60 protein-coding genes and 1 riboswitch (2 of these 61 cut by a window edge) are annotated in these 57,671 nt (G+C 34.4%); of the genes, 22 read left to right on the top strand and 38 right to left on the bottom strand.

Translation table 11 applies throughout. The annotated features are described in order from the left end of the window. The 3 genes from BUC29_RS18135 to BUC29_RS18125 all read left to right on the top strand — a co-directional run. A protein-coding gene (locus tag BUC29_RS18135) for a sensor histidine kinase (protein ID WP_073417585.1) crosses the window boundary here: on the top strand, positions 1 to 915 show its 3' portion. Its footprint begins 330 nt before the window's first position; the window shows 915 of its 1,245 coding nt (coding positions 331-1,245); the start codon falls outside the window, past its left edge; the stop codon is at positions 913 to 915. 250 nt (positions 916 to 1,165) lie between these two features. Continuing rightward, positions 1,166 to 1,729, top strand: coding sequence for a Crp/Fnr family transcriptional regulator (locus BUC29_RS18130; protein ID WP_073417584.1), 564 nt, complete (start codon positions 1,166 to 1,168; stop codon positions 1,727 to 1,729). Between the two features lie 175 nt (positions 1,730 to 1,904). Next, entirely contained in the window at positions 1,905 to 2,294 is a 390-nt protein-coding gene (locus BUC29_RS18125) for a RidA family protein (protein WP_073417652.1), read from the top strand. A 115-nt stretch (positions 2,295 to 2,409) separates the two neighbouring features. Here the strand turns inward: BUC29_RS18125 and BUC29_RS18120 are convergent, their stop codons facing one another. Then, positions 2,410 to 2,772 carry a winged helix-turn-helix transcriptional regulator gene (locus BUC29_RS18120; RefSeq protein WP_073417583.1) on the bottom strand — a complete coding sequence of 121 codons (363 nt, stop codon included), beginning with the start codon at positions 2,770 to 2,772 and terminating at the stop codon, positions 2,410 to 2,412. A gap of 82 nt (positions 2,773 to 2,854) precedes the next feature. Here BUC29_RS18120 and BUC29_RS18115 point away from each other — a divergent pair, with 82 nt between their 5' ends. Further along, entirely contained in the window at positions 2,855 to 3,730 is an 876-nt protein-coding gene (locus tag BUC29_RS18115; RefSeq protein ID WP_073417582.1) for an NAD(P)H-binding protein, read from the top strand. 147 nt (positions 3,731 to 3,877) lie between these two features. On the opposite strand, the gene BUC29_RS18110 is transcribed toward BUC29_RS18115, so the two are convergent. The 10 genes from BUC29_RS18110 to BUC29_RS18065 form a co-directional block, all read right to left on the bottom strand. Then, positions 3,878 to 5,311, bottom strand: a complete 1,434-nt coding sequence (locus BUC29_RS18110; RefSeq protein WP_073417581.1) for a glycosyltransferase family 2 protein — start codon at positions 5,309 to 5,311, stop codon at positions 3,878 to 3,880. A 10-nt stretch (positions 5,312 to 5,321) separates the two neighbouring features. Continuing rightward, a complete protein-coding gene (locus BUC29_RS18105) occupies positions 5,322 to 6,143 on the bottom strand; it encodes a hypothetical protein (protein ID WP_073417580.1) in 822 nt (273 codons plus the stop codon). Positions 6,144 to 6,145: 2 nt separating this feature from the next. Next, entirely contained in the window at positions 6,146 to 7,360 is a 1,215-nt protein-coding gene (locus BUC29_RS18100) for a YaiO family outer membrane beta-barrel protein (protein ID WP_073417579.1), read from the bottom strand. Next, positions 7,360 to 7,725: a response regulator transcription factor gene (locus tag BUC29_RS18095; RefSeq protein ID WP_073417578.1), complete on the bottom strand. Its 366-nt coding sequence runs from the start codon at positions 7,723 to 7,725 to the stop codon at positions 7,360 to 7,362. Before BUC29_RS18095 ends, BUC29_RS18100 begins: the two co-directional genes overlap by 1 nt. Before the next feature lie 60 nt (positions 7,726 to 7,785). Then, complete coding sequence (locus BUC29_RS18090; protein WP_073417651.1) at positions 7,786 to 9,771, bottom strand: GAF domain-containing hybrid sensor histidine kinase/response regulator; 1,986 nt, start codon at positions 9,769 to 9,771, stop codon at positions 7,786 to 7,788. A 221-nt stretch (positions 9,772 to 9,992) separates the two neighbouring features. Then, the gene (locus BUC29_RS18085; RefSeq protein WP_073417650.1) at positions 9,993 to 11,408 is read right to left on the bottom strand and encodes a TolC family protein; all 1,416 of its coding nucleotides are present in this window, start codon (positions 11,406 to 11,408) and stop codon (positions 9,993 to 9,995) included. Next, positions 11,389 to 12,744 (bottom strand): HlyD family secretion protein, encoded by a 1,356-nt coding sequence (locus tag BUC29_RS18080; protein WP_073417577.1) that lies wholly within the window; start codon positions 12,742 to 12,744, stop codon positions 11,389 to 11,391. Before BUC29_RS18080 ends, BUC29_RS18085 begins: the two co-directional genes overlap by 20 nt. Positions 12,745 to 12,746: 2 nt before the next feature. After that, positions 12,747 to 14,402, bottom strand: a complete 1,656-nt coding sequence (locus tag BUC29_RS18075) for a peptidase domain-containing ABC transporter (RefSeq protein WP_073417576.1) — start codon at positions 14,400 to 14,402, stop codon at positions 12,747 to 12,749. Positions 14,403 to 14,501: 99 nt separating this feature from the next. Next, positions 14,502 to 14,906, bottom strand: coding sequence for a hypothetical protein (locus tag BUC29_RS18070; RefSeq protein ID WP_073417575.1), 405 nt, complete (start codon positions 14,904 to 14,906; stop codon positions 14,502 to 14,504). Positions 14,907 to 15,081: 175 nt separating this feature from the next. Further along, the gene (locus tag BUC29_RS18065) at positions 15,082 to 15,483 is read right to left on the bottom strand and encodes a DoxX family protein (RefSeq protein WP_073417574.1); all 402 of its coding nucleotides are present in this window, start codon (positions 15,481 to 15,483) and stop codon (positions 15,082 to 15,084) included. Positions 15,484 to 15,715: 232 nt separating this feature from the next. Between BUC29_RS18065 and BUC29_RS18060 the strand changes: the two genes are divergently transcribed. The 13 genes from BUC29_RS18060 to BUC29_RS18000 all read left to right on the top strand — a co-directional run bounded on the left by BUC29_RS18060 (position 15,716) and on the right by BUC29_RS18000 (position 28,049). Beyond that, positions 15,716 to 16,309, top strand: coding sequence for a TetR/AcrR family transcriptional regulator (locus BUC29_RS18060; RefSeq protein ID WP_073417573.1), 594 nt, complete (start codon positions 15,716 to 15,718; stop codon positions 16,307 to 16,309). Between the two features lie 12 nt (positions 16,310 to 16,321). After that, complete coding sequence (locus BUC29_RS18055) at positions 16,322 to 16,534, top strand: hypothetical protein (protein WP_073417572.1); 213 nt, start codon at positions 16,322 to 16,324, stop codon at positions 16,532 to 16,534. Between the two features lie 4 nt (positions 16,535 to 16,538). Next, entirely contained in the window at positions 16,539 to 17,780 is a 1,242-nt protein-coding gene (locus BUC29_RS18050) for an MFS transporter (protein WP_244160846.1), read from the top strand. A 513-nt stretch (positions 17,781 to 18,293) separates the two neighbouring features. After that, positions 18,294 to 18,716 (top strand): sugar dehydrogenase complex small subunit, encoded by a 423-nt coding sequence (locus BUC29_RS18045; RefSeq protein ID WP_073417570.1) that lies wholly within the window; start codon positions 18,294 to 18,296, stop codon positions 18,714 to 18,716. 16 nt (positions 18,717 to 18,732) lie between these two features. Then, complete coding sequence (locus tag BUC29_RS18040) at positions 18,733 to 20,613, top strand: GMC family oxidoreductase (RefSeq protein WP_073417569.1); 1,881 nt, start codon at positions 18,733 to 18,735, stop codon at positions 20,611 to 20,613. 6 nt (positions 20,614 to 20,619) lie between these two features. Continuing rightward, positions 20,620 to 21,882 (top strand): ferritin-like domain-containing protein, encoded by a 1,263-nt coding sequence (locus BUC29_RS18035; protein ID WP_073417568.1) that lies wholly within the window; start codon positions 20,620 to 20,622, stop codon positions 21,880 to 21,882. Positions 21,883 to 22,123: 241 nt separating this feature from the next. Further along, positions 22,124 to 22,486 carry a putative quinol monooxygenase gene (locus BUC29_RS18030; RefSeq protein ID WP_073417567.1) on the top strand — a complete coding sequence of 121 codons (363 nt, stop codon included), beginning with the start codon at positions 22,124 to 22,126 and terminating at the stop codon, positions 22,484 to 22,486. A gap of 51 nt (positions 22,487 to 22,537) precedes the next feature. Continuing rightward, positions 22,538 to 23,560, top strand: a complete 1,023-nt coding sequence (locus tag BUC29_RS18025; protein ID WP_073417566.1) for a heme-binding protein — start codon at positions 22,538 to 22,540, stop codon at positions 23,558 to 23,560. Between the two features lie 39 nt (positions 23,561 to 23,599). Beyond that, positions 23,600 to 24,337 (top strand): Dabb family protein, encoded by a 738-nt coding sequence (locus BUC29_RS18020; protein ID WP_073417565.1) that lies wholly within the window; start codon positions 23,600 to 23,602, stop codon positions 24,335 to 24,337. Positions 24,338 to 24,375: 38 nt separating this feature from the next. Beyond that, complete coding sequence (locus BUC29_RS18015; RefSeq protein WP_073417564.1) at positions 24,376 to 25,836, top strand: FAD-binding oxidoreductase; 1,461 nt, start codon at positions 24,376 to 24,378, stop codon at positions 25,834 to 25,836. Between the two features lie 84 nt (positions 25,837 to 25,920). Beyond that, entirely contained in the window at positions 25,921 to 26,403 is a 483-nt protein-coding gene (locus BUC29_RS18010; protein WP_073417563.1) for a cupin domain-containing protein, read from the top strand. A gap of 96 nt (positions 26,404 to 26,499) precedes the next feature. Beyond that, positions 26,500 to 27,087, top strand: a complete 588-nt coding sequence (locus BUC29_RS18005) for a TetR/AcrR family transcriptional regulator (RefSeq protein WP_073417649.1) — start codon at positions 26,500 to 26,502, stop codon at positions 27,085 to 27,087. 149 nt (positions 27,088 to 27,236) lie between these two features. Beyond that, entirely contained in the window at positions 27,237 to 28,049 is an 813-nt protein-coding gene (locus BUC29_RS18000; protein WP_073417562.1) for an SDR family NAD(P)-dependent oxidoreductase, read from the top strand. Positions 28,050 to 28,078: 29 nt separating this feature from the next. On the opposite strand, the gene BUC29_RS17995 is transcribed toward BUC29_RS18000, so the two are convergent. From BUC29_RS17995 to BUC29_RS17960, 8 genes are all read right to left on the bottom strand, one after another. Further along, positions 28,079 to 29,719: a sensor histidine kinase gene (locus BUC29_RS17995; protein ID WP_073417561.1), complete on the bottom strand. Its 1,641-nt coding sequence runs from the start codon at positions 29,717 to 29,719 to the stop codon at positions 28,079 to 28,081. Positions 29,720 to 29,723: 4 nt separating this feature from the next. Beyond that, positions 29,724 to 30,737: an ATP-binding protein gene (locus BUC29_RS17990; RefSeq protein WP_073417560.1), complete on the bottom strand. Its 1,014-nt coding sequence runs from the start codon at positions 30,735 to 30,737 to the stop codon at positions 29,724 to 29,726. Next, on the bottom strand, positions 30,730 to 31,146 hold the full coding sequence (locus tag BUC29_RS17985; protein WP_073417559.1) for an anti-sigma regulatory factor: 417 nt from the start codon (positions 31,144 to 31,146) through the stop codon (positions 30,730 to 30,732). The genes BUC29_RS17990 and BUC29_RS17985 overlap by 8 nt, the downstream gene beginning before the upstream one ends. Next, entirely contained in the window at positions 31,127 to 31,525 is a 399-nt protein-coding gene (locus tag BUC29_RS17980; RefSeq protein ID WP_073417558.1) for an STAS domain-containing protein, read from the bottom strand. Before BUC29_RS17980 ends, BUC29_RS17985 begins: the two co-directional genes overlap by 20 nt. Positions 31,526 to 31,540: 15 nt before the next feature. Continuing rightward, a complete protein-coding gene (locus tag BUC29_RS17975) occupies positions 31,541 to 32,383 on the bottom strand; it encodes an STAS domain-containing protein (protein WP_073417648.1) in 843 nt (280 codons plus the stop codon). A 237-nt stretch (positions 32,384 to 32,620) separates the two neighbouring features. Continuing rightward, entirely contained in the window at positions 32,621 to 33,220 is a 600-nt protein-coding gene (locus BUC29_RS17970) for a murein L,D-transpeptidase catalytic domain-containing protein (protein ID WP_073417557.1), read from the bottom strand. A gap of 163 nt (positions 33,221 to 33,383) precedes the next feature. After that, on the bottom strand, positions 33,384 to 35,417 hold the full coding sequence (locus tag BUC29_RS17965; protein ID WP_244160845.1) for a sensor histidine kinase: 2,034 nt from the start codon (positions 35,415 to 35,417) through the stop codon (positions 33,384 to 33,386). A gap of 104 nt (positions 35,418 to 35,521) precedes the next feature. Beyond that, complete coding sequence (locus BUC29_RS17960) at positions 35,522 to 35,758, bottom strand: hypothetical protein (protein ID WP_139260546.1); 237 nt, start codon at positions 35,756 to 35,758, stop codon at positions 35,522 to 35,524. A gap of 100 nt (positions 35,759 to 35,858) precedes the next feature. Here BUC29_RS17960 and BUC29_RS17955 point away from each other — a divergent pair, with 100 nt between their 5' ends. Continuing rightward, a complete protein-coding gene (locus BUC29_RS17955; RefSeq protein WP_073417555.1) occupies positions 35,859 to 36,527 on the top strand; it encodes a response regulator in 669 nt (222 codons plus the stop codon). A 116-nt stretch (positions 36,528 to 36,643) separates the two neighbouring features. Here the strand turns inward: BUC29_RS17955 and metQ are convergent, their stop codons facing one another. The 12 genes from metQ to BUC29_RS17895 all read right to left on the bottom strand — a co-directional run bounded on the left by metQ (position 36,644) and on the right by BUC29_RS17895 (position 47,755). Further along, positions 36,644 to 37,456, bottom strand: a complete 813-nt coding sequence (metQ, locus tag BUC29_RS17950) for a methionine ABC transporter substrate-binding lipoprotein MetQ (RefSeq protein WP_073417554.1) — start codon at positions 37,454 to 37,456, stop codon at positions 36,644 to 36,646. Between the two features lie 44 nt (positions 37,457 to 37,500). Further along, the gene (locus BUC29_RS17945) at positions 37,501 to 38,154 is read right to left on the bottom strand and encodes a methionine ABC transporter permease MetI (protein WP_073417553.1); all 654 of its coding nucleotides are present in this window, start codon (positions 38,152 to 38,154) and stop codon (positions 37,501 to 37,503) included. After that, complete coding sequence (gene metN, locus BUC29_RS17940; protein ID WP_073417552.1) at positions 38,147 to 39,178, bottom strand: methionine ABC transporter ATP-binding protein MetN; 1,032 nt, start codon at positions 39,176 to 39,178, stop codon at positions 38,147 to 38,149. Before metN ends, BUC29_RS17945 begins: the two co-directional genes overlap by 8 nt. Before the next feature lie 263 nt (positions 39,179 to 39,441). After that, complete coding sequence (locus tag BUC29_RS17935; RefSeq protein ID WP_073417551.1) at positions 39,442 to 40,443, bottom strand: NADP-dependent oxidoreductase; 1,002 nt, start codon at positions 40,441 to 40,443, stop codon at positions 39,442 to 39,444. Between the two features lie 188 nt (positions 40,444 to 40,631). After that, on the bottom strand, positions 40,632 to 42,104 hold the full coding sequence (locus BUC29_RS17930) for an aminotransferase class V-fold PLP-dependent enzyme (protein ID WP_073417550.1): 1,473 nt from the start codon (positions 42,102 to 42,104) through the stop codon (positions 40,632 to 40,634). 20 nt (positions 42,105 to 42,124) lie between these two features. After that, positions 42,125 to 43,114: a TlpA disulfide reductase family protein gene (locus BUC29_RS17925; protein WP_073417549.1), complete on the bottom strand. Its 990-nt coding sequence runs from the start codon at positions 43,112 to 43,114 to the stop codon at positions 42,125 to 42,127. Between the two features lie 249 nt (positions 43,115 to 43,363). Continuing rightward, positions 43,364 to 43,464: riboswitch (SAM riboswitch) on the bottom strand. Positions 43,465 to 43,767: 303 nt separating this feature from the next. Further along, a complete protein-coding gene (locus BUC29_RS17920) occupies positions 43,768 to 44,853 on the bottom strand; it encodes an NAD(P)H-dependent flavin oxidoreductase (protein WP_073417548.1) in 1,086 nt (361 codons plus the stop codon). 16 nt (positions 44,854 to 44,869) lie between these two features. Beyond that, positions 44,870 to 45,319, bottom strand: coding sequence for a nuclear transport factor 2 family protein (locus BUC29_RS17915; protein WP_073417547.1), 450 nt, complete (start codon positions 45,317 to 45,319; stop codon positions 44,870 to 44,872). Between the two features lies 1 nt (position 45,320). After that, on the bottom strand, positions 45,321 to 46,055 hold the full coding sequence (locus BUC29_RS17910) for an SDR family NAD(P)-dependent oxidoreductase (RefSeq protein ID WP_073417546.1): 735 nt from the start codon (positions 46,053 to 46,055) through the stop codon (positions 45,321 to 45,323). 5 nt (positions 46,056 to 46,060) lie between these two features. Then, on the bottom strand, positions 46,061 to 46,279 hold the full coding sequence (locus BUC29_RS17905; protein ID WP_012025971.1) for a tautomerase family protein: 219 nt from the start codon (positions 46,277 to 46,279) through the stop codon (positions 46,061 to 46,063). A gap of 5 nt (positions 46,280 to 46,284) precedes the next feature. After that, the gene (locus BUC29_RS17900; RefSeq protein ID WP_073417545.1) at positions 46,285 to 46,839 is read right to left on the bottom strand and encodes a YceI family protein; all 555 of its coding nucleotides are present in this window, start codon (positions 46,837 to 46,839) and stop codon (positions 46,285 to 46,287) included. Positions 46,840 to 47,182: 343 nt separating this feature from the next. Then, positions 47,183 to 47,755 carry a Crp/Fnr family transcriptional regulator gene (locus tag BUC29_RS17895; protein WP_073417544.1) on the bottom strand — a complete coding sequence of 191 codons (573 nt, stop codon included), beginning with the start codon at positions 47,753 to 47,755 and terminating at the stop codon, positions 47,183 to 47,185. A gap of 172 nt (positions 47,756 to 47,927) precedes the next feature. Between BUC29_RS17895 and BUC29_RS17890 the strand changes: the two genes are divergently transcribed. The 3 genes from BUC29_RS17890 (at position 47,928) to BUC29_RS17880 (ending at position 50,582) form a co-directional block, all read left to right on the top strand. Further along, the gene (locus BUC29_RS17890) at positions 47,928 to 48,326 is read left to right on the top strand and encodes a DoxX family protein (RefSeq protein WP_073417543.1); all 399 of its coding nucleotides are present in this window, start codon (positions 47,928 to 47,930) and stop codon (positions 48,324 to 48,326) included. A gap of 231 nt (positions 48,327 to 48,557) precedes the next feature. Beyond that, positions 48,558 to 49,436 (top strand): oxidoreductase, encoded by an 879-nt coding sequence (locus BUC29_RS17885; RefSeq protein WP_073417646.1) that lies wholly within the window; start codon positions 48,558 to 48,560, stop codon positions 49,434 to 49,436. A 333-nt stretch (positions 49,437 to 49,769) separates the two neighbouring features. Beyond that, on the top strand, positions 49,770 to 50,582 hold the full coding sequence (locus tag BUC29_RS17880) for a helix-turn-helix domain-containing protein (protein WP_073417542.1): 813 nt from the start codon (positions 49,770 to 49,772) through the stop codon (positions 50,580 to 50,582). Positions 50,583 to 50,743: 161 nt separating this feature from the next. Here BUC29_RS17880 and BUC29_RS17875 read toward each other — a convergent pair whose 3' ends face one another. The 7 genes from BUC29_RS17875 to BUC29_RS17845 form a co-directional block, all read right to left on the bottom strand. After that, positions 50,744 to 51,511 (bottom strand): LytR/AlgR family response regulator transcription factor, encoded by a 768-nt coding sequence (locus BUC29_RS17875; RefSeq protein ID WP_073417541.1) that lies wholly within the window; start codon positions 51,509 to 51,511, stop codon positions 50,744 to 50,746. After that, on the bottom strand, positions 51,492 to 52,508 hold the full coding sequence (locus tag BUC29_RS17870) for a sensor histidine kinase (RefSeq protein ID WP_073417540.1): 1,017 nt from the start codon (positions 52,506 to 52,508) through the stop codon (positions 51,492 to 51,494). Before BUC29_RS17870 ends, BUC29_RS17875 begins: the two co-directional genes overlap by 20 nt. A gap of 246 nt (positions 52,509 to 52,754) precedes the next feature. Continuing rightward, positions 52,755 to 53,495, bottom strand: coding sequence for a DUF1223 domain-containing protein (locus BUC29_RS17865; protein ID WP_073417539.1), 741 nt, complete (start codon positions 53,493 to 53,495; stop codon positions 52,755 to 52,757). Positions 53,496 to 53,578: 83 nt separating this feature from the next. Next, positions 53,579 to 53,989 (bottom strand): organic hydroperoxide resistance protein, encoded by a 411-nt coding sequence (locus BUC29_RS17860; RefSeq protein WP_073417538.1) that lies wholly within the window; start codon positions 53,987 to 53,989, stop codon positions 53,579 to 53,581. Between the two features lie 64 nt (positions 53,990 to 54,053). Further along, positions 54,054 to 55,073 carry an alpha/beta fold hydrolase gene (locus tag BUC29_RS17855; RefSeq protein ID WP_073417537.1) on the bottom strand — a complete coding sequence of 340 codons (1,020 nt, stop codon included), beginning with the start codon at positions 55,071 to 55,073 and terminating at the stop codon, positions 54,054 to 54,056. A gap of 373 nt (positions 55,074 to 55,446) precedes the next feature. Beyond that, the gene (locus BUC29_RS17850) at positions 55,447 to 55,860 is read right to left on the bottom strand and encodes a cupin domain-containing protein (RefSeq protein ID WP_073417536.1); all 414 of its coding nucleotides are present in this window, start codon (positions 55,858 to 55,860) and stop codon (positions 55,447 to 55,449) included. Between the two features lie 617 nt (positions 55,861 to 56,477). Beyond that, the gene (locus BUC29_RS17845; RefSeq protein WP_073417535.1) at positions 56,478 to 57,221 is read right to left on the bottom strand and encodes an SDR family NAD(P)-dependent oxidoreductase; all 744 of its coding nucleotides are present in this window, start codon (positions 57,219 to 57,221) and stop codon (positions 56,478 to 56,480) included. A 392-nt stretch (positions 57,222 to 57,613) separates the two neighbouring features. Here BUC29_RS17845 and BUC29_RS17840 point away from each other — a divergent pair, with 392 nt between their 5' ends. Further along, positions 57,614 to 57,671, top strand: partial view of a hypothetical protein gene (locus BUC29_RS17840; protein WP_073417534.1) — the 5' end (the start) only. The gene runs 176 nt beyond the window's last position; the window shows 58 of its 234 coding nt (coding positions 1-58); its start codon is at positions 57,614 to 57,616; its stop codon lies beyond the right edge, outside the window.

Below are 57,671 nucleotides of genomic sequence, written 5' to 3'. Positions count from 1 at the left end.
GTTGATTATATGATAAAACCATTATCTGCCGAAATTCTTCAGGCAAAAGTGATGGTATTTACCGAACTGTATAAGAAAAACAGGGAACTTCGTATTCGGGAAGAAGAAGCAAGTGCGCTTAATGCCAAAATTACAAAAGCAAACGAAGAATTGGCCGCACAGTATATTGCGATTGAGAAATATGCAACGGAGTTAAAAAAGAAAAATACTGAACTTGATGCTTTTACACATATTTCAAGTCATGATTTGCAGGAACCGCTTCGCAAAATTCAAACTTTTACAAACATTATTCTGGCAAAAGAATATCCCAATTTAAGTCCTGACGGGCAGGCAAAATTTGAGCGAATTCTATATGCTACAAACCGAATGCGGGAATTAATCAATGATCTTTTGGCTTTTTCCCGAACCAATATTACAGATCGTATTTACGAGAATACAGATCTTAATATTATTATTGATAATGTAAAAGAAGCACTTCGGGAAAATATCCGAGAAAAAAATGCTGAAATTATTACTGAACTGCATGGCAAAATCAATATAATTCCGTTTTTATTTATTCAGCTTGTAGAAAATCTGATAAACAATGCATTAAAATTTTCACAAAAAGAAATTCCGCTTCAAATTGAAATTAAAAGCCGAATTGTAAATGGCGGAGAATTACAAAATGATAAATTATCGCCAACAGAAAATTACTGTCATATCAGCTTTCGTGACAACGGAATAGGTTTTGAACAGGAACACAGCGAAAAAATATTCGGTGTTTTTCAGCGATTACACAGCAGAGATATTTATGACGGAACTGGAATTGGGCTTGCCATTGTTAAAAAGATTGTCGAAAATCATAACGGGATTATTACTGCTTCTTCAAAACCAATGGAAGGTGCAACTTTTAATATTTATATTCCGCAAAAATAAATTGAAACCGGATTAAAATCCGGTATACAATATGAACTGGATTGAAATCCAGACCTACAAATATAAATCATTCCTTCGGAATTTTACATTCCGGGTGTTAATGAGATCTATAATTTTCGGCATCAAAATAAAGAGCCAGAGGCTCGATTTATATTGTAGGGCGGATTTCAATCCGGTTTAATATCAATTCGGTCATGTCGATATTTAATCTTTTTGATCATCGAAAAATTTAAATATATTTGATCATACAATGCAGGACAAACTTCGCGAACATATAGAAAAAATAATATTGTTAACAGATGATGAATATCTATTTGTTAAGGAACATTTTATCACTAAAAAATTCAAAAAACATCAATTTCTCATTCAGGAAGGAGATGATGTAAAATACTCATATTTTATTATTTCGGGACTTTTAAAATTGGTTTATACAGATGATTCTGAAAAGCAGCATATTGTTTCTTTTGCCATGGAAGATTGGTGGGAAAGTGATTATTATGCTTTTTTTACCCAGACAAAAGCCACTATGTCTTTAGAATGTCTTGAAGATACAGAGGTTCTTTGTTTTACTTTGGAACAATATAAAAAACTATGCGATGGTTCTCCAAAAATGCTGCGCTTTTTTCTGGAGAAAGCAAATTTTGGTTTTCTGGCATCGCAGCGCCGTATTCTTTCCTCGATGACATCAAACCCAAAAGAACGTTACGAACAGCTTTTAAAACAATATCCATCCCTTTTTCAGCGTGTGCCCAAAAGTCTTATTGCATCTTATTTGGGAGTTTCGCGCGAAACCCTCAGCCGATTATCCTCTTAGTGTGACAAATCTCACTTTTTATTTGTGATTAATGTCAAGACTTGTTTCCATAAGTTCTTTTCAATTTTGCAGTATAATTTTTTAAACTGTAATCGTGAAAAAAACAACAAAAATTTTAGCATTAGTATTAATGACAACATTGCCGCTACTGGCACAAACTAAAAAAGAAAAACAAATGGAAAAAAGAGTAATTAATCCCTGGAAATGGCAAAACGAACGAAGCTACAATCAGGCAGTTGAAGTAAAAAATCCGGCAGGAACATTATATGTTTCTGGACAAACCGCCATAAGTGCAGACGGAATTTCCAGTAATGAAAACATGGAATCTCAAATAAAACTCGCTTTAAAAAATCTTGAACTTGTTATTACAGATGCTGGTTACGAATGCAGCGGTATTGTGAGATTAAATATTTATACAACTGCCACAGATGAACTCTGGCCGCACTTCCCTATTATACAAGAATGGTTATCCAAACACAACATACAACAAGCCACAACCTTATTAGAAGTAAAAAGTCTTTTTGAAACTTTAAAAGTAGAACTGGAAGCCACAGTGGTGCGTTAAGGTGTAAAGGGACTAAGACTCTAGGGACTGAGGTTCTAAGGGACTAAGATTTTTTCTAAAAACTCTGAACCTCTGAACCTTTGTACCTCTGAGCCTCTAAAAAAACCTTAGCATCTTATAAAAACTCCCCGTCCTTAACCTTAAATGCCCATGCTGCCATTGCTTCAATAACGGGCAGCAGACCTTCTCCGGCATTGCTAAGTCTATACGTTACAAAAGGAGGAACAACTGGTTTTGCTTCTCTAATAACTAAGCCGTCGGCTTCTAATTGCTTTAGATGCTGAATAAGCATTTTTTCTGTAATTGCAGGAATTTCTCTTTTTAATTCGCTGTAGCGTTTCATTCCGTTTGATAAATGCCAGAGTATTATGGGTTTCCAATAGCCTCCAATTTTTTCCATTACAAATGTAACAGGACAATTTTCCAGCGCATACTGTTTGTTTTCCTGAATTGTCGATGATTCTTTAATTGCTGTCATAATACATACTTTAGGGTAAGTACTTGTATAAAAGTAAGTACAAAGATACCTTTGTAACTGTAATAAAAAAAATTATATATATATGAAAATTATACTATCAGGTTCTTTAGGGAACATCGGAAAACATTTAACTATAAAATTAATAAATGCCGGACACGACGTAACGGTAATAAGCAGTAATGCTGACAGAAAAACAGCAATAGAAAATCTGGGTGCAAAAGCTGCTATAGGATCAGTAAGTGATTCTGATTTTCTAATCGAAACTTTGACAAATGCCGACGCCGTTTTTGCTATGACACCGCCAAATTTAGGCGGAGCAAATGTAATTGTAAATACTGAAAACGCTGGTAAATCTTTTGCAAAAGCAATTGAAAAAACTGGACTAAAACGTGTCGTAATGTTGAGCAGTATTGGTGCTGATTTACCAAACGGAACGGGACCAATTGCCGGACTTCATAAAATTGAAGAAATATACAGGAATTTAAATACTTCGGTAACTTTTTTAAGAGCTGGCTTTTTTTACACTAATTTTTATCATGATATTCCGATGATTAAAGGAGCAGGAATTATTGGCTCTAATTATCCGGCAGATATCAAAATTCCGTTTGTGCATCCAGAAGATATTGCTCAGGCAGCAGCCGAAGAACTGGTACAAACATCACAAGGAAAAAATGTTCGTTACATCATCAGCGATGTTCGTACTCCGGGCGATGCGGCAAAAGTTTTGGGAACTGCAATCTCAAAACCAGAACTGCCTTGGATCGAGTTTACTGATGAACAAGCACTTGAAGGAATGACTCAAGCCGGACTTCCGGAAGAAATTGCTAATCTTTATGTTGAAATGGGAAATGGCTTAAAAAGCGGAAAAATTGCCGAACATTTTACAACAAGTAAAGCGTCTGTTGACGGAAAAATAAAACTGGAGGAGTTTGCTAAAGAATTTGCATCAAACTTTTAATCTTAAAATATAGGGATTGTCTCAAAAACTAAGACAATCCCTTTTATTTTATGTCTTTCAGGAACATTTCGTGATATTATTTTTTTTTAAACAACAATTATTCCTGCTGTATTGGCTTTTCAAATATCAGCTTTTTAACGGAAATATTTATTCTTTTTTTGTAAACCCTTTTCGGGTCATTTCTCCCCAGCCTTTCGTTCCCATTATTTTTTCTTTATACCCTACTAACGCCGAATATACGGTCATAGGATGAAAATACAATGGCTCAATAAAAGCAGCTATAAGCAATTTAAAAAAATCCGTATGTTTCGGGTATTTATGAAAAGTACGTTCTTCGCTAAAAAGTGCCAAAACAGAAAAGAAAACGGCAAACGAATACACGAAAAGAATAAGCAAAATAAAAAAATGCCAGTTAAGAAAACCTAAAATTATAAACACAAGTGTAATAACAAGCCCTATAAATTCAATTCCTGGAGCCAAAAACTCAAATAATGTCCAATAAGGGACACTAACAATTCCTAACAATTTATATTTAGGATTCATGAACATTTTTCTATGAAAACTCAACGTTTCAATTGTTCCTCTCATCCAGCGGCTTCGCTGTTTTTTAAATATTTTAAAATCTTCAGGAGCTTCTGTCCAGCAAAGCGGATCAGGAATATAACTAACAGAATACGGAAGTTTGTTTTCGAGCATATAACGGCGCATTCTTACGACAAGCTCCATATCTTCGCCCACAGTCTTTGTACTGTATCCACCAGATAACAGAGCAATTTCTTTATCAAAAGCACCAAATGCACCGCTAATTAGCAATAATCCGTCTAGCCTTCCCCACGCCATTCTTCCCAAAAGAAAAGCTCTAAGATATTCTAAAACCTGAATTCTAGGGATCATACTATCAGGAACATTCACCTCTACCAAACGTCCGTTTTTAATTACACACTGATTTGCAATTCTCACTACACCGCCTGTGGCAATAATACGTTTACTATGTGATTCTAAAAATGGTTTTGCCAGTTTTAAAAGAGAATTTTTATCTAAGATACAATCCACATCAATACATACAACATAAGGATTCTGGGCAATGTTTAATCCCACATTAAGGGCATCGGCTTTACCTCCATTTTCTTTATCGGCAACAATCAGTTTCTTATATGCCGCATTTCTGGAAGTGTAAATTCCTTTTAGCTTTTTTGTTTTAATTTGTTCATGAAAATCCAAATTTGTCAAAACAAGATCATACGTCTTAATTAGAATTTCCATAGAATTATCCTTACTGCCGTCATTGACCACAATAACCTGATAATTATTGTAATTTAAAGAAAGTAAAGATTTTACATTTTCTTCAATTGTAAAACCTTCGTTATAAGCAGGAGCAATCAAAGAAAGTTTAGGCGCAAATTCACTCGTAAGAAGCACTTCATAATCAACAAAACTATTCTTTTTAAGATAACTGTTGAGTTCTTTTGTAGAAAGATAAGCTAATATAAGATATGAAGACATGATTAATATAGCATAACCAAGTATTAGGACCATATATATGTCCAGAAACCATGTCAATTCATTAGTAAAAAAAGTCATCGGCTTGTAATTAAACAGTTAAAGTCTGCAAGACGTTTTGCGCTTCATATTTTATCAATGCATTTGGAGCCCGATCTGCCAATTGTACCACATAAGGAATTTTTTGCGTAAGCTTTAATTCTCTTATAAGTTTTAATCCCAGTGTAATAACAGTTGTATTTTTTGATTCGAGTAAAAGCTCTACTCCTTTTGTATCGCCTATATCATGTTTTTTAAAAGCACCAATAATATTAAGCTGTGTCCAGTCGTCGATAGGATTTGGATGCTCTGCCAAATGCACAATTCCTTTTGTTCCTGCTAGTTTGATGCAGGCATTGATTGCTGTAATTTTTAAAGTCTTTTTTCTAACTTTTGAAAATGTTATAATACTGTCGAATGCATCATATATGTTGAACTCGGCAAGTTCTGTAATTCCTTTGCATTTTTTTTCCCATCTTAAATTTCGGAGTTTCGCAAACGAATCTTTTATTAACCCGGAATCCTTATAAAATTGTTCGAGCTTTTGTGCATACACGCCATCATAGTTTTTATGAAGATTTATGATCGTTTCCATTACTAATTCTCGAAAAAAAGTTTTCTTAAAAAGCAAAATTAAGTCTTTGTCTTGCTGGAAATCCGAAAAAACGACATCTTCAAAAACTACTGTAGACAACATTCTTTCAATAATTTCTGTGTATTTTATATCAAGTTTTGCTCTCTTTATTTTTTTATTGCGGCTCCAGACAATAGACAGATACAAAACAAAAGCCCCCCCGATAAACAGATATATCGAAAAAATGAGAAAAGGCACAACCCAATCTTTCTTTTCATATGGTTCCCAAACATTTTCCATAATTAAAAGCGTTTTGTAACTATTAACTGAACATTGAATTTGTTTCTATATTCGCCCGGAATATATTCTTCATATTCATATAGAAAAATGGGGCGTACAAAAAATGAATCTCCAAGACGATGCTGATACTGTATTCCTGCTCTGTAAGCTTTTAAAGGCTGGGTAAAACCATTATAAAGATATAAATACGGAACGGTTCCGTATTGAAGTTCAAGTCTTATGATGCGCTCTTTTTCCTCGTTGGATTTCTGCAAACTCAAAACATGAGAAAACAAAGCATTTCCTGTATCATAATAAGGTCTGTATGCAAGTGTATAACTGCCTGTATTATACGCAATTTGTCCTGTAAGCAAAGTTATATCATCTGATTCAAAGTGCATAAATCTTGCGCCAAATGAAAAATCAAATTTTTTATAGGGCGTAAAATAATATTCCAAACCGGCTTTTCCGACAGGAAATACTGCCTCTCCTGTTGAAATACCTGCGTTTGCATACAAATAGCTTTTGTTGGAGAATGTCTGGTAAAAATCGGTTTCAAATAACATTTCGGTGTCATTGTTAACATGACCTACATTTGCTCTCCCCACAATGGCCGATTTGCTGAATTTATGCGAGTATTCGATATAACCATAATGCAAAGGCGATTGTCCGGGATTTGATGTTGAAATATTAAGGTACGAGGCTGAAACAGCATTTTTGGCTTTACGCCCAATAAGCGTGCGAATTCCTCTAAACGGCTGTGTACTATTATCTGCTAATGATGCTTTTTCTATAATGTCTAATGCTTCCTGATCGCGGTTTAGCTTTTCCAGACATGAAGCTTTTATTTTTATTACATCAACTGATTTTGAATCTATTGCTAAGTATTTATCACAATACCAAATACATTTCTCATATTGTTCTGACCAGAAATAGATATTAATAATCGCCAGCAGAGCATCCGGATTTGGTTTTGTTTTGTCTGCTAATGGTGCTATTATTTTTATTGCCGAAGGGTAATCTTTTTTCCAGCTGTATATACGTCCAGCATAAACCTGAATATCCTCATTCTCAGGAAATTTTGCACGCAAAGGTTCAATTAAAGATAAAGCTTTATCAAAATTGCCTTTTTCTGTTTCCTGTTTTGCCTGAGCCATAACAGTATCAGGATTTACTTCCTGAGCAAAAGACATTGAAGTTATACACAATAAAACGACTAAATAATAAAAAAACCTCATTAAGCTTTGATTTTTAACAACTTATTGATTCTAACTAACAAAACTGCCGGGCTAATTGGTTTTGCAATAAATTCGTTTGCCCCAATATCGAAAGAATCCAGTTCAGTCTGTTCGACTCCTGAAGAAGTTAGTATAATAACTGGAGTATCTAAATTAAGCGTTTCCCTAACATATTGCGTAATTTCCATTCCGCTGATGCCTGGCATGTTTATATCGGTTAAAATCAAATCGTATTTGTTTATTTTGATGGAATCAAGCGCATCTTTACCATCAGAGAACTGATCTACAGTAAAGCCTTTGGATTCCAGAAAAAATGATAATGATTTGCGTAAGATATCATTATCTTCGGCTAAAATTATTCTCATTGGTATTATATTTTTGAAGCGAAATTCTTATATGTAAAACTAAAGTAAATTTCTTTTTTATCAAAGATCCTTGAGGATTTTAACGGTTTCTTCAATTCCGCAATTCAAAATATTAATTTTGTCTGCAGTATCAGATGTAAATTCACAGCGAAGAGCATCTTCTTCAATAATCGATAAGCAATTTGTTAGATCGGTTAGCATAAAAATATCCAGACTGGATTTCATGTTATGCGCTATTTTTTTTACGAAATCATATTCTTCATTTTTAAATGCTGCAACAAGCTCTTCAGTCTGATGCGGAATTTTTTCAATAAATAATGTAATCATTTCATTCTTAAAGTCGGAATTGCCCGAGGCTATTTCATCTAAAATAGAAAAATCGATAAATCGTTTTTTTTCATGTACAACATCCTGATTCATAACGTTTTTTATAGCTTTTAAAAGTGACGCCTGTTTAAAAGGTTTTGGTACATAAGCATTCATTCCTACTTTATAACATCGTTCTTGTTCTCCTACAAGAGAATGCGCTGTCATTGCAATAATGGGAATATCCAGGTTCAGTTCGTTCCTAATATATTCTGTAGTTTGATAGCCGTCTTTTACAGGCATTTGAAGATCCATTAAAATTAAATCATACTTATTTTGAGATAAGAGTGCAATGCCTTCTTCTCCATTTTCGGCAATATCGAGTTCAAAACCAAAATTATTAATTACACTTGTTACTAATTTCTGGTTTAAAACATTGTCTTCACATAGCAGTATTTTTAGTGGTCCGAGGTCGTTTTTTGATATCGGCTTCACTTCATCAACAGTATTTTCGGCTTTTTTATATGAAATAACAAAGTAAAATTCTGAACCACGGCCTTCTTTACTTTTTACATGAATTTCGGCCTTTTGTAGTTCTATTAACTGTTTTACAATATTTAACCCGAGTCCGGTACCGCCAAATCTGCGGGTTGTACTTTCTTCTGCTTGTGTAAAACGCTCAAAAATAGATTTAAGTTTATCTTCCGGAATTCCGATTCCAGTATCTTTTACCGAAAATCTCAACGAATAACGATCGTCTGTTTCTTCAATTTTTTTAACCGAAACCGTAACATCTCCTTCGTCTGTAAATTTTAGTGCATTTCCTATAAGGTTAACTAAAATTTGATTTAACCTTGCCTGATCGCCAACGACTGTTTCCGGCATATCAGCATCTAAAAAAAGATTGAATTCTACTTCTTTATGAGCTTTTACTTTTAATAAATTATAAATATGTTTAAGCGTTTTTTTTAAATTAAACGGCTCAGAATCTATGGTTAAATTTCCGGATTCAATTTTAGAAAGATCAAGAATATCGTTTACGATCAAGAGCAGGTTTTCGCCGGCAATCTGGACACTTTCTATATAATCGCGCTGTGTTTCATCGAGTTTTGTCTGTGCCAAAAGATCAGTAAAACCAATTATGGCATTTAATGGCGTTCTGATTTCGTGGCTCATATTAGCAAGGAAACTATCTTTTGCCAGGACAGCACGTTCAGCTATCTTTTTCTGAGCATTAAGTTCAATGTTTTTTGTCTGAAGTTCTAACTGACTTATGACATGCTTTGCAACAATTGAAAGCGCATTTCGCTGATTTTCATCTAATGATTTAGCAACGTGATCGACCGCACAAATAGTCCCAATATTGAATCCGTCTGGTGTTGTAAGCGGCACTCCGGCGTAGAATCTTACTTTAAAACCGCCAGTTACATTGGGATCATCCTTAAAACGTTCATTTAAAAATGTATCATTTATCTCTACCATTTTTGATTCCATAATGGTATATCGGCAAAAACTAATTTCACGAGGAACTTCCGAAACGCCTATCCCAATTTCAGATTTAAACCATTGTCTGCTTTCGTCGATAAAAGAAATATGTGCAATAGGAACTCCACAGATATAGGAAACAAGTTTCGTTGCATCATCAAAAGCATGATCAGGAAGTGTATCTAGTATATTGTAACGTTTTAGTGCCGCTAAACGCTGTAATTCGTTCTCTGGAATGGGATTATCTGTATTCATTTTTATCATTGTGGTATAAGGTATAAAGATAAAGCATTTCATCCAAAACTCTGCAAATTCTGGTTTTACAGCAAATGCATATCATAAGTCACATTTAAAAATATAACAATTAATTTGCTTTTTTTATTATGAAAAAAAACAAAAAAAACAGCAGTAAAATTATTCACTGCTGTTTTTTGTTTAATATAACTAACAATTTAAGTAAACCAACAAACTTATTTTTAATCCGGATTTGCCAATATTTTATATAACTCAGCATTTGAAATATAAAACTGATTTTCAATGCTTATTTGAGATAATTTGGCACTTACCAGATTGTTCTCTCTCGAATTAATAAGAAAGATTGAGCTTTCGCCAAAAGAGAACAACTTCTCTTCAGAATTGAGCATTGTCATATAATCTTTGACCAGATTATCGATAACGTTTTTTTGTCTTTTTAATGACGCAATTTCGGTTTGCTGCGCTTTAATTTTATTTTTCAGTTCCAGACGCTGCTGCTCAATATCATATTTTAAATCCTGAATTTTAATTTTAGCCATTTTCAGGCTTCCTCTTTCTTTTCGTAAAAAAATCGGAATACTAAAATCGATATTAAATTTATAATCATCAGCATTAAAAGAATCAAAATACTTTGGCTCAGAAATATAATTATAACCCACATTTAATTTCGGAAGCAGGGAATTAGCCTTTAACTGTCGGTTAACTTCGAGCATCGACATTTTTGTTTCCAACGCCTGAATTTTCGGGTGTGAATCTAAGGTTTCAACATTTACCATCATGGCGTCGGTTCTTAAAGTTTCTTCAAGTGTCAGAATTAGATTTTCTTCAGGTTTTACAATATCGCCCAATTCAACCGGAACATTTTCTATCCACAAATAATTAGACAAATACAATTTGGCTTTTGCTAATTTCAGGTTTCCATTTTCTAAGTTTAATTCTCTATTTCTAACGGTGATTCCGGCTTCAACACTATCAATTGCAGGCGCATCACCAAGTTCAATTAGTTTTTTAACACCTTGAAAACGTGTGCTGGCAAAACCAAGATATCGTTTATAGAGTTCGGCCTCATTGTAACTTTTTCTCCATTCAAAATAGGCTTCACTCGCCTTATACAAAACTTCAATTGCTTTTAGTTTTCGCTGTGCATCGCTTAATTTTAACTGCAGTTTTCCTTCTCTAACATCGGCCATACGCTGGTTGATGAACATTCCCTGTCCAAGTGCAACGCTGATTCCCAGAGAAGTCAATCCGTTATCAGGCGTACGATTCTGCGGATTGTAATATTGCCCGTCTGTATCATCAAAACCCGCTTTAATTTCAATTCCGTACCAGGTTGGAATTTTAAAACTGCTGTTTAATAACGAATAATATTCAGTTCCTTTGAACTCTTTTTTATTGTAATCAACTTCAATTTTCGGATCAAAACCACCTCGTGCCAGCATCAATGCCGCCTGAGCATTTGTAATCTCAAGATTGGCCTGTTTTACCAGCGGATGGTATTTTTTTACATATCCTAAAAACTCGCTGTAACTTAATTCTTCTTTATTAAAATCCTGACTGTAAATTGCAGAAAAGCCGAATAAAAATAAAACAGAAAACAGTACAGTCCATCTCAATTTATTTTTTCTCTTTTCCATTTTTTGCCTCCTTTTCATCTGAATTATAATAATTTGGCGGAAATCCGTTTAAATTTCGCCATATTTCATACCATACAGAAACGGTTTCCAGCAAAGCAATACTCTGCGCTCCGGCTCCTATACTCAATTGTTTAGGCCATTTATTATCAGGTCCATCCGGAGAAATAAGTACTCTGTATTTTCCGTTGGCGCTTATAAAGTTTTCTATTGCTACTACTTTTCCGCCGTAGGTTCCGTAAGACAATCCAGGCCAGCCTGAGAAAACAATTCTTGGCCATCCGTCAAACCAAACACGCACTTTTGCACCGCGGTGTACCAAAGGTAAATCGATAGGATCTACATATGTTTCTACGGCAATATCATAACTTGCCGGCATAATGCTCACGATTGAAGTTCCTTCTTTAATCGTTTCTCCAAGACCAGCCAGCAAAGCGCGGTTTACATAACCGCTCTGAGGCGCTGTAATGTAATACAAACCATTTCTTAATCTGTAATTTGTATATTGATTTTGTAGTTTATTAACCTGAGCTTCTGTATCGTATTGTGTACTTAAAGCAGTAAACTTATCACTTCTGGATTTTGATATTTTTTCAGAATACTCAGCAGTGATTCGGTTAATTTCAACTCGGGCATTTATCAGTTCGTTTTTACTGCTTAACAGTTTGTTTTGCTGTGTAATAATATAAGCTTCAGATTCCTGAAGTTTTAGCCTTTTCTGCTCCACATCTGTAAGTGGTTTTAAACCTTCTTTGTTAAGTGCTGTCGAGCGGTCAAATTGTGTTTTTGCGATTCTCAATTGCGTTTTAACCGCTTCAAGATCCATGCTGTCACTTTTAATTTTCAGCTGGGCTTGTTTTATTTTATTTTGAGCTTGCTGCAATTTCAGTTCTCTTTCGGTATTAAGCGACTGGGCCTGAACATCAAGAGAATTTACTTTATCTCCATAAGACTCTACGGCCATTTTTTTTGCATCGACCTGCTGCTTGGTATTGTTCACCAAATTCGGGTCAAGGTAATCTTCTTTAACCTCAGATATAAAAACAATCGTATCGCCTTTTTTTACATAATCACCTTCCTGAACATACCATTTTTCGATACGTCCGGCAATGGCATTATGTACAGTTTGAGGTCTTTGATCTGGTTTTAAAGTCGTTACAGAACCGCTTCCTGAAATATTTTGTGTCCATGGCAGAAAAAGACAGGCTACTAAAAATATCAGGAAACCTACTATTACTCTGTTTAAAATTTTATAATGAGGTCTTTTGGCAACGCTGGTAATAGATTTGTATTTACCCGGCGTTATAAGTACGTTATTATCTTTAGATATATTAAGCATGATTAAAGCTTTATGTCGTTAATAATTTTTCCATCATCGATCGTTATCATACGGCTGCATTTGTTCTTCCAAATATCATTTTTAGAAGTAACAATTACCGTCCAGTCATTTTCTTCTGAAAGTAAAAAATCAACAATTTTACCCGAAGTCAGTTCATCCATTTTATCAACCGGATCTTCCAGGAATAATATATTAGGTTTGTTTACGATACTTCTCGCTAAAAGAATTTTTTGAACATCTGATGCCGAAAGTTCACGCCCGCCCGGGTGAATCTGATGTTCGAGTCCGTTTGGAAAAGTTTTAATATAAGGCGTTAAACATACATTATCTAAAGCCCATTTTAAATCATCATTGTTAATGGCTTCATTTCCAAAAAGAATATTCTCTTTTATCGTTCCGGCAAAAAGTGTATCGCCCTGCAAAAGTGTTCCGGCCTGAGCTCTGTAACTGTCTTCGTCGAGACGATTCATAAAATTATCTGTTACATACATGGCACCACTTTCCGGCTCTAATAAACCAGCCAATAATCGCAGTAAAGTACTTTTTCCGGCACCGTTTGTTCCTCTTAAAATTATTTTTTCGCCCTGAGATATTTTCAGGTTAATATTTTTAAGGGATTTTTTATTATGTTCCGGATAATTGTATGCAATACTTTCTGTTTCGATTGTAATTCCTGTCTCGGTTATGGCAGATGTTTTTGGAATACAGGAGATTTCCATATCTGTAACCTGACCAATTTTTTCTACAGATGTCAATACATCATAAAAAGATTCTAATCCGAAGATTATTTTTTCAACCGAATTGATAAGTAACACGATAACAATTTCAGCTGCTACAAACTGCCCAATGTTCATTTGATGGTGAATTACCAGAAAACCACCAATCGACAAAAGAGCAGCCGTAACAATTACTTTAAAAATAGTAAGCTGAATGTATTGTTTTTTCATTACCTGAAAGTGCTTTTCGCGGTAATTTATATAATGACTAACATAACCATCGTTTCGGTCTAAAGCATAATCGAAACCGCCTTTTCTGCGAAAACTATCGCGATTACGTGCAATTTCCTGAATCCAGGCCGCAACTTTATATTTGAATTTTGATTCGTTAAGACTTGTTTCTAAACCATCTTTGTAAGAAAATTTAAAAATGATGTACAAAATAGCAATAAACAAAAGCCCGATTACCATAAAGAAAGAATGGTACAAAACCAGCAAAATAATTCCCAGACCAACCTGCAGAAAGGCTGTACAGAAATCCAGTAATAATTTTGCAGTTCCTTTTTGAACCATCAGCGTATCAAAAAATCGGTTTGCTTTTTCCGGTGCATATTCAGAATACAGTTCTTTAAATTTAATTAAAGGCATTCTGTAAGCAAATTCAAAAGATGAACGAACAAAAATTCGCTGCTGCAGGTTTTCGACAATTCGCAATTGTAAAATGGTCAAAACTCCGCCAAAACCAACTCCAATAGTAACCAGAAAAACCAAAATTATCCAGGAAACACTAAGCTGTCCGCTTTGAATAAAATTAATAATAGCCTGAATTCCTAAAGGCAGAGAAAGATTCACCAAACCAGCAAATGCGGCATAAAATATAATTTGATATACGTCGCGCTTATCGAGAGTGAGTAAGTTGAAAAAACGTTTTAAAGGTGTCATGAATTTATATATAAATACAAGATTAATAGATGTTAATATACGAAAAAATATCGTATTCAGGATTACAAAAATTTTCATAATCCAATCAAAATTAAATACTTATGCTATAAATCGCGGAGGCGGTAAATGTATCTTACCATGAAACCCAAATGAGAAAATCGGGTTGTCTATATAATTTTTTCCTTTAAGATCAATTTGAATATAAAATCCGGGTACAGAAGCGTCAATTGGAACAATATATTCAAATAAAGGAATTCCTTTTGCAAGTTTCGTCGTTTTAGTGTCTTTTGCTTCGTAATCGTCCAGTTCTTCAGGGATTCCGTCGCATTTAAAGATCTTCTTTAAAAAGCTGCAAGTCATACCTTTTACAGAATGTGTTTCGGTATTTTCTTTTATAATTCGGCTAAATGTACTTGAGATATTAATACTGCTCAATAAAAAATAGCCGATTAGTAACGCCTGAAGGCATTTACATAAAAGACTATTTTTGATTTTGTTGAGCATTGCAAAAAAATAAATTTCGGGGTGCAAGTTAAAACTAAATTTTCAGCGCAACATTAGAATAACATTAGAATTCAAATTATTTACTCCCCTTGATTTTACTGACTTTCTTACTAATAAAATCATAAAAAAAGCGACCCCAATGGCCGCTTATATTTTTAATTTTAATTCTAAATTTTTAGTCCCAATTGTTATTTTTAGAAACTGCAAATTTTCCTCCTCCTGTAAAAAATAATGCAACTGCTGTAAAGAAATATAACCCCAGAAGTTCTAATTCCCAGCCTCCGTGGTCACTAATTTTAAAAATATCCTGACTGTGTACCATTAAAACCGCAACTAAACAATTGAATGCATAAATCAAAGCAGCAATTCTGGTTCTAAAACCAATTACAATTAAAATTGGAGCCAAAACTTCTCCTATTATTACTCCATATGCAAAAAAGCCCGGCAGTCCTTTTTCAATAAGCATTCCGCTTATAAATTCTAAACCACCGCTAAATTTTGAAATACCATGCAGCAGCATTAAAAGTCCAATTGTAATACGAAGTATTAACAAACCAAAATCGTTGTTTTTTCTCATTTTTCAATAATTAAGTTACTAAATAATTAAAGTTTTGCCTTACAGAGTATTCTCTATTTATGAAAACCGTCAGAAGTAAAAATAGTAAAAATATATGGCAATAAACAAGCATACTAAATTTTCGGTTTCTTACTTTTTCTAATAAAAATGAAAAAAAATATTCATAACTAAATAAACATTCATTTATTATTATATCTTTGCAGAGTCAATTCACTATTAAATCCTTTTCAATTTGAGAACCCGAGACATTAATAAAGAAGAATTAGTCAAAGAGAAAACTATAGAAATGATTGTAAAGTATGGTATCGAAGGCTTTACAATGAACAAACTCGCCAAAGAGTGCGGCATTTCTGTAGCGACACTTTACATTTATTATGCCGACAAGGAGGATCTGATAAAAAAAATTGGAACTGAAATGGGAACTTACTTTTTTAAAAGTTCGCTTAAAGATTTCTCACCAGATATGCCTTTTGCAGTAGGTCTGGCCAAGCAATGGGAAAATCGATCAGAGTTTATGCTGAAAAACACTGATAAGATTGCCTGCTGGGAAATTCTTCAAAATTCGAATTACGGTGAACACATCGTAAACGAGAGTTTGATGGAATTAAAAGAAATCATGATGCAATTTTTACACGGCGCAATTGAAAGAAAGGAAATTGTACCTGTAACTAAAGAAGTATTCTGGAGCATTGCCTACGGGCCTTTATACAATTTGCTGCGTTTTCATGAAAAAGGAAAAGGACTTGGGGGTACCACTCCATTTACATTAACAAAGGAAATTCAACAAGAAGCTTTTAGACTCGTGATAAAAGCATTAACACCTTAATTTTTTTATGTTATGAATGTACTAATATTTGCAACTAATATAAAAACTGAATCTAGTAAAAACAAAATCGCAACATTTTTGAATGCAAATAAATCAATCCTGCAATGGAGCATTGATCAGGAAGATATAGACTGTGTATTGAGAATTATAAGCGAAAAACTAAATGCAGCCCAAATAATAGATTTATTGAATTTTCATGATTTTGACTGCAAAGAATTACAATAATTTTATGAACGAAAAACAAACTCAGACACCAAGTTTTAATGGCTATCAAAAACTGGTTATATTTCTTTTAGCCATGACACAATTTACTGTTGTGCTGGATTTTATGGTAATGTCACCGCTTGGAGATATTATGATGAAAACCTTAAAAATTACGGCATCTCAATTTGGTATTGCCGTTTCTGCATATGCTTTCAGTGCCGGGATTTCAGGTTTACTAACGGCTGGATTTGCAGATAAATTTGACCGTAAAAAGCTACTGCTTTTCTTTTACATCGGCTTTACGATTGGTACTTTATTTTGTGCCCTTGCGCCTAACTTTTATTTATTGGTTGCCGCACGTATCTTTACCGGTTTATTTGGTGGTGTAATTGGGTCTATTTCTCTTGCTATTGTGGCAGATTTATTCAGCTTACAGCAAAGAGGAAAAGTAATGGGATTTATTCAGATGGGATTCGGCGTAAGCCAGGTTCTTGGCATTCCGATTGGTTTATACATTGCAAATGCATGGGGATGGCATGTTCCTTTTTTATGGATTGCAGCAATGGCCGCAATCATTACAGTAATTTTATACATCAGATTAAAACCAGTAAATGAACATTTAAAATTAAAACAAGAAAAAACGGCAATACTGCACCTATTCCATACAATTTCTAAAAAGAATTATCAGGTAGGATTTTTAGCTACTGCCCTGCTTTCTGTTGGAGGATTTATGATGATGCCTTTTGGAAGCGCCTTTGCCATTAATAACCTTAAAGTAACTAATGAAGAATTACCTTTATTGTTTATGATTACCGGAATTGCAACTCTTATAACCATGCCGTTTATTGGTAAATTAAGCGACAGGGTAAATAAATTCAAAATCTTTGCATTTGCTACTGTATCTGCCGTGATTTTAATTAATATTTATTCTCACTTTGGACCAACTCCATTCTATATAGTCTTGATTATAAATGTCTTTATGATGGCAACCATCATGAGCAGAATGGTTCCGTCGACAACTTTGACCTCTGCAGTTCCTGATCCGCAGGATCGCGGTGCCTTTATGAGTATCAATTCATCTTTACAGCAAATGGCCGGAGGTTTCGGAGCTGTAATTGCCGGATTAATCATTTATCAAAAAGACAGTTATGCGCCGCTTGAGCATTACGATATTCTCGCAATGGTAGCTTCTGGAATTATGTTAATTACCATTTACTTAGTTTACAGAGTAAGTAAAATTGTTGATCAAAAAGTAAATAAATTATAATTCAAACTTTTAAATACTAAAAACTCCCAAAGCAATTTGGGAGTTTTTTTTTGCAAAAAAGTGAAATGATTTAAACCATTTTAAATTAAAAAAAAGACGTAAAAGTTTAAACTCTTGTTTTGAATATTTTTAGTTTTAAATACAAATATCAATAAACCATTTTTTTAACAACTAATTTATTTTTATAAAAGTTTTCATACTTTAAAACTAACCTTTTATGACATAAAATCTTACTCTTGTGTCAATTTATCAATCTCGACCTTATATCTCCAGTAATTTTAGTAGAAAAACAAAGCTCAATATAAAAACTAATACTACTGTGTCGAGGTAAAGTAACGCTACTATACTTATACTTCAAATCTGCAGAAACAGCCAATGATGTAAGCTTGTCTTTACTTCTGGAGCAATCAGCACATCTATACTCAACGTACTATGTTAGCATATTGGACTTAAACATTAAACCATTAACAAAAAACCAATGTTTAACCCTTTAATTCCCAAAAAACTAACACCATGGAACCTAATTCCCACACTAAACTCTTTTTAGAGGTTTCGGCTCTTCTTACCGGTTTCAGTAAAACCGAACTAAAAGCAACCGGAATGCTGGAGACCTACTACAACACCATCCAGAAAAACACAGACAAACAAGACATTGACTACTTTTTTCTTGATGTTCATGTATTGTTAAACGACAAATCACAAAAAGACATTGAAGCTGCTTTGGCCTCACAATTTATGGCCGCATCTGCTTACAATGGACTTGCTGCAAACATTATCATCCTTTGGTATACCGGAAACTGGGGAAGCGAGGTAATTTCATCAGCTTCTTACATTCAGGGTCTTATGTGGAATGCTGCGCATACACATCCGCCCGGAGCAAAACAGCCTGGTTACGGCTCATGGGCAGAACGTCCGCTTACAGTAAAAAATTCATAATCAAAACGGTATTCAAATGGAAAATAATTATGATGTAGTAATTGTTGGTTCTGGAATTGCAGGATCAATAGTAGCTAAGGTTCTTACTAATGCAGGTAAGAAAGTTTTAATGCTCGAAGCAGGTCTTTCTGCAGGTATAGCACTGGATCAGGATGCTAATTATAGAAACTATCAGGATTATCTTAACACGTTTTATAACGCTTCTGCAAAAGTTCCAAATGCACCTTACCCAAATATAAAAGACGCACCTTCAATCAATGTCCTGGATATTCAGAAAATTCCAAAAAACGGACCTTCAACAAAAGGATATTTAGTACAAATGGGACCGCTTCCTTTTGCATCTGATAATACAAGAGCTCCGGGCGGAACAACGCTGCACTGGCTGGGAACCACACTTAGAATGCTGCCAAATGATTTTGTAATGAAATCTAAATACGGTGTTGGCGTTGACTGGCCAATTAAATACGAAGATATGAACCGCTATTATCAAATGGCTGAAAACGAAATTGGAGTTTCAGGAAACGTAAACGATCAAAATTATCCTATCGAACAAAAAAACATTTTCGGTAAAGATTATGTTTTCCCAATGAAAGCTATACCAACAAGTTATCTTGATGGTGTTATGAAAAAAGTAATTGATGAAAACAGTAAAATTATCCTTAATGATGAAGAGTATAAATTATACTGTATCAGTACTCCGCAGGGTCGAAATTCAATTCCTAATCTTGATTACAATATTAGAGGTGTTGAATGGAATCGTGCCACTAAAACATTAGATCTTATAAAAAGTGAGGCTGGCGAATATGATCCTGTTGGCGCAAACTGGGATCAATATACGGGTCAGCGCTGCGAAGGAAATGCGAGCTGTGTACCAATTTGTCCGGTTCAGGCAAAATACAATGCCCTGAAAACATTCAAAAAATGTGATATGGGAAATCTTGTTGTAAAAACACAATCTGTAGCTTCCCGATTATTAATTAACGAAACTTCAAACTGGATTAGCGGTGTTGAATATAAAACGTACATCAAAGGCAGTTCTTCTGAATATGAAACGCATACGGCAAAAGGAACTTTGTATGTAATGGCCTGCAGCGCAATTGAAAATGCCAAATTATTACTGGCTTCGGGAGCAGCAAACAGCAGCGATCAGGTTGGTAGAAATTTAATGGATCACATGACGGTTTTGAGATGGGGATTAGCAAAAGAGCGTATTTACCCATATCGCGGACCAGGTTCAACTTCGAATATTCCAACTTTTAGAGACGGAGAATTCCGTAAAAATCATGCCGCATGGATTCTTCCATTAGACAACTGGGGCTGGGCTTGGCCAACTGGATCACCTGCAACAGATGTTGTGAATGCTGTAAGTGAAGGTATTATTGGAAAAAAACTTCGTGCAAAAATTGAAGATATCGTAACGCGACAATTCTTTACTCATTTTGAATGCGAACAGGCTCCGGATCCTGATAACCGTGTAACAATCGATCCTGAATACAAAGATAATATTGATAATTACAGACCTGTAATTCACTACAAAGCAACAGAATACATGCTGAAAGCTTTTGAAGCAACAGGAATTGTTTCTGAGCAGATGTTCAGCCAGTGTGGTATCGAAGATTTTACGTCATACAATCCGGCTTCAGATGCCGATTATGTGACTTACAAAGGTAAAGGATACACTTTTGCAGGTGCCGGACACATTGTTGGAACACACAGAATGGGATTCACCAAAGATGATTCTGTTGTAGATGCTAACATGCGTACCTGGGATCACGGAAACCTTTACCTGGTTGGCTGTGGAAATATGCCGACTCTTGGAACCTCAAACCCTACTCTAACAATGTCTGCCTTAACTTTTAAAGCGGCAGAAGCTATCCTTCAACAACTTGAACAATAACTAATTATGGAAAATAAATTATTTCAAAAGAACAATCCAAATCGTCAAAAGCTAATTAAACCAATTGCCGATCTGGATATTAACGAAGAAGTTTATTCTGTCAGTACAGATAATACCTTTATTGCTGATAATGAACTTAGTGCAGCGCCGGCAATAACTGCCAAAAGTGCAAAAGGGATTTCGTTGAAAATGTCAAAAAGAGATGTAAAAAATTACATTAAGGACTTGAAACATCTTCAGGATTGTCTTAGAACTGCTTTAAAATTAGAGCTTTCTACAATTCCTCCCTATTTATGCGGACTTTATACCATTAAGGAAGGAAGTAATGTCGAAGCGGCGGCACTTATTAGAAGTGTTGTCGTAGAAGAAATGCTGCACATGGTTTTGGTATCAAATATTCTAAACGCAATTACAGATCCAAAAACCATTAAAAAAGGTGATAAACTTTTTAATGTAAAAGACATTATTCCGGTTTACCCTACTCCACTTCCGGGCGGAATTGTTCCTGAAGTTCCAAAAGGTTCACCTCCGTTTGAAGTTCATCTTTTAAAATTCTCAAGAGAAGCTTTAGATGAGTTTTCTACAATTGAAAGACCATCAGATCCTAAAGCGCCAATTACAGGGCATTTTGATAGTATCGGACAATTTTATGAAGCGATTCGTTACGGTTTGCTTCGTTTAAACGAAAGTACTCCGGGCGGAATTTTCATTGGAGATCCTAAACGTCAAATAACAGCCGAACATTATTATGGAAGCGGTGGTAAAATTACCAAAGTTGTTACTTATGAAGACGCCGAAGAAGCGATTGGAGAAATTGTTGGTCAGGGAGAAGGAATTGACGGAACTATAGCTACAGAACAGGTTTTATTTGGAGAAGACATTGAATATGCACATTACTTCAAATTTCAGGAAATCTGTTATGGAAGAATGTACAGCGCCAATGATACCAATTTTCAAATGCCTGTAAAAAGTATCCCGACAGGAAAACCATTTACTGTAAGCTGGTCTTCTGTTTACAATATGAAAGCCAATCCAAAAATGAAAGATTACGAAAACAATCCCGAATTATTGGAAAAAGCAAAAGACTTCAACAAAGTATATGTACAGCTCCTAAACGGAATTAACGATGCAGTAAGCGGCGAACCTGAACTCTTAATTAAAGGAATTACAGTAATGTATGAACTTAAATATAAAGCATTGGAATTATTAAACATCCCGTTTGATAATGGCGAATGCGCAGGACCAACATTTGAATATGTAGAAGTGTAAATGAAGAGTTAAGAGTTATGGATTAAAAGTTTGAATGTGTCAATAGACACAAAATATCGAAAAAAAAGAAATCTGAAGTTCATTAGCGTGCCATAGGTACGCAGTTTAGTACCTACGGCACATTTGAATTATTTAAACGCATTTTTTTTCTACCGATATAAAGTGCCTAACGGCACATAACAATTAACCATTAACAATTAACAATTAACAATAAACCATCAACAATTACAACTAAAAAACTATGTATTACCCACTCGAAGCAAAATGGACCATTCTGCCCGGAAATGAAGACAAAGCAAAAGCTGCTTTAGTTCAACTAGCAAAAGATGTTCAGGAAAACGAACCGGAAACTTTATTGTATATGGTTCACGTTCCGGATTTCAACCAAAAAAGTCTTCCAACTCCACCGCAAGGTCAGGTAATTTTCTGGGAAGTTTATGAAAACCAAGATGCATTTTTTAAACATGTAAACGGTCCCATATTCACCGAATTTGTAAAAAACTACGGCGATTTATTTCTAAGTGATTTTAATAGCCCGCCAAATGTTTTCATGACCACTGAAGTATTATTTCAGATTCAGGGATTTAGCCGAAAAGCACTTTAAATCCTAAAACAATTTAACCCATCAAAAACAATCAAATAAAAGAAAAATAAAATGGCATTAGAACAAAACAATCCGTTAGCAAACCTGAACCTGTCAGGTTTAGAAAAGTTAGAAGCAAAACCAGTAAACAAAGGTTTAAAATCAAAATTTAAAGCCGAAGCTGTACAAACAGAACCTGTTAATCTTGGTGTATTAGAAACGCTGGTTGGAACCTGGGTTGGTCCCGGATTCAATATTATTGAAGTTCCAAATATGAACCAGGCAAAACCGGGACCGCCTCCGGCTGATAAATTCAAAATCATCTTAAACTCAACCGCAGAAACTTTTACATTTTCTTCAATTGGAGGTGATATTATCAACCGCGGAAATGCACAGGCTGATATCGCATTTCAGGGTTTACACTATTTACAGCAGGTAGACGATGTTAATCTTCCGAGCGGTCAAAACGGAATTCATTTAGAAACGGGATTATTCTTAAATCTTCCAAGTGGCACTGATCCGGCGGTACAGCCAAGTATCGCCAGATTAGGTTCAATTCCGCACGGAGATTCAATTTTAGCACAAGGAACTTTTTTTACAGTGGATGGCCCGCCACAATTTGAAGTGGCCGACCCTACGCCGTTTTTTATTGTAAACGGAAAAAGAGTAAACGACACAAGCGAAACCTATTTATCGCAATTGGTAAACGCTGTTCCGCCTCCGGGAATTCCGAAAGAAGTAATCATGAATCCGAATATTCTTTTAGAAAATGCCATAAAAGGACAAAACATCATTAAAACCGTTGTGATCTTTTTAGATGCAAATCCAATTGACGGCGTAGCAACTCCGGGCGCGACTGCTCCTGTTGGCGGTATTACGAATATTCCGTTTGTAAACGTAAATGCCAACGCTAATAGTCTTTCTGCAATTTTCTGGATAGAAACTGTTCAAAATACTGATGGTTCAACTTTCCTTCAATTGCAATATACCCAAACCGTAATTCTTGATTTCCCCGTTTTTGCCCCAGATGGAAGCGTTGTAGAAATTAAATGGCCGCATATTTCAGTAGCAACACTCCGTCTTCAGGAATCATAAATTCTGAAGAAAGCTTAAAAACATTTAAAAGAAATTAAAATGGAAAATACTAACAAAGCCCCTATGTTACTGCACAGCACGTACTTTAACTTAGGGACAAGTAATACTCGGGGCATTGTAGAAGCTTACATGGCCGAAGCCAGACAATATCTTTCTGAATCTGTCGGAATGATTTCGTTCTGGATTGGTGTAAGAGCCGATGATATGGTTCGTCCGGAAAATGATCTTAATTATGACATTGCCATGCATCAGCTTTTTGTAAATGAAGATGCTTTTAATGTTTATAACTCAAATGATTCAGCACACAATCAATTTGTTATAGATGTAAACCGATGGGTTCCGGGCACAACAAGACGTGTTATGGACGCTTATGTTACAAATCTTATTATTGGCGGAAATTCTTCGGAACCGCAGACAATTGGAGCCGATGGAAATTATCCTCAGAGTTTGTTTCACAATCTGTATTTCTCTCTAAAAGATAAATCTCCGGAAAACATTAAAAAATTTACCGATATCTGTGTAGAATACTTATCAGGACATCCGGGAATTCAACAGTTTACAACAGGCGGATTAACAGATATTAAAAGAAATGTTTCTGTTCGAAATTTTGACGTTGCGGTTTCTATTATTTACGAAAGTAAAAAAGCATACGATGAATATCTGAAAAGCAAAAAACACGACGAATTTTTCCCTGCAACTGCCGGAATGATTGACAACACGTACATTTTTGATTCTTATTTAAAATATCAGTCAAAAGTGTATTCGCTTACGAGATAATCCATCAAAAATAAAATTAACCCCAAAAACTAAAAATCATGATAGAAACAGCAATTCAGGAATTAGTTCGTGAACTGAGCGGTTATGTGCTTCAGCCGGGCGATTCAGAATATGAAGATGTTATTAAAATTGACAACGGAAGAATCCAGTTTAGACCACGATTAATCATTTTTCCGGCTGTTGTTGAAGATGTTAGACTGGGATTGAAATTTGCCATTACTAACAATCTTCAATTTTCAATAAAAGGCGGAGGACACAGCGCAGCTGGATATTGTCTTAATGAAGGCGGCGTTGTTATTGCCATGAAAAATTTAAACAAAATAACATTCGACCCTAAAAAAGAAACCGTTACGGCAGAAATGGGCGTAATCTGGTACGATGTTTACAAATTTATGCAGTTAACAAACACAGGATTAATCCCTGTTGGCGGCGGCTGCCCTACTGTTGCGCCTCCGGGATTCATGCTTGGCGGCGGCTATAGTTTTGTTTCACGTTCGTATGGAATGAGTATCGATAATCTTGAAAGTTTAAAGATTGTTACTCCTGACGGAGAATTACGCCATATTGGTGTTCACAGTACTTCGGCAGAAGATATCGATCTTTTCTGGGCGTGTTCAGGAGGCGGCGGTGGAAATTTCGGTATTGTAGTCGAAATGGAAATGCGAGTTCGTAAGCCATTAAGCAAAAAAATGCTGGTTGGACAAATTCGTTATCCTCTCGAAATGGCCGAAGATGTTTTGGGATATTACAACGACTGGGTTGAAACCGTACCGAATGCAATGGCCGTTTATGGTTTTATGGGAAATCAAAAAGATTTAATTGATAAAACTACCAATGTAAAAGTGCTGGGTTTAACTCCGGTTTTTAATGGTGACTGCGACGAAGGAATTGATTTGCTGCAAGGACTTTTAAAACTAAAACCAATTAATGCCGATTTATTCAACATGACACTTCCAGATTGGGAATTCTATAACGGTTACACGACAAGAGTTGCCGGAAGAAGTTCCTATATCCGCTCGACGGTTCTTCCAAAAGGCGGAATGAATAATAAAGTAGCAAAAGTTATTGTTGAGTCGATGAGCAAAGCGCCTTCTCCAGAAAGTTTTGCTGTTTGGACACATGCCGGCGGTGCAATCGAAAATATCGCTTCGGACGCTACAGCATATGTACACAGAAACAGCCGTTTTATTCCGGAAATTAAATCAATTTGGGATTTGGACAAACCTGGCGATACATTAAAAAATGTAGAATGGGCGTATGAATTCTTCGAAAGATTATCTGATGCAGGAAATTCTACCGGAGCATATGTAAATTATATTGATCCGCTGCAGCACAATTGGACGGAACAATATTATGGAAGCAATTACAAGCGCCTTTTAGAAATTAAAAAGAAAGTTGATCCAAACAATTATTTTAATTTCCAGCAAAGCGTTGGTTCTACTTTTAATCCAACAAAAGAACTTACTGATATAAGTCCTATAAACCGAACCCGAGTTTAATTCCTTACTAACCCAAATCCTCGAAGTTTTTGTATAAATCTTCGGGGATTTATTATTTCTAACAAACCATTAAACATCTAAATTATGTCACCAGCATCAGAAATAATCAAACTGCTTAATTTACAGTTAAACAGTACCGAAGGCGGTTATTTTGCAAATACCTATCCTATTCCGCCTGTAGAAAATTCGCCTTGCAGCGCCATTTATTATTTTTTGGATAATTCACGCTGCTCTATTATGCACAAAGTTACAGGCGATATGCTATATCATTTTTATGCGGGAAAACCTGTAGAAATGCTTCTTTTATATCCGGAAGGCCATAATCCAAAATCTGAGGTTTGTATTTTTAGTAATGAAATTGCCAAAGGCGGAAAACCAATGAAAGTAATTCCGGGCGGAACCTGGATTGGTTCCAGAATTAAAAGTAAAGATTCGTGGAGTTTAATGGGCGTATCGATGGCACCGCCTTTTAATCCAAAAGATTACTTTTTGGGAGATCGTGACACACTTATTGCACAATATCCGGAACAAAAAAAGTTAATCACAGCCCTTACTAATCCCTCATAAACAGGCACATTTTCAAATTTTTTAAAAAATAAACTTATTTTTATTTGTAAATATGACCAATCGGTCATATATTTGTGCCGTTAAATGAAAGCAATCATGGCAAAGGGTGAAGAAACCAGACAATTTATTATAGAAAAAGCCGCTCCTATATTTAATACAAAAGGAATTGCTGCCACATCTATGAGCGATATTATGGAGGCAACCAAATTGTCTAAAGGAAGCATGTACGTCCATTTTGAAAATAAAGAAGTTCTGGCTTGTGCAGCTGTTGATCATAATATCAAAATGCTAAACTCAAAAATTCAAAATGCAGTAAGCCAGTACAAAACATCAAAAGAACAATTGTTTGCCTATATCGATTTTTTTAGCGATCCGCTTCAGCCGCCGGTTTATGGAGGATGTCCGCTTTTAAATTTTGGAACTGAAGCTGATGACACAAATCCAATTGTAAAAGAGAAAGTAAATGCTGTTATACGTTCTGGCCAGCATTTGCTCACAGGAATTATAGAAAAAGGAATTGCAAACGGAGAATTTAAAAAATCGTTTGTTGCATCTGATTTTGCAACAGCACTTTTTGCAATGCTTGAAGGCGGTCATTTAATGTCTAGAATGTCTGGAAATAATGATAAAATGGAAGTTATCTGCAGGATTCTTAAAAATTTAATAGACGAAAACTGCCTCTAATTTTTTTTTATTAAAAAAATGACCGATCAGTCATTTTTGTAAATAACAATTTAAATTTCAAAAATCAATTTCAATAAAAATTACAATACCAATTAAATAAGAACATTAACAATTAACAATTAACAATTCACAATTAATAATTAGAAATCATGTCAAAAACAATTTTAATAACAGGAGCATCAAAAGGATTTGGAAAAGCCTGGGCTGAAGCATTTTTAGCAAAAGGGTATAAAGTGGCTGCAACAGCACGAAATATTGAAACATTAAACGATTTAAAAGCAAAATACGGAGATGCTGTTTTGCCTCTAAAACTTGATGTTAACAAACGTGAAGAATCATTTGCTATTGTTGAAAAAGTAAAAAATCACTTTGGAACAATTGATATTTTAATCAATAATGCAGGTTATGCATTAAACGGTGCAGTTGAAGAAGCTAGTGAAGCTGAAGCAAGAGCACAATTTGAAACAAACTTCTTCGGAACTTTATGGTTAACTCAAGCTGTTTTACCAATTATGAGAAACCAAAAAAGCGGTCATATTATTCAGGTTTCGTCTATTTTGGGAATTGCTACTCTACCGGTTATCGGACTTTATAATGCATCAAAATTTGCTGTAGAAGGCTTAAGTGAAACTTTGGCATCTGAAGTTAAACAATTCGGAATCAATGTTTCTTTGGTTGAACCAAACGGGTATTATACTGACATTTGGGATAATGGTTTCCACAGCGAAAGTATTCCTGCTTATGACGGAATCAAAAAAGCAATTGCAGACGGACACGATCCTGATTCTTTTGGAAAAGTTGAAGCAACTGTTCCGGCAATCATTAAACTTGTTGAAGCTGAAAACCCGCCATTACGTTTATTTTTAGGAAAAGTAGCTTTACCATTTGCTAAACAAACTTACGAGCAAAAACTAAAAACATGGGAAGAATGGGCTGATGTCTCTGTTGAAGCTCACGGATAATACATGCGGTTTTAAATAAAAAGGCAGTTCTATTGAACTGCCTTTTTATTTACTATTTCTTTTGGAAGATAAATCCAAAAAACGGTTCCTTCTCCGGGTTTACTTATAAAGTTAATCCTTCCGTTATGGTTTTCAATAATGCGTCGGCATAAGGCAAGTCCAATACCATTTCCACCATACTGATCGCGTTCATGAAGCCTTTGAAACATATCAAATATTCGTTCTGAATATTGACTGTCCATACCAATTCCGTTATCTGCGATTGAAATGATATGATAGTTTTCAGGCGAAATTACACTATTGTCCGGCGGAATATTTGTACTTGAAATTGTAACCGACGGCTGTGAAGTATTGAATTTTAGTGCGTTATTGACTAAATTATAAAATAGCTGACGAAGCTGTGTATCAAGTCCAAAAACAGTAGGAAGTGGTTTTATTTCAATTAATGCATTCTTTTCTTCGATAACAAGACTCAAATCTCCTAAAATTTCAGAAAGGGTTTCATTAAGATCGACTTCGCTAAATACCTGATTTCTATTATCTACTCTAGAATAATTAAGAACATCGGTAATTAAATTTGATAATCTTCCGGCAGCTAAAGTAATTCGGTCAAAATAGTATTCTTTCTTTTGATGTTCGCTTAAATGTTCTCCGGCACGCGAAAGCATAATCATTATTTTTCGAAGAGGCTCCTGCAAATCATGACTTGCAATGTAGGCAAACTGTTCTAACTCTTTATTTTTAAAGACAAGTTTTGAGTTGGCACTTTCTAATTCGCGTTGAATGGCTTTTAATTCGGTATTATCCTTTAAGGTTTCGACAATCATTTTCTGCGCATTGATATCCACAAAATAAACAAGCCAGCTGTTAAACTTACCATCTTCGGCTTTGTTAGGAATTATTGAAATTACATGCCAGATATATTCTGTCCCTTTTTTGATTCTAATTTCTGCTAAAAAATCAGATCGGTTTGATTTTGCCCTGTTCCAGCCTTCCAGTATTCCTTCAATGTTCTCAGGATGTACAAAATTGCTTAAGTTTTTCCTGTCGAAAGCAAGCAGCGGTAATTCTAAATAACTTTCTAAAGATTCATTTGTAAGAAGAACATTATTTCGTTCGTTGATTACACAAATTAATATCGGGATTGTATTGGCTAATTGTTTGTATTTGTTTTCGCTTTCTGTAAGTTTTTCTGAAAGTGCAATTAATTCGATGTTTTTCTTTCTGATTTCATCATAAGGCGATAATGGCGGTTCAAACTTAAAGTAATCTACGAGACTATTTATTTTTGCTTCTGAAAGAAGTCCCGGCGATGCAATTGGCTGACTTATTGTGGTCGTCGATTTATTATCAAAATAACTATATTCAAAGTTACCCGAAATTCTCGATGCATAATTAAAAGCTTCCGGACTGCAGCTTTTTAAATCTACGATATCAGTAATAATAGCTACAATTTCTTTTTGAGTAGATTTGATAATATTAATGCCCAGAACAAGCAGGGAATCTTTACCTTTTGCAATAGAAGATCTGGCAATTTCAGAAACTGCAGTCGAAAATCTGGTTTGAAAAGATGACGGCATACCGCACATTTCGGCAATTTTCATACAGCGTTTATGGGCCAGAATCAGGTCCATTTCATTATCAAGATTTATTTGTACGATCTCTTTCATGGCATTACATTATTTTACCCACAAAAATTGTTGCATCATCAGTTCCTCTTATATTTTGTTTGAAAATAGAAGATGCAATTATACCCGGATTTTGTTTTATAATAGACGTGAACTCATTTAGATGCCATCTTGTACGCAGTCCGTCACTGTGCATAATGATGATTTGATGTTTTTTGTAAGGAACAATTGTACTGCTTAAAGTGCGCGGAATATTATGCCCCAGAATACCATTATACGGAGTATATGTTTTATTCTCTAAACCGGTATAAATTCGGGTATTAATATTGCCAATACCACAAATATTCCAAACTTGAGATGTATAATCTACAGAAACAATTGTTGCAACAAGTCCTCTGGTTTTTTTTACTTTGGTATGTATTTCTCTGAGGATTTCTGCAGGTTGAAATTCTACAGACTGTCTAAAAATTTTAATTGCTAATTCGACTGCTTCATTTGCGCTTTCGCCATGTCCCAGTCCATCACCTACAAATATTTGAAAACCTTTTCTAGACTGCTTAATATAATAACCATCACCGCAGAGTTTTTCTCCCGGATAATTAACCGCAATCGTAGAATAATTAAGTCCGCTTTGAAAAGGAGGAACAATATATTCTGGTTTTTCGCAGATTTTTACATATTGCACACAGCCCCAATTTTTCATAGAATATATCTGAAAATCATTGCTTAATCTTTTTATTGAACCCAAGCCATGTCCTAGTGTATTAGAAGATGAATAGCCATCGTTCATGATTTTTGCAACGTTTTCAAATCCAATTCCATTATCAAGACAGTAAATTTCAATTTGGTTTTGATCGTCTTGTAAATGCGCACGGTAAAGCAGTTCGCCTCCGTTTGCAAATTTCATAAGATTAGAAGTTAATTCGGCAACAATTATATCAGTCTCGGCAGCTCTGTGAGGAGTAAAACCAATTTGAAGTGCAAGATTATGTATTTCTCTTTTTATAAAAGCGATTAAGCTCCGGTCGTCTATTTTATAAGTGGAAAACGTATTATCCATTTTTCCATTTTGTTATAGTAACGGTGGTACCGTTTCCTAGTTCTGATTTAATGTCAAATTCATTGACAAGTCTTTTTGTTCCGGGTAATCCTAAACCTAAACTTTTTCCTGTACTGTAACCATCTTTCATTGCCAGATCAATATCGGCAATTCCGGGTCCATTATCAATAAAAGTTACACGCACGCCATTATCACGGCCATTACTGACAGATTCTATAATGACTTTTCCACCTCCTCCATATTTAAGAAGATTACGGACAAGTTCGCTTGTAGCAGTAATGAGTTTAGTTTGATTAAGAATACTCATACCAATCTTTACACCGTATTCTTTAACACGATTGCGGAGCGGTACAACATCCTGCTCTCTTAAGATTAGAGCCTCTTCTTTATTATTCGTTGTTGTCGTCATATTCCTGCTCTTCGTTATCACTATAGTGCATTTTTGAGCGCAGTAAATCCATTCCCTTTTCAACATTCAGGGCACTTATGACTCCATTTAAAGATAATCCTAATTCAACTAAAGTAATCGCCACAGCAGGCTGCATCCCTACAACAACAGTTTGTGCATCAAGTATTCTGGACATTACCGCAATATTTCCTAAGATACGCCCCATAAAAGAATCTATTATAGAAACTGCCGAAATATCTATTAACACTCCTTTTGAACTATGTTTACTTATTGTATTTATTAAATCTGATTCGAGGTTTTCTGCAAGCTGGTCGTATAAATCTACTTGTATCGTCACAAGCAAAAAATCCCCCATTTTAAGTATAGGAATTCTTTCCATATCAATAATAAAATCTTAATCTACAATTTTTCTTCTTTTCACAACAGAAAGCTGCAGCATATCAAATGCTGTTTGAAGGGCGCTTGCCAGAGATGCTTTCGTAGTAATGCCTGTTAGATCAATTCCTAAATGTACTACTGTTTGTGCAATTTCGGGACGAATACCGCTAATGATACATTCGGCTCCCATCAAGCGTGTTGCGCTTACAGTTTTTATAAGATGCTGTGCTACAAGAGAATCTACTGCAGGAACTCCTGAGATATCTAAAATAGCGATAGAACTTCCTGTGTCTACGATTTGCTGTAAAAGGTTTTCCATTACAGTTTGTGTTCTCGAACTATCTAAAGTTCCAATAATCGGTAATGCAACAATTCCTTCCCAAACGGCAATAACCGGAGTCGATATTTCGCTGATTTCATCAACCTGCCTTGCTATAACATCTTCTCTTCCTTTCATAAAAGACTCGAAGGTCATAATCATTAAATTATCTAAAATAGCACTGAATTTTAGATTTGCTTCATAAAGCTGGGCAGGATCTTTTATTAATTCTGAAAGAATTTGTGAAGCTGCTTCTTTAAAAGATAATAAATATTGCGCATTTTCTCTTGGCGAAAACCCGCGTTTTCCTCTCGAAGATGAGATTCCAACTATAAGATCCTCTACTTTTTCAAATTCCTGAGATTGTTCATTTTTTTCATCCGATTTTGCTAATGCGCTCAAAAAGAGAGAAGCAAATTCTTTCGACTCTTCTTCTTCCATAGCTCCGTCACCAGATCCGCTATCCTGAAGAATTTGAGACCATATAGTTAATAATTTGTTTTCGTGCTCTTTTAAGACACCTAGTACATTGTTTTGCATTTGATTAATTTGGATTTGTTCTTTAACAAATATATAATTTTTCTCGGAAAATCGGAAAACAATTACTAAAACAAAAAGAAAGAAAAAAATTAACACTTAAATCAAAAAACTGTTTATTTCTCAAAAAATTTGTCTTTAAATGTTAAAAAAAGATGTTCTGTACAAAAAAAAGGCAGTTTTTCAACTGCCTTTTTTTGTACAAATTTGGGTTATTAATTATGTATCAAATATTTATCATTAATAATAAATATTTAAAATAATGTTCGATTTAGAACCATCGATGATTTTTTCTAATTTTTTAAAGAAAGCTTCACTTACCATTGGGCAGCCGTGGCTGGTAGAAATATAATAATCCTGTTCTTCGTTTGGAACTGCTGAATATGAATGCAGTACAATTGCTCTTTTTGCAGCATTACTGTTTGTTTCATCTAAACCATATAATTTATAGGATTTTCCGAACATACCTTTATATGATTTTCCAATACTATATCTTCCTAAAGATGTACATTTAGAATTAGGTTCGTTACTAAATTTTAATTCTCCTCTAACATTTGTTTCAGAGCCAAAACCGTTTGCAACAAGTCCTTCTTCTAGAATTTTATCATTCTCCAAATCATAAACAAAGAACCTGTTTTTACCAGATTTAATTTTCATATCAATAAAAAATGCAATTTTAGTATTGTAAGAAGCATTCTTTTTAATCATTTCTTTAACATCAGTAAGCTGATTATTAAATCTTTCCATTTCAGGGCTTATCGGTTTAATATCTGTAGCAATATCTTTTGGGTTTCCGAAAAAACTAATCGTAAAAAATAAAAATAAGTTGAATATTTTCATAACAGTGGTATTTAATACATATCTAATTTTACTAATCTGATTTCTTGTATTTTAAATCAAATTAACAAGGCAAAATTAGTCTGCATTAAACTAAACGAAAGCCATTAAAAGACTGAAAAGCAAAACAATAAGACTTTTTTTTTTATGAAGTAAAACCGGCAATTTAAATATTAAAAGTTACAATGATTTCTGTACCAGATCCAATTTTAGAATCGATTTCGATTTGTCCTTTTAGAGAGTTGGTTCTTTCTCTAATATTCGACAAACCAATTCCTTTTTTGGCAGTATTAATATCAAAACCAACACCATCATCAATAATAGACAATTGCAAAAGATCTTTATCTATCAGTTCTATTTTTACTTCGACTTTTGATGCATTGGCATATTTTTGAATATTTAAAAGTGCTTCCTGAATAATACGATAGAAGTTTATTTTATAAATGTTTTCAACCTGTTCCCAATCAAATCTTTCATCAACAAAATAATAAAAATTTGTTTTGCTTATTTCATTTTGACTTTTAATTAAATTCGATAAAAGTGTATTAAAGTCATTACTTTCTAAAAACGAATCCTGATTTAAATCATGCGAAATAGATCTGATTTCGTTTTCTATATTTTGAAGTTCAAAAATGTACTGTTTTCTTTTTTCGATTGTTTTTTCGTCTGTTTTAGAATTAAAAAAACCTAAATTCATTCGCACGCCGTACACTTTATTCATAACGCCATCATGAAGTTCTCTGGCAATTTTATTTTTTTCTTCTTCTTTGGCGGCATTAATTTTATTCTGCTGTTCGCTCAAAAGCTGGTAAATTTCGTCGCTGTCGCTTTGCTGCTGCTTTACAAAACGCAGTTCTTTGTTTTTATATTTTAAATAAATGGTTACTAAAATGGCAGACAAGATTAAAAATAGAGCAAAGGAGAAAATTAATATATAAAAGTTTTTCTTAGTCAAAACCTTGTTTTCGTCTTCAACTTTAACAGTTTCGTACTCAATTCTTGCATATTTATTTTTAGTTCTGCTTTGAATACTGTTAATACTGTCGCTTATTGCAATATAACGGTTTGCATAAAACAGCCTTTTCTTACTGTCGATTCGCGTAAGAAGTTTTAAAGTATTTAAAGTTTCGTTTGTGTTTTTTAGTTTAATAGAAGCCGCATAGGCATCTTTTAAAGTTGACAGCGATTTTACAGAATCTTTTTGAGTAAGATAGAATTCTCCTAAATGGATCTTTTTATACATCGCGTCAGAGTAATATCCCAGACTGTCAACAATTTTTAAAGACTCTAAAAACATTGATTCAACATTTTTATATTCTTTATTTTTCATTTTAGAATAAGCCAGATTTGACAAAACGATGGCATAAAACCGAGGCCAGTTTTTTCTTAAATCTTTTGTGAGCAAAGGCTTCAATTCTTTAATTGATTTAGAATAATCGCCTTTTAAATCGTATAAATTACAAATATTAATTACAGACGATATATTGAAATTATTGACTTCATCACTATCTGTATTATTTTTTTTCATGACTCTCAAATTTCTCAATGCCAGCTGATGGTATTTTAGAGCCTGATCGTACATAAATAACTTCTCTAAACAATTACCCATCAAGGTATTGCAAGAATACAGAAGTTTAATATTATTTGAAGTTTTTAAATATTCGAGTCCTTTTGATAGTTCTACTTCGCATTCGACATAATTTCCATCATAAAAAAGAACATATGCTTTATTAAAATGCATTTGCCCCAGTTTATTATAATCATGAATCTTTAGATAGATTTTTTGCGCCTGAAGGTAATAATAATATGCACTGTCTTTTTGTGAATTTTCGTAGCAGTCTCCAATAAAGTAAAGCGATTTTGCTATTCTTGAACTGTCATTTTCTGCTCTTGATAATTTTAAGGCTGTAAAACTTGAGAAATATGATTTTGCAATATTATTCAGGTAATAATATTCTTCTCCGGCTCGTAAATACAAATTCCTAACAACCGAATCGTTTTTTTGATTCTTTAAACTGCTAACAAGTGAATCCAGATATTTTTCTTTCTGTGTCCCCGGAATCCTGTTAAAGTATTCTGTATCAAAAGCATTTTGGTATTTATTCCTGTTTTTAAAATGAATTCCTCTATTATAAAACACCAATAAAATTACTGATAGTAATACAATTATCGGAATATATATTTTCGGTCCAAATCTCAAAATGATACTTTATAAAATTTATTTCAAATATAAAGTAAATAAAGAAGACTATAATACTTCGTTATCAGTATTATAGTCTTTCAGGAAATAAGATAAAACATTCTTTACTTAACTTTTGGGTTTAGTGGATCTCCGTCTGGTTCGGCCAATTTCAAATTAACATTAACTTTTAAAGAATCAATTATTTTAGAAGCAGCGGCCTGAGATTTTTCACTCAAATTTACTTTTTCTACATTTTTTGCGGCTGCGTTCAACTCTTCATTTTCAAAATCATCAGTTGTACAAGATAAATTCATCAACAAAATTGCTGCAAATACTATACGAATTACTTTACTTTTCATGGTTTGTGTTTTTTTATGTTTTTGCAAAAAAACATCCAAAAAAGTTGCATATTTTACGGATTTTCCGTAATATTGTAAAATTTGCATAAATTTTACAAAAATGTCGATTACTATATTGATTGTTGATGACCACCCTATGACAGTAGACAGCTATGTAAACCTTCTGTCTGATGAGGATTTTGATACAATTGAGCCCACATTTCTCAAAAAATACAATTGCGAAACTGCATACAAAAAAATAATGGTGCTCGAAAAACAAAACACCAGACTTGATTTTGCAATTCTCGACGTTAACCTGCCGCCATATGAAGAATTTAATATTACCGATGGAATCGATCTGGCGATAACAATTAGAAAAACGCATCCTTCGTGCAAGATTCTATTACTAACAATGCACACAGAAGCCTTTATAGTAAACCGAATTATAAAAACTATCAAACCGGATGGTTTTATATCAAAAAGTGAAGTTAATTTTGAATCTTTCCCTACGATTTGTAAAAAGATTTTAAAAGGGGAAATGATTTACAGCGATGAAATAATTAAATCGCAAAAAAAGCTGACACACAGAAATTTAAATTGGGATGAATACGACAGCCAGATTTTAATCCTCTTATCGCAGGGAGTAAAAACAGTTAATATACCCAATCATATTCCGCTTTCTATGAGTTCAATAGAAAAACGAAAAGCCAATATTAAAAGCCATTTGTTATTAGAAAAAGGCGGCGATACAGAGCTTATAAACAAAGCGAGACAATTAGGACTTATTTAAAAAATACTAAAAACAAAAAAGACCCAAAAAGGGTCTTTTTTTTGTTGTAATTATTAAGATGCAATAATTGTTAATTGTTAATTGTTAATTGTTAATTGTTAATTGTTAATTGTTAATTACCACCCTTTCACAGCACCGCCTTTAAATTCACGTTCAGCAGCAGCTTCAACTTCCGGAGACTGAAATGCCTGTAAAAACTGCTTTACTTTTTCCTCGTTTTTATTGTCTTCACGACTTACAACAAGATTTACATATGGAGATTCTTTATCTTCAATAAATAAAGCATCGCGTGACGGAACCAACCCGGCTGCAGAAGCAAAAGTATTATTGATAATCGCAATCGAAACATTTGCATCATCTAAGGCGCGAGGCAGTTGAGGCGCTTCTAATTCTAATATTTTTAAGTTTTTAGGATTACTTACAATATCTGTCACTTTAGGAAGCAAACCAACGCCTTCTTTTAATTTTAGCAAACCATTTTTCTGCAAAAGCAATAACGAACGTCCACCGTTTGTTGGGTCATTTGGAATAATAATCGTGCTTTCGTTTTTCAATTCTGAGAGGTTTTTTATTTTTTTCGAATAAGCCGCAATCGGATAAACGAATGTATTCCCTATAATTGCTAATTTATAACCACGCTGTTTAGACTGCTCATCTAAATATGGTTTATGCTGAAAAGCATTTGCATCGATATCACCCTGACTTAAAGCTTCATTTGGAATAACATAATCATTAAAAGAAACTAATTCAACCTCAAGTCCGAATTTCTCTTTGGCAACTTTTTTGGCAGCTTCAGCCACTTTTAATTCCGGTCCAGAAGCTACACCAACTTTTATAAAATGCGGATCATTATTTTTACTTTTTCCGCAGTTAAACAAAACCAATGATAAAGCCAAAATCCCGGCTGTTTTCAAGAAATTTATTTTCATGATAATCTATTTTTAATTTTTAATTCCTAATTTTTAATTGATAATTATCTATGGTCAAAATGTTTAGACAATCTGTCTCCTGCAAACTGAATAACAAACACCAAAATTACCAGTAATGCCAAAACTGAATTCATTGTCAGGGCATCATAACCAATATATCCGTACTGGTAACCAACCTGACCTAAACCACCCGCGCCAACTGCTCCGCCCATTGCAGAATAACCTACAAGCGTAATTAAAGTAATTGATGCCGCATTTATTAAAGAAGGCAAAGCTTCTGGAAGTAATACTTTATATACAATTTGCAAAGGCGTTGCTCCTAAAGCCCTTGCAGCTTCAATTAATCCTGACGGAAGACCTAATAAACTGTTTTCAACCAACCTTGCAATAAATGGTGCCGCACCAATACTTAACGGAACCAAAGCTGCGCTTACGCCAATGGAAGTTCCAACAATCGCTCGTGTAAACGGAATCATCCAAACGATTAAAATAATGAATGGAATTGAACGAAAAACGTTTACTATTACTGATAAAGTTCTGTTTAAAACCGGTTGTTCTAAGATTTGATTTTTTCGGGTTAGAAAAAGCAAAACTCCCGTTGGAAGTCCGATTAAGAAACCGAAAAATCCCGATACAAATGTCATAACAATTGTTTCCCATGTTCCTTTTACTAATAAGTCAATAATTGAATCAGACATAACCTATGATTTCTGTTTTAATGTGTTTTGAAATAAAATATTGAATTGCAGCATTGTAGTTTTCACGTTTACCAGATAATTCAATCAGCATAACGCCAAAATTCACGTCTCCGGCCTGATCCATCTGCGCGCTTACAATTTTAAAATTGGTATCAAACAATCTTGATACTTCTGAAATAACAGGCTCATTTACTGATTTTCCGGTCATTTCAAGCTTCAATAATGGATTTAAAGTCCCGTTATCTTCTTTTTGCAATTTCTCTTCGTAAACAGCTGGAATTTCCAGATGAAGCGACGAAGAAATAAATTCTTTGGTTAGTTCATGTTTAGGATCAGCGAAAATTTCGCCCACACTTCCCTGCTCTATTAATTTTCCGTGGCTGATAACCGCAACTTCATCACAAATCGATTTTACAACTTCCATTTGGTGTGTAATTAATAAAACAGTGATGTTTAAACGACGGTTAATATCTTTCAGCAAATTCAAAATCGAGCGTGTTGTTGCCGGATCAAGCGCACTTGTAGCTTCATCACATAATAAAACTTTAGGATTATTTGCCAAAGTTCTTGCAATGGCAACTCTTTGTTTCTGTCCGCCCGAAAGGCTTGCAGGATAATCATTTGCTTTTTCAGACAAACCAACCAATTGCAATAATTCTAAAACGCGGGTTTTAATTTCGTTTTTTGGAGTTCCTGTCAATTCAAGCGGAAAAGCCACATTATCAAAAACTGTTCTTGAAGAAAGCAGGTTAAAATGCTGAAAAATCATTCCGATTTGTCTTCTTTCAATTGCTAATTCAGCGTTTGAAAGCTGCATTAAGGCTTTTCCATCAACAATAATTTCTCCCGAAGTTGGTCTTTCTAAAAGATTCACACAACGGATAAGTGTACTTTTCCCGGCTCCCGAAGTTCCTATTACACCAAAGATTTTTCCCGGCGGAACTGTAAGCGAAACATCAGATAGAGCAGAAACAATCCTGTCTTTCTGATGAAAAGTTTTGGTAACATTTTTTAATTCAATCATTTGTTCGAATTCAGTTAAAAACAAAAAAACCTTTCAAATCTTCATGAAAGGCTTTTTAAATAAATCGTATTATATATCTAAGCCAGATCAATTAACTCCATAACTATAACACAGCACATTATACTGGTGTTATAATAATAATTCAAAATCTGGTTCTTGTTTCTCATTTCGAATGCAAATTTAAACAGATAAATTTAATTTTCATGCAAAAAACACAAAACTTTTATTATCCTATCAAAATAATAGATTACTATAACGATTCCTTAGTTTTTGGCTCCTGTCTGCATTATTAATTTTTTGCCCTCAGTTTTATTTTCCCGCAATATTGTAAGCGCATTTTTTACAGTTTCTGCATTTAAATCTCCAATTACAGCAATTGCCGGCGGTGTAATAAGTTTATTTTCTAATAAATTGGATAACTCTTTCAAACCGTTTTTATAATAATCATATCTTTTTTCAAGTCCGTAAGCATAATTGGAAATATTGTGAATAGTAGCTCCTTTTGAAAATAAAATATCTCGGGATTCTGAAGTTGAGAAATTAGTTATATCGATATAAAATCCGTTTATTTTCAATAGTTTAGCTGCCGTTTCAGCAGAAGCATTTCCAACTAAATCAACAACTATATCAAACTTTTTATTTTTATTTAAAGAAAATGCTGTATCGTAAACTTCTTCTCTTTTATAATTGATAATTTGCTTCGGCTTTACGCCAATTGCAATCAAAGATTTTATACTATTTACATTTCCAGCCGTTACCGTAAAATTGGTAAAACCTTTAGCGATAAGAATCTTAATTAAAATATTTCCCACTCCGCCAGCTGCACCGTTAATAAATATCGAATCTGTTACGGAAACCTTCATTCTGTTAAAGGCCTGCAAAGCAGTTAAACCTGCGGACGGAATTGCTGCTGCTTCTTCAAAAGAAATGTTTTCGGGTTTGTGTTCTGCAATGGCTTCAGGAATACAAATATATTCAGCATAAGTTCCGTTAGACCCCATACTTCCCGATCCGCAGAATACGGCATCACCAATTTTAAAATTGGTCACGTTTTTGCCAATTGCGGAAACAATTCCAGAAAACTCTCGTCCCAGAATAGGAGAATGTAAAAGCTTTCTTTCCGATCCGTTTTCTGTCATTTGGTAATCAATTGGATTGAAACCCGATGCTATAATTTTGACCTGAATTTGAGAATCCTCAGGTTGTGGCGTTTCAACATTTTCTAATCTAAATTCAAGATTTTGCTGTAATACTACTGCTTTCATTTTTTTATCGCTTTATTATATAAAAATAAAGTTTTAAATAATTTTTAAACACATAGAAACATAGTTTTTCTTTCTAAATAAAGGCATTTTACTTATTTAAGTGAACATAGCTATGTGTTAGAAACTAGTTTCTTTTAATCAACTTTACACTAATTAAAAAAAACTATGTTCCTATGTGTTAAAAAAAATTAATCTAACTTAAACCATTCGTTCACTTCATTTGCAATTGAATCTTTTATTTCCGGATTTTCAAATTCATTTGAAACAGAATTATACTGATAATCTTTCTGCCATTTTTTATAATGTAAAGCTACTTTTTCAACAGCATTACAGATGTAAAAAAGTTCTTCATTTGTCATTATTGGATGCAGTGATAAACGAACACAGCCCGGTTTATTTGTTTGATTACGCTGTAATAATTCGTTTGTAATTTCTGCTGATTTCTTTTCATTTATGTTGAAAAGATAATGCGCATAAGTACTCGCACACGACCAGCCGCCGCGAACCTGAATTCCAAAACGGTCATTTAAAAGCCTTACGATCAGATTATAATGAATATCTTCGATTACAAAAGATACACAGCCAATTCTTTCAGTCGTTAAATCTCCTAAAATAGATAAACCTTTTATTTTTTGAAGTCTTGAAAAACAGAGATTCAGCAGTTCTTTTTCTCTTATTTTGATATTTTCTACTCCCATCTGCTCTTTTAATTCTAAAGCCAAAGCTGCTCTGATTACCTGCAGAAAACCCGGAGTTCCGCCATCTTCGCGAACTTCTATTACATCGCTGTAACAATATTTTCCTAAGGGATTGGTCCATTTTACATTTCCGCCTCCCGGATTATCCGGAAAATCAGATTGGTATAATTTTTCATTAAAAACCAAAACGCCGCAGGTTCCGGGACCGCCTAAGAATTTATGTGGCGAAAAGAAAATAGCATCAAGTTGTTGTTCAGGATCTTTTGGATGCATATCAATTTTTACATAAGGCGCCGAAGCTGCAAAATCAACAAAACAAAGTCCGCCGTTTTGATGCATTATTTTGGACAATTCATAATAAGGCGTAATAATTCCTGTAACATTCGAACAAGCGGTAAACGAACCTATTTTTAAGCTTCGATGAGCATATTTTTTAATCTCTTCAGAAAGAATTTTGGGATCAACTAAATTATTTTCATCTGGAGGCAGAATCACAACCTCAGCATTCGTTTCATACCAGGAAACCTGATTCGAATGATGCTCCATGTGGGTAATAAAAACGACAGGTTTATCATTTTCATCATACTTTCTTAACCCCAAAAAGCGCTGCAATTTTGATAAAGCCGCCGTCATTCCGGTTCCGGTTGTTACCAAAACATCTGATTCATTGGCATTAACAGCCTTTTTTATGATGTCTCTGGCATGTTGATAAGCGTATGTTGAAGTTTTTCCTGTCTGGCTAGAAAGTGAATGCGTATTGGCAATCATAGGACCAATTTTATTGAGCATAATATCTTCAATGGGCGTATATAATCTTCCGCTGGCAACCCAATCAGCATATACCAGGTTTTGTTCTCCGTATACCGATTCAAAAGTGTGGTTTATACCAACAGTGTTTTCTCTAAATTTAAAAAAGTAACATTCTGCTTCAGTTGGTTTTGATGTTGATTCAATAGCATTCATTTCCTAATCATTTTAATTAACTAAATCTTTTTATCTAAAAGCAATTTTAATGTTGCTTGTAACTCTTCACCCTGAAGATTTTTTGCGACAATTATTCCGTTTGAATCCACTAAATAATTTCCGGGAATAGCTCTTACGCCATATAATTTGGCAACAGCGCTATTCCAGAAAAGCAAATCAGAAACATGTGTCCAGCTTAAATTATCATCCTGAATTCCTTTAATCCAGTTTTCTTTCTTTTTATCCAGAGAAACCCCAACAATGTTGAAACCTTTATCATGAAATTCTTTGTAAGCGGCTACGACATTTGGATTTTCTCTTCGGCATGGCCCGCACCATGAAGCCCAAAAATCAACCAAAGTATATCCTTTCAGATTTTCATAAAAATGAACTGGTTTTCCCTGCGGATCATTGGCTGTAAAATCAGGTGCTTTTTTACCAACTCCTAATCCATCTAAAACAAGCGCCAGATCTTTTAGTTCTTTCACGTAAGTGGTATTTTGAAGACTTTTATCCAGCAAGGCAATATTTTGTCTAATTTGTTCCGGAGACAATCTGTATGACCAGTTTCTGTATAAAACATAAGCTGAAACAATTGATTTTGGATTCTCGGTAATGAATTTGCTGATTTCTATATCATTCGATTTTTTGTATTTTTCGAATAAATCCTGAGAAACAGAACCTTCAACAACAGAAGTACTATAATATTTCTTTGGACTTAATTTTACTGTAATTGGTGTTTTCTCAAGGAAAATATATAGTGGAGAACTTTGTGTATTTACGCTTAATCCGTATAATTCCGGAGTTTTGACTTTAGTTTTGAAACTAAAATTTCCATCTGTTACTTTTACCGAATCGATTGTGGTAAACATCTTATTATGAAATTTCTGCAGATAAACGTATGACACGATTGTATCTGCTACGGTTCCTTTTAACTGTAAATTATTTTCCTGCGCCTGAGTTTGTATTACGCCCAGAAACAAAGCCGCTCCTAATAGTATTTTTTTCATTTGATTTTGATTTTTAGTTTATAATTAGACAATAGAATTTTCAGGCCGATATAAAATTGACCTTAAGGAATATTTTAAAAAAATAAATTGGGTGAAAAATTAGTGCTTTCGCATTCGGAAATAAGCAAGGCTGTTTTCTTCAAAAATTGAATTTAAAAGCTCATAACCGGCGTATAAAATTGTATCTGTTTTCATTTAAAAAAATAAAAGTTATTTAATTAATGATCTCATTCAGATTTTGAGGAATCTTTCTTATCTGTCCACACGCAGCGGAAGGATTTAGCACCTTATTCGGCAACAGGTTGCTAAGACGTCAATGGGCCTATTCCCTCAGTCTTTCTGGATAAGTATCATTTTTAATTTTTCTGCGATACAAATATATATTAATTCTATCTAATTAGTAGTATTTAAAATTATTTTTTTTGAATTTAATTTAAAAAAACTTTCAAAAACAATATATCATATTGATATTTAAATAATTATACTATTAAATAAATTTTATCGATTTTTGGTTTTACAAGGAAAATTCATAAAAAAACTCATTCCGTTTTGAAATGAGTTTGTATTAAAGATGAAGTTAACGCACCGTTTGTCATTCCTCGTTCCTCGGAATGATAAAAAACCGGCATATCATTTTTTGGAATCACAAAGTGTTAAGCTTTTAAACCATCAAAATAAGCTGTCGTTTCTTCAATCAAAGAATGCATCAAATCTTTGGCTTTTGTGTGTTTTAAAATTGGAGAAATCTGTCCGCCCCAAAATAGAATCATATCCCATTTTTGTTGTTCGATTGCCGCTTTTCTCAATGGTGCAATAAAAGTAGTCTGCAAAGGAAACGGAAGAATATCTGTTTCTTTTCCTGTCATATCTTTTGCAATTCGACTTGTAATTCCGCGTCCGAGTCTTCCGGTATAAGCGCGGGAAAGTGTGGTGTTTTTTGAAGCTTCAGAAAAAAGCATTTCTCTGTGAATTGGTAATGCATTCGATTCGTCGGTAGCTAAAAATGCCGTGCCAATTTGAGCCGCACTTGCTCCTAAAGTTATAGCGGCCGCAATTCCTTTTCCATCGGCAATACCTCCGGCGGCAATTATTGGCGTTTTTATTTTTTCACGCATCAATTGCAGTAATACAAAAGTTCCGGTTACAGATGATTCGGCATCTTTTAGGAAAGAAGGACGATGTCCGCCGGCTTCAAAACCAGAAGCAATAATCATATCAACACCTTTGCTATCCAGAAAAATGGCTTCATCAAGAGTTGTTGCCGCTCCAACCGTTATAATACCTAATCGGCGGCATTGTTCTAAAACATCATCAGAAGGAACGCCAAACATGAAGCTGAAAACCTTTGGACGAATGTCTAAAATTACTTCTAATTGATTTTCAAATCTTGATTGAAATGGTGCTGGTTTTTCCGGCAGCGGAATACCAACTTCATCATAATATGGTTTATAAGCGGCTATAGCTTTATCAAACTGTTCGTCTGTTAAACCACCCGCGGGAATATCGTGATCTGAAACCCAAAGATTTATATTATATGGTTTATTGGTCGCCGCTTTAATCTGTTTATCAATTTCATAAATTTCCTGCGGACTATTGGTATAGGCACCGTAACCGCCAAGTCCGCCGAGGTTAGAAACCGCAGCAACCAATTCTACTGTAGAAAGATTTCCACCAAAAGGCCCTTGCAGAATTGGATATTCAATTCCTAATAATTCTTTAGCTTTTGTATTGTACCACATAGCTTCAAAATTTAAGTTATTTGCTTGTGTCTGTCAGCATTTTATTCACGATCAGCCATTGGCCGTTAATCTTATGGAAAGATAAAAAATCCCGATAATTAAAGTCGTACATTTTAACATTTAATTCCGCTATAGCAATAGAATTTACAACACTTATATGCAGAATTTCTCCTTTGAATGGTTTGCCGGAATCTTTTGGACTTTGTCGGTTTTTAACACCGTCTAAATACAAATCCACAGTCTTGAAATAAGACTGGCCTTTTACATCTCCAAATAACAATGTTCCGGGCTGAAAAATTTTCCCTAACAGTATTTCATCACCTTCATAAATGCCTTTAAAATAATAGTTTTCTATAGCATCTGTAATAGCCTGAATTTCCTTTTGATTTTCCATTTTAATATTAGTTTGAGCTTTTATGCCCTGAAAATTCCAGAGCATAAAAGCAGTTAATAAAATAGTTTTCATTTTAATTTAAATTGTGTCCTGCACCTTTTCCGCCGTCTACATTAATGATTGAACCGGTAATAAAATTGCTTTTGGCAACGGTGTAAACCATTTCAGAAATATCATCGATCTCTCCTACTCTGTTTAATAAATGTAAACCGGCACTTGCATCAGCATTGTCACCGTGCATTGGCGTACGAATTACACCCGGAGCAACGGTGTTAAAACGAATGTTTTGTTTTCCGAATTCTGCCGCTAATTGTATTGTCAAGGCATGAATGGCGCCTTTGCTTGAGATTGGAGCTGAAGCCGGCCATCCGCCTAAACCGTGATTTACTAATGGTGTTCCGATGTTGATAACAACACCGCTATTTTGTTTGAGCATTTGCGGAACCACAGATTGTGTTGTGAAATAAGTTCCTTTTAGATTAGTTTTCAAAAATGTATCTAAATAGGCTTCGTCTACTTCTAAGAATGGTTTACTGGCAAAAATTCCGGCATTATTGATTAATACATCAACAGAACCAAATTTTTCTAAAGCAATTTTTACCAGTTGTTCTCCGGTTTTTTTATCGCTTACGTCTCCTGCAAATTTTGCCAGATTATCTCCTGCTCCAAATTCGTTGAATGTTTGTTCTAATGCGCTTTCAGTTAACGAATTAATGACAACATTATCGCCTCTGTCTAAAAAATATTTAGCGATTCCTTTTCCAATTCCCGAAGCTGCTCCGGTTACGATTATAGTTTGTTTTTTCATGATGTTTATTTTTTATCGGCTGTAATGCCTTTTTCTCTTAATACTGATACTTGTTCTCCTGCATAACCCCAATCGTCGAGTTCGATTTCCTGAATCACAACGTGAGTCAAATGCGGATCTTTGTTTAATACTTCTGTAATCAGATTGGTAATGCCGCTGATTAATTCTTGTTTTTGCCCGCGAGTTACTCCTTCGCGGGTCAATTCTATTTTTACGTAAGGCATGATAATTAGTTTTTAGATTGTCCAGAAAAAACGGCTTCGGCAGTGATTTTAAAATCAAGATCAAAGTCGTTGTAGATTAATGTGTCTCCTAAATCTTTGAAGAAATTTCCTGAGCGGAATTTGATATCGTATTTGGTACGATCAATAATTAATTTTCCTGAAAGTGAAATTATATCGTTGTTGTTTTTTACTTCAGCTTCAAAACCTACAAGATGAGTAATATCTTTTATAGTCAGGTTTCCTTCTAAATAATATTTTGTATTTGATATTTCTTTTACATTTAAAATATCAAAAGAAGCAGTTGGGAATTTTTCAATAGAGAAAAAATCATCAGATGCAAGATGTCCTGCAAATTGTGTGTTCGTTGCCGGATCTGTTACATCCAGAATTTTAATAGAGGTTGTATCGATTACAATATTTCCTCCTTTTATTTTTCCATCATTAAAGATGAAATTACCATTTTTGATACCAATTGTACCATTATGTGCACCGGTAACTTTTCTACCAGTCCATTCTACGCTGCTACTTGAGCTTACGATTTCAAAATTTATTGTTTCCATTTTTATTGTATTTAAAAGTACAATACAAAGGAACGGCGGTTATGAAAATGGGTTACGTGATGTAGATCACAATCTTTTTTTTGAGGTTCTAAGGGGCTAAGTTGCTAAGGTTCTAAGGTTTTTTATAGATACAGAATTAAAACATTGTCTGCGGTTTCAACCGTAGTGAAACAATATATTGACAGAATGCATTATCACATTCTAAATTCCCGTGGTTAAAACCACGGGTTATGTTTATATACAGTAATCAAATAGAATAATCTGCCAAATCAGCAAAATCTGCGGGAAACAAAACCAACGCAAAACAAAAAATCAATCCGTAAAATCAGTGGGCTATAAAAAACTAAGAATTATGAAGTCGGCTGAGAGTTTCTCTGGAAACACCTAAATAAGCAGCAATTAAATGCTTCGGAACTAAATTATATAACTGCGGATATAAAGCTAAAAGTTCTTCATAACGAGTTTTTACATTATTATTCATGAAAGATAAAAGACGCTTTTGAGAAGCGATATATCCTTTATTGGTTCTCCATCGGAAGAAATGTTCTATTTGGTGAAACTCGGCACAGAGTTTTTCGCGATCAGAACTGGATAAACACAATACTTCTGCATCTGTAATACAGTCAACATTGATTTGTGCAGGAGTTTGGTTATAAAGAGCGTTATAATCAGATGTCCACCAGGTTGGCATGGCAAATTGCAGAATGTACATTTTGATTTCATCATTTATAAAGAAAGCTTTTAAACAGCCTGAAACCACAAAATATTCACAATCTACTTTATCGCCTTCACTGATAATCGTTTGTCCTTTTTTAAAAGACAAAGGCTTAAAATGCGAAAAGAAATAATCAAATTCTTCCTGTGTAAGCGAAGCAGTTTTGGCAATATGTTCCTGTAAAAGTGTTTTGGCTTCCATTTTAAATGGTGACTATTTGGGTTTGAAAAGTCTTCTGTAAAGTTATAAAATCAAATGAACTTATCGATTGTCTATTTCGCATTTCAATTTGTCCGTTTCAACAAAATACCAATATGAAATCGGCTGCCGTTGACGCAATTTTGTCCTGTTTAACAACTTAAAATTTAAAATCATGAATGCAAAAACAACAAAAATTATTTATTGGACAGGAATTATTTTAACTTCTTTATGGTTTGGTGCCAGCGGATTTTTTGAACTTACAACAAACAAACTGGTTTGGGAAATCACGCAGCTATTAGGTTATCCGGCACATTTTATTTACATCTTAGGAGTATTTAAAATTTCAGGAGTTATCACCTTATTAATTCCGAATAAGTTATTACGATTAAAAGAATGGGTATTTGCCGGAGTATTTTTCGATATAATTTTCGCTTTCTTTTCTAAACTGGCCGTTCTGGGTTTTGGAGCTACAACAGATGCTATTATTGCTTTTGTAATGGTAAGTGTTACTTATGCAATGTTTAGAAAATTATATAGTGCAAATTATGCCGTAAGAGTTTCTGAAAATTAAGATTCTAACTACTGTATATAACAATCTCGCAAAGTTGCTGAGGCGCTAAGTTTTATTTTCTTAGCGACTTCGCGGCTTTGCGAGATTCTTTTTTCATTATAAAATAAAAACTTAGTGCCTTCGCAGTAAAGCAACCTTGAACCTTTAAACAAATAAAAATGAGCTTTTCAACAAAATAACAACATATACTCTCAACGTAACTTTGTAATGAATTTAAAACACACAATTATTATGAATAAAATATGGTTTATCACAGGTAGTTCTCGAGGATTAGGACGTAATCTTACCGAAGCAGTATTAAACAATGGCGACAAAGTAGCCGCAACTGCCCGAGACATTAATCAGTTAAATGATTTAAAAGAAAAATTTCAGGATCAAATTTTGCCTTTACCTTTAGATGTAAACAATTACGATCAGGTTCATGAAGCAGTTCAAAAAGCAGTTGACCATTTCGGCCGTATTGATGTATTAGTTAATAATGCCGGATTTGGAATCATTGGCGCTGCAGAAGCTTATACGCAAGAACAAGTTCGCAGTCAGTTAGAAACAAATTTACTGGCTCCTATTGAAGTTACACGTTCGGTATTGCCTTTTATGCGTAAACAAAGATCAGGACGTATTTTACAAATCAGTTCTGTAGGCGGACGTGTTGGAAATCCGGGATTAACCATGTATCAGGCAGCCAAATTTGGTCTTGGCGGATTTACTGAGGCTTTAGCCAAAGAAGTAGCGCCACTTGGAATTTTAGTAACCAGCGTTGAGCCAGGAGGATTTAGAACTGACTGGGCTGGAGCATCAATGACTTATGCCGAAGAAATTGAAGGTTACGACGCTGTAAAACAACGTACTGATTTCTTTAAAGCAGGAAATTTTGTTCCGGTTGGGGATCCTGAAAAAGCTGCTAAAGTTATGGTAGATCTGGCTTCGCACCCAAATCCTCCTATGCATCTTGTTTTAGGAAGTGAAGCTATTGGGATTTTAAAAAATGCAGATCAAGCCAGAACTGAAGAAATGGAAAAATGGATGGATATAAGTTTATCTACAGACCATGAAGATTCTGAAAGTTTTCTTGATTCAGAAAAAGCAAAATGGTTTGCCGGAAAAAAATAACAATTACAAAGTGCAATATCAATGACAATGTGATCATTTAATGTGTAGTTTTTAAACACATAGAAACATAGTTTTTCTTTGTCTACAAAGGCGTTTCACTTGTTTGAACAAACATAGCCTGTTGTTTTTTCACGCAGATTCGGCAGATTTATGCAGATTTAAAATTAAAAATCTGCGTTTATCTGCTTAAATTATTTAAAATCTGCGTGAAATAATTTAACACAAAGCTATGTGTAAAAATCTAGATTTTTTAAACTTGTTTTATTTAGAATATAATCTATGTTTCTATGTGTTTAAAATAATCTCCAACTTTAATTTTTATAAATTTGTGATATGAACGATTCTAAAATAAATCAGAAAACCTCGCCTATTGCCTATTCTTGTTATTATACTCAAAACAGAGAAGGCGAACAATTTGCGGCTCAGCATGTTTTGAGTTTTCAAATTTCGGGCGTATTGACTCTTAATAACGGAACTAAGGAATATATTTTTAATCCGGGCGATTTTCGATTTATTAGAAGAAATCAGCTGATCAAATTCATCAAACAACCGGATCCCAATACGGCTTTTCAGTCTATTTCTATTTATCTGAATCAGGAAGCGCTTCGCGATTATTCTATACAATACAATCAGAAAACGAGTGTAATTAAAACTCCGGAAACAGAAATGGTTTTTCAGCTAAAAGAAGTTCCGTTATTAAAAAGCTTTATGAATTCGCTAATTCCGTATATCAATGAAGATCAACTAATAACCGAAGAACTTCAGGCTTTAAAAGTAAATGAAGCTATTACAATTTTACTACAATGCCATCCGGAATTAAAAGATATTTTATTTGATTTTAATGAACCCGGAAAAATCGATCTGGAAGCTTTTATGAAAAAGAATTTCCATTTTAACGTACAATTAGATCGGTTTGCTTATTTAACAGGAAGAAGTCTTGCCACTTTTAAAAGGGATTTTCAGCGTATTTTTGAGATATCTCCAAGTCGTTGGCTCATTCAAAAAAGATTACAGGAAGCCTATTATCAAATTAAAGAAAAAGGTAAAACGCCTTCAGAAGTTTATTTAGAAGTAGGTTTTGAGGATTTGTCACATTTTTCATTTGCTTTTAAAAAGCAGTTTGGAATGCCGCCTTCTAAAATTTAGTTTCAGGTTTTCTTTGTTTCAGGTTGCAAGTTTTTTTAACCGCAAAGATCGCAAAGGTATACGCAAAGGTCGCAAAGTTATTTATCTATATAGCTTTGCGACCTTTGCGGTTTTATAGAATTAGTTTAAAAAAACTTTGCGTGCTTTGCGGTTAAAAAAACTCAGCGGTTTTCCAACCAGCTCAAAAAAGCCGTTGCTTTCTCTTTCCCTACCAATAACTTCTCCTCTGTTGGAATTGTAAGTTTCAGAATTAATTTTCTTGAAAAATAATGTTCCGCTTCTCTAATGGCTGAAAAGTTTACTAAATATTGTCGGTTTATTCTAAAAAATTGAATTGGCGATAAAAGCTTATGAACCTCATCCAGAGATTGTGTAATTTGATATTCGGTTTTATCGAAAGTTACGATCGTTGGTGTTTCATTTTTGATATAGAAAAAAGCAATATTCTCCGTTTGGATCGTTTGGTATTTATTGTTTTTGAAAACCAAAAAACTACTTTTCCCTTTATTTTCTCCCGTTCTTGTTAAGAGATAATCGAAATCGGGCATCATTTTTTTATTTCTTTGGAAAAAGTTTTTCAGTTCTCCCGCTTTTTTAATCGCCTGCGAAATGCTTTCTCTTGAAAAAGGTTTTAAAACATAATCGATTCCGTTTGATTTAAAAGCTTCAATCGCATAATCATCAAAAGCTGTACAGAAAATTACAGGCGACAAAACCTCTACATTTTTAAAAATTTCAAAGCTTAAACCATCCGCCAGCTGAATATCCATAAAAATCAAATCGGGCTGATCATTTTCTAAAAGATAACTCACAGCGCCGTCGATACTTTGTATATACGACAAAATTTGGGCATCGGGTCTGATACTCAAAATAAGCTGACCAAGTGCTTTGGCCGTTTTTACTTCATCTTCAATTATTATGATAGTCATAAATTAGTGGTATTTTAACTTTAAAATGGGTTTCGGTTTTGTCAATTTCTATTTCTCTATTTACTAAATGAAGAAATCGTTGATTAATATTATTGAGCCCGACTCCAGTTGACAAAGTGCCTCGTTTCAGCTGAATCGGATTTTCAATTACCAGAAAATCATTTTCGGTATATAACTTAATTCTCAAAGGTTTATCTAACGAAACTACATTGTGTTTGATACAATTTTCGATTAATAACTGCAGAGAAAATGGCGGAATTGCGCAATCGTATTGTTTTTCATCAATTTCTTTTATCAACTCAAAACCATCTTCAAAACGGGCTTTTAGCAAATAAACAAATGAATCTATGATTTGTAATTCTTCTTTTAGCGGAATCAAATCCATTTTTCTGCTTTCGAGAGTAAAACGATAAAAATCAGATAATTTCAGAATAAAATCAGAACTCTGCGGATCCTGCATATCGACCATGGATTTTAAAGTATTCAAGCTGTTGAACAAAAAATGCGGATTGACCTGCTGTTTCAAAAGTTCGTATTGTGCTCCCAAGTGTACGGCTTTAGTACGTTCCAGTTCAACTCCCATTTGCTGGGTTTGGTAATTCTGAAAAAGTAAATGCAGAAACATATACACAATCAGATTGATTAAAACACCTCGAAGTTCGAACATAATCGGCGCGTCCATTTTCGAAACCTGAAAAAGTTCCTGATGCGCAATTACAAGAATTACCATCAGTAAAATTCCCATAACAACACTCAGTAAAAGTTTCCAGTTAAACAAACTTTTATTAGTTCGTTGTGAAGAAAATTTCGGCAAACTGTAAATGTTGTAATACCATATAAAAAGGGAAAACAGCAGTGTAATAGAAGAATTTATAAGAAGATCTCCAGGAGTAGAATCGGCATCAAATAATTTAGGTATTGAAGCCATAACTGCCAGCGCAATCGAACTTCCCCAAATTACTTTGAGCGAAACCTGAAAACGTTTTGCTTTTTCCATAATACTAGTGTTTTTTTGTTATCCTGTTGGTCAAAGATAGGTTTATTTTGAAAAAAGATTTCACGCAGATTTAAGTTTGTTTTTAATCTCGCAAAGTCACAGAGTCGCAAAGTTTTTATTCGCAATTGTGTGATAATAGAATCTGCAAAAAATCTGCGTGAATATATTTTTAATTCTCCCGCAGATTCAGCAGATAAGAAAGGAAAAAAATCTGCTAATCTGCTGAATCTGCGAGAAACAAAAAAATCACACTCGTTTTACACCCAAAATTGCCCCCGAATTCATATCCTGAATAAATCCAATAATTTCAAAATCCTGTGCATTATAATTTTTAGGAAGATGAACCGATGTTGTTCCTTTTTTGGCTTTATTTAAATCTACCGACTGCAGATTGCGAACGATTTGATAATGCGATAAAACTCTATGTGCATTCTCTCCTCTTTTTACATTGCTTTTGGCTTCTTTTTGAACCACTGCTATTAATAAACGGCTGTTTTTTGAAGTGCCTTCAACACTGTAATTTAAAGCAAGAGAATTCGCATTTTGATTGGTTTCTAAATTTAAACTCGCCGAAACTGGTTTAGAAAGTGCTGATTTAATTCCGTTTCGAAGACTGGTTTCCTGCGAACCCACATAATCTATTTTTCCGTTAATGATTACCTGCGGCGTGTAAATTGGATCTTTCTCCATGTATTTTGCATAATCATATTGTCTTTTAGTGAAATCGGCATTGCTAAAAATATCTTTCCAGCCTTGTTTATCCCAGTAATCTACGTGATATGAAAGAACGTAAACATTTTTATCTTTTAATTCATTTTGAATTTTACCCAGCAATTCATCTGCCGGCGGACAGCTCGAACAGCCTTCGGAAGTGTATAATTCCAGAAGTGCAAAACCTTTTTTATCCTGATTGCTTTGGCTGAAAATGGTGTTTCCAACTAAAAGGAACAACATTGTAAAAGCGCATATTATTTTTATATTTTTCATCGTTTTTTATATGAAATGTAAATAGTGAAAAGTGAGATGCTAAACTTCAAAATATTTACATCTCACTTTTTACATATTACTAATTACAAAATATTAATCTCAACGTTTATATTTCCTCTTGTTGCTTTAGAATAAGGACAAGTTTGATGAGCCTGTGCTGCTAAAGCTTCTGCTGTTTGAATGTCAATTCCCGGAAGACTGATGTTTAAGCGTGCTTGCAAAGAATATTCTCCTTCGGTTACGCACAAATCTACTTCTGCGTCTACAGCAGTTTCTGCCGGAAGTTTAACTCCTAATTTAGAAGCTGCGATTCCTAAAGCTCCAATAAAACAAGCCGACCAGCCTGCCGCGAATAACTGCTCCGGATTTGTTCCCGGACGTGATGATCCCGGTGCGCTTAATTTGATATTCAATTGTTCGTCTGAACTTTGAGAAGCTCCTTCTCTACCGCCTGTTGTGTGTGTTTTTCCTGTGTATAATACTTTTGTGTTCATGATTTTTAATTTTAGATTGTTGATTTTAGATTTTAGATTATTTCTGATTTTTAATTCTCAATTTTTAATTTTTAAAGCCATCTACGTCAATTATCGCTTGTGCAAATGCTTTTGGATCTTCCTGCGGAACGTTGTGTCCGATTCCTTTTAAAATTCTGTGTTCGTATTTTCCGGTAAATTTGTTAGCGTATGCTTTTCCATCCGCGAAAGCGCCGTCGAAATCGCTTCCTATTGTGATTGTTGGAACTTTAATTTCCGGTTTCGCTGCTAAACGTTTTTCAAGATTATCGTATTTAGCTTCTCCCGCTTCAAGAGATTGTCTCCATCTGTAATTGTGAATTACAATTGCCACGTGATCCGGATTATCAAAAGACTGAGCGGTTTGGTCGTAAGTTGCTTTGTCGAAATTCCATAATGGAGAAGCGATTTGCCAGATTTGTTTATTAAAATCGTATGTGTTTTGGCTGTAGCCTAATTTTCCTCTTTCGGTTGCGAAGTAGTATTGATACCACCAGCCTAATTCAGCTTTTGGAGACAATGGTTTTAAATTAGCTTCCAAATTCACAACTAAATAACCACTTACTGAAACCAAACCTTTTACACGCTCCGGCCAAAGTGCAGCAGTAACCACCGCTGTTCTCGCTCCCCAATCGAAGCCGCCAATTACAGCTTTATCGATTTTTAAAGCATCCATAAAAGCAATAATATCACTTGCTAATGCTGCCTGCTGTCCGTTTCTGAAAGTATCTTTTGAAAGGAAAGTTGTAGTTCCGAAACCTCTTAAATAAGGTGTAAATACATGATAGCCTTTTGCAGTTAAAATTGGCACTACTTCATTATAACTGTGAATATCATATGGCCATCCGTGAAGCAAAATTACCGGAGTTCCGTTTGATGGGCCGGCTTCTGTATAGCCTACATTTAATAAACCTGCATTGATTTGTTTTAAAGTCCCTAATGTGTTTTTTACTTCAATAGTTTCTTTTGGAGCTTGTGCAAAAGTTAAAGCTGCATTCATAAAAAGAACGACAATTAAACTTAATTTTGATGTAATACTGTTTGTGATGTTTGATAGTGCTTTCATAATATTTGATGTTTTTATTATTTGATTATCAGTTAATTTCTTCGTCAAAGGTATCCCGGCAATCTCCGTTTTAAAAGGAGAAAAAAGCCGAAGTGGACAAAGTAAAAGGTGAAACGGACAGTTGTTGAGTTTTGAGTTTTGAATTATGAGTTATGAGTAATTTAACCGCAAAGCACGCTAGGGTTTACGCAAAGTGCGCAAAGTTATTTTTTAGGTATTTTTGAGTTGATTGTAAGTTCACAAAGCTTTGCGAACTTTGCCTTTTCAACAGAAACTAAGAGCACAAAAAACTTTGCGTGCTTTGCGGTTAAAATCTGCACAAAGCTTTGCGGCTAAACTATTCGCATTTCAACTTGAAACTTTAAACCTGAAACTACTTCACCATAACCAAAACTGGTTTTCCTTTTTCTACTATATAAGTTGCCAGTTCTGATGCTTTTGTGTTGGTATTGTTTTTAGCGGAGTGAATAACTCCAGCAGGAATAAAAAGTACTTCTCCGGCTTTTAAAGTTATCGGCGCCTGACCTTCATATTCATATTCAAGTGAACCTTCGAGTACGTAAATGATTTCTTCACCCGGATGTGAATGTTTACCGAAAGCGGTATGTCCGTCAAAATCGATTCTGGCCTGAACGGTTTCTCTTCCCGGAATGCTTAAATCGTGTTTTTGTAAGTCAGTACGTTTGATTCCGGTTTGGGCTGCGATTTGATTTGGAATTAAAAATGCGATAATACCTAAAATGATTATCACGATAATTACCCATGTTTTTTGTTTTTTAGTTTCCATAATTTTATAAGTTTAAAAGTCGAAAGTCTTAAAGTCTTCTACTTCTGTTTTTTTTTATTTTGAAATTGATTTTATAATTTTAGACATTAAGACTTTGCGACTAAATTCAAATTATTGTTTTTCAGTTAATTTCTGTATCAAAAGTAGAACGGTAACGCTTCTTACGAAATCAAAAAAAAGCCCAAGCGGGCAAAGTTTAAGGTGAAACGGACAGTCTTGGAGTTAGGAGTTAGAAGTTAGGAATTTTGAATTATGAGTTTTGAATGCTGGTGATTTAACAGCAATCTCGATAGCTATCGGGAACTAAGGTTTTTGGGCTCGTTTGGTTTTATAAAAATGCAAAGGTCACAAAGCTATTTGGGTAATAACTTTGTGACCTTCGTGTGATATTTTTTTGCCACAGATTAAAATGATTTTTTCACGCAGATTTCGCAGATTTGAGCAGATCATTTTTTTAAATTTTTGAATAAATAATCAATTAAAATCTGCCTAAATCTGTAGAATCTGCGTGAAACAAAAAACTTTGCGACTTTGCGAGATTAAAAAAAAATCTTTGCGTAAGCTTTAGCTCCCGATAGCTATCGGGATTGCGGTTAAATTATCATCAGAATTAACAATTAAGCAAGCACCATTCCACCATCCATAATAAAATCAGATCCGGTGATAAATTTTGCTGCTTCGCTGCTTACATAGGCAACCATTTTGGCAACGTCTTCAGATTTTCCCATTTGTTTTAACGGTACTTTTTCGACAACAACATCCATAATACCATTTACGGTTGCTTCGTCTAAACCAACTTTTTTCATAACCTCAGTTTCTGTTGGTCCCGGACTAACAGAATTCACTCTGATTTTTCGTGGCGCTAATTCCAACGCCGCCGATTTCATAACCGAATTCAAAGCCGTTTTGCTCGCCGAATAAACCGAAGATCCCGGCCCGGGCATACTCGCAGTATTCGAAGAAAGAAATACTACTGAAGCACCATCTTTTAAAATTGGGATAAATTTGCTCAGCGTAAAATAAGCGCCTTTCAAATTGACATTCATAATGCTGTCGTACAATTCCTCCGAAGTTTGTTCAATTGTTCCCAAACCCGCGATTCCGGCATTGATAAAAAGAATATCAACCGCACCGAAATCTTCTTTTACTTTAGCAACCAGATTCTCAATATCCGACACACTCGCTTGATCTGCCGTAACGGCTGTTACGCCTAATTCTTGTGCTGCTTTTTCAATTGCTTCTTTTCGTCTTCCGGTAATAATAACCTGAGCGCCTTGCTCTTTTAATTGTTTTGCTGTTGCGTAACCTATACCGCTGTTTCCGCCTGTGATTACGGCTACTTTATCTTTTAAATTGTCCATTATTTTATGTTTTTAAATTAATGGGACAAAGTTAGATTGGAAATGGGGTTGGTTTTTTGATGGTATCATTAAGTATACCTTTTTAAAAAAATTAAATAGTCTTGAAGCTTAAACTTCCATTTCATATATTCGTATTTGATTTTTTAGGAGATAATACCTTCTTTTCATAAGAATATTTTGTGGAAATTTGATTTAGAAACAAAATCTAAAAAGAAATATTTTTCTTACAATTAAAACATTTTTGATATCTTTACTGTCCTAAATTCAGAGAAAAATGATATCAAAAAAAAACTTTTGCCCGTATGGTATGGTGACGGTATTGGAAACAACCGTAACGCACTCTGTGGCGTAGGACACCTTAGCCATACGGGTTTTTTCCTAATACACAGATTATGAGTACCAAAACCCTTTCTAAAGAAACCGAAATCAGGCTTACCAATTTCTTCAATC

This window comes from Flavobacterium defluvii, assembly GCF_900129555.1.
GTDB classification, from domain to species: Bacteria; Bacteroidota; Bacteroidia; order Flavobacteriales; family Flavobacteriaceae; genus Flavobacterium; species Flavobacterium defluvii.
The sequence above is the reverse complement of the archived record's forward strand: the minus strand, read 5'-3'. Positions and strand labels throughout refer to the sequence as shown.

Excerpts from the sequence above, each read along its gene's own strand:
- BUC29_RS17995 (WP_073417561.1), bottom strand. The coding sequence starts at position 29,719 with ATGAAAGAGATCGTACAAATAAATCTTGATAATGAAATGGACCTGATT.
- BUC29_RS17920 (WP_073417548.1), bottom strand. The coding sequence starts at position 44,853 with ATGTGGTACAATACAAAAGCTAAAGAATTATTAGGAATTGAATATCCA.
- BUC29_RS17915 (WP_073417547.1), bottom strand. The coding sequence starts at position 45,319 with ATGAAAACTATTTTATTAACTGCTTTTATGCTCTGGAATTTTCAGGGC.
- BUC29_RS18085 (WP_073417650.1), bottom strand. The coding sequence starts at position 11,408 with ATGGAAAAGAGAAAAAATAAATTGAGATGGACTGTACTGTTTTCTGTT.
- BUC29_RS18075 (WP_073417576.1), bottom strand. The coding sequence starts at position 14,402 with ATGACACCTTTAAAACGTTTTTTCAACTTACTCACTCTCGATAAGCGC.
- BUC29_RS18045 (WP_073417570.1), top strand. The coding sequence starts at position 18,294 with ATGGAACCTAATTCCCACACTAAACTCTTTTTAGAGGTTTCGGCTCTT.
- BUC29_RS18040 (WP_073417569.1), top strand. The coding sequence starts at position 18,733 with ATGGAAAATAATTATGATGTAGTAATTGTTGGTTCTGGAATTGCAGGA.
- BUC29_RS18095 (WP_073417578.1), bottom strand. The coding sequence starts at position 7,725 with ATGAGAATAATTTTAGCCGAAGATAATGATATCTTACGCAAATCATTA.
- BUC29_RS18100 (WP_073417579.1), bottom strand. The coding sequence starts at position 7,360 with ATGAGGTTTTTTTATTATTTAGTCGTTTTATTGTGTATAACTTCAATG.
- BUC29_RS17955 (WP_073417555.1), top strand. The coding sequence starts at position 35,859 with ATGTCGATTACTATATTGATTGTTGATGACCACCCTATGACAGTAGAC.
- BUC29_RS17980 (WP_073417558.1), bottom strand. The coding sequence starts at position 31,525 with ATGGAAAGAATTCCTATACTTAAAATGGGGGATTTTTTGCTTGTGACG.
- BUC29_RS17850 (WP_073417536.1), bottom strand. The coding sequence starts at position 55,860 with ATGGAAACTAAAAAACAAAAAACATGGGTAATTATCGTGATAATCATT.
- BUC29_RS17885 (WP_073417646.1), top strand. The coding sequence starts at position 48,558 with ATGAATAAAATATGGTTTATCACAGGTAGTTCTCGAGGATTAGGACGT.
- BUC29_RS17945 (WP_073417553.1), bottom strand. The coding sequence starts at position 38,154 with ATGTCTGATTCAATTATTGACTTATTAGTAAAAGGAACATGGGAAACA.
- BUC29_RS18115 (WP_073417582.1), top strand. The coding sequence starts at position 2,855 with ATGAAAATTATACTATCAGGTTCTTTAGGGAACATCGGAAAACATTTA.
- BUC29_RS17880 (WP_073417542.1), top strand. The coding sequence starts at position 49,770 with ATGAACGATTCTAAAATAAATCAGAAAACCTCGCCTATTGCCTATTCT.
- BUC29_RS17860 (WP_073417538.1), bottom strand. The coding sequence starts at position 53,989 with ATGAACACAAAAGTATTATACACAGGAAAAACACACACAACAGGCGGT.
- BUC29_RS17970 (WP_073417557.1), bottom strand. The coding sequence starts at position 33,220 with ATGAAAATATTCAACTTATTTTTATTTTTTACGATTAGTTTTTTCGGA.
- BUC29_RS17905 (WP_012025971.1), bottom strand. The coding sequence starts at position 46,279 with ATGCCTTACGTAAAAATAGAATTGACCCGCGAAGGAGTAACTCGCGGG.
- BUC29_RS17930 (WP_073417550.1), bottom strand. The coding sequence starts at position 42,104 with ATGAATGCTATTGAATCAACATCAAAACCAACTGAAGCAGAATGTTAC.
- BUC29_RS18030 (WP_073417567.1), top strand. The coding sequence starts at position 22,124 with ATGTATTACCCACTCGAAGCAAAATGGACCATTCTGCCCGGAAATGAA.
- BUC29_RS18000 (WP_073417562.1), top strand. The coding sequence starts at position 27,237 with ATGTCAAAAACAATTTTAATAACAGGAGCATCAAAAGGATTTGGAAAA.
- metQ (WP_073417554.1), bottom strand. The coding sequence starts at position 37,456 with ATGAAAATAAATTTCTTGAAAACAGCCGGGATTTTGGCTTTATCATTG.
- BUC29_RS17900 (WP_073417545.1), bottom strand. The coding sequence starts at position 46,839 with ATGGAAACAATAAATTTTGAAATCGTAAGCTCAAGTAGCAGCGTAGAA.
- BUC29_RS18010 (WP_073417563.1), top strand. The coding sequence starts at position 25,921 with ATGTCACCAGCATCAGAAATAATCAAACTGCTTAATTTACAGTTAAAC.
- BUC29_RS18035 (WP_073417568.1), top strand. The coding sequence starts at position 20,620 with ATGGAAAATAAATTATTTCAAAAGAACAATCCAAATCGTCAAAAGCTA.
- BUC29_RS17855 (WP_073417537.1), bottom strand. The coding sequence starts at position 55,073 with ATGAAAGCACTATCAAACATCACAAACAGTATTACATCAAAATTAAGT.
- BUC29_RS18080 (WP_073417577.1), bottom strand. The coding sequence starts at position 12,744 with ATGCTTAATATATCTAAAGATAATAACGTACTTATAACGCCGGGTAAA.
- BUC29_RS17865 (WP_073417539.1), bottom strand. The coding sequence starts at position 53,495 with ATGAAAAATATAAAAATAATATGCGCTTTTACAATGTTGTTCCTTTTA.
- metN (WP_073417552.1), bottom strand. The coding sequence starts at position 39,178 with ATGATTGAATTAAAAAATGTTACCAAAACTTTTCATCAGAAAGACAGG.
- BUC29_RS17870 (WP_073417540.1), bottom strand. The coding sequence starts at position 52,508 with ATGGAAAAAGCAAAACGTTTTCAGGTTTCGCTCAAAGTAATTTGGGGA.
- BUC29_RS18065 (WP_073417574.1), bottom strand. The coding sequence starts at position 15,483 with ATGAGAAAAAACAACGATTTTGGTTTGTTAATACTTCGTATTACAATT.
- BUC29_RS17985 (WP_073417559.1), bottom strand. The coding sequence starts at position 31,146 with ATGACGACAACAACGAATAATAAAGAAGAGGCTCTAATCTTAAGAGAG.
- BUC29_RS18105 (WP_073417580.1), bottom strand. The coding sequence starts at position 6,143 with ATGGAAAATGTTTGGGAACCATATGAAAAGAAAGATTGGGTTGTGCCT.
- BUC29_RS18125 (WP_073417652.1), top strand. The coding sequence starts at position 1,905 with ATGGAAAAAAGAGTAATTAATCCCTGGAAATGGCAAAACGAACGAAGC.
- BUC29_RS17890 (WP_073417543.1), top strand. The coding sequence starts at position 47,928 with ATGAATGCAAAAACAACAAAAATTATTTATTGGACAGGAATTATTTTA.
- BUC29_RS18120 (WP_073417583.1), bottom strand. The coding sequence starts at position 2,772 with ATGACAGCAATTAAAGAATCATCGACAATTCAGGAAAACAAACAGTAT.
- BUC29_RS17925 (WP_073417549.1), bottom strand. The coding sequence starts at position 43,114 with ATGAAAAAAATACTATTAGGAGCGGCTTTGTTTCTGGGCGTAATACAA.
- BUC29_RS18020 (WP_073417565.1), top strand. The coding sequence starts at position 23,600 with ATGGAAAATACTAACAAAGCCCCTATGTTACTGCACAGCACGTACTTT.
- BUC29_RS17910 (WP_073417546.1), bottom strand. The coding sequence starts at position 46,055 with ATGAAAAAACAAACTATAATCGTAACCGGAGCAGCTTCGGGAATTGGA.
- BUC29_RS18055 (WP_073417572.1), top strand. The coding sequence starts at position 16,322 with ATGAATGTACTAATATTTGCAACTAATATAAAAACTGAATCTAGTAAA.
- BUC29_RS17935 (WP_073417551.1), bottom strand. The coding sequence starts at position 40,443 with ATGAAAGCAGTAGTATTACAGCAAAATCTTGAATTTAGATTAGAAAAT.
- BUC29_RS18110 (WP_073417581.1), bottom strand. The coding sequence starts at position 5,311 with ATGACTTTTTTTACTAATGAATTGACATGGTTTCTGGACATATATATG.
- BUC29_RS18015 (WP_073417564.1), top strand. The coding sequence starts at position 24,376 with ATGATAGAAACAGCAATTCAGGAATTAGTTCGTGAACTGAGCGGTTAT.
- BUC29_RS18090 (WP_073417651.1), bottom strand. The coding sequence starts at position 9,771 with ATGAATACAGATAATCCCATTCCAGAGAACGAATTACAGCGTTTAGCG.
- BUC29_RS17875 (WP_073417541.1), bottom strand. The coding sequence starts at position 51,511 with ATGACTATCATAATAATTGAAGATGAAGTAAAAACGGCCAAAGCACTT.
- BUC29_RS17845 (WP_073417535.1), bottom strand. The coding sequence starts at position 57,221 with ATGGACAATTTAAAAGATAAAGTAGCCGTAATCACAGGCGGAAACAGC.
- BUC29_RS18005 (WP_073417649.1), top strand. The coding sequence starts at position 26,500 with ATGGCAAAGGGTGAAGAAACCAGACAATTTATTATAGAAAAAGCCGCT.
- BUC29_RS18130 (WP_073417584.1), top strand. The coding sequence starts at position 1,166 with ATGCAGGACAAACTTCGCGAACATATAGAAAAAATAATATTGTTAACA.
- BUC29_RS17960 (WP_139260546.1), bottom strand. The coding sequence starts at position 35,758 with ATGAAAAGTAAAGTAATTCGTATAGTATTTGCAGCAATTTTGTTGATG.
- BUC29_RS17895 (WP_073417544.1), bottom strand. The coding sequence starts at position 47,755 with ATGGAAGCCAAAACACTTTTACAGGAACATATTGCCAAAACTGCTTCG.
- BUC29_RS18025 (WP_073417566.1), top strand. The coding sequence starts at position 22,538 with ATGGCATTAGAACAAAACAATCCGTTAGCAAACCTGAACCTGTCAGGT.
- BUC29_RS17975 (WP_073417648.1), bottom strand. The coding sequence starts at position 32,383 with ATGCAAAACAATGTACTAGGTGTCTTAAAAGAGCACGAAAACAAATTA.
- BUC29_RS17990 (WP_073417560.1), bottom strand. The coding sequence starts at position 30,737 with ATGGATAATACGTTTTCCACTTATAAAATAGACGACCGGAGCTTAATC.
- BUC29_RS18050 (WP_244160846.1), top strand. The coding sequence starts at position 16,539 with ATGAACGAAAAACAAACTCAGACACCAAGTTTTAATGGCTATCAAAAA.
- BUC29_RS18070 (WP_073417575.1), bottom strand. The coding sequence starts at position 14,906 with ATGCTCAACAAAATCAAAAATAGTCTTTTATGTAAATGCCTTCAGGCG.